Source organism: Streptomyces sp. NPDC006430, assembly GCF_040612395.1.
Classification (GTDB): Bacteria; Actinomycetota; Actinomycetes; order Streptomycetales; family Streptomycetaceae; genus Streptomyces.
Genome location: NZ_JBEXQA010000004.1, coordinates 344351 through 402021, shown reverse-complemented (window position 1 = coordinate 402021; position 57671 = coordinate 344351). Strand labels below are relative to the sequence as shown.

Here is a 57671-nt window from a genome sequence, read left to right as displayed (position 1 = left end):
GGGTGGTGGCCGCGGCGGGAGCGGTCAGGCACATCCCGCTGACCTCCTCGACCAGGGCCCCGTTCCGGCGGTGCGTCCAGCGCTGCCCGGGCTTCCCGGGTGCGCAGTCGGCCAGTTCCACGCGGCCTTCCTCGCCCGCCGACAGGCACTCGCCGGACAGGTGCAGGCTCGCGTCGCGCCCGAGGGTCCAGCGCTGGTCGGCGGCGGCGGTGCACGGTGCCAGGACGACCGCGCCCGCTCCGCTCGTGTTGGCCCCGTCGGCGCACTTGGCACCGTCACCGGTGATCTGCCCGGTGGGCACGGCGTCGGCGCATCCCCGGTGCGGGGTCAGCCGCCAGAGCGCGGTGTCGTGGGCGGCGAGCTTCCCGGTCAGGGAAGTCGAGACCTCGGTGCGCTTGCCGCTCCACAGGTCCTTGGCGTCGACCGTGCAGGAGTACAGCCCGATGTCGGCCAGCGGTACGGAGACCTCCCGGGTGCTTCCGGACCGGTTGAGGACGGCAACGGCGCGGTCGCCGTTGGCCAGCGGTCGGGCCAGCACCTCGAAGGTTGCGTTGGCGGAGAGCACCGCGCCCTGGCGGCCCATCGGGTCCTGGTCCATCTCGATCACGTCGGTGTTGCCCAGGGCGGCCAGGGCGGCCGGGGTGAGCCGGGAGACCTCGGAGGACAGGATGAACGGGGCGGCCATCATCGCCCACAGGCCCACCTGGCTGCGGCTCTCGGCTTCGGTGAGCCCGGGGGCGCCCGCGATCAGGAAGTCGGGGTCGTTCCAGTTGCCGGGGCCCGCGTACCGGCCGAGCCAGCGGTTGTACCCGTAGTTGCCCAGTACCGAACTCCAGCGCGACGTCTGGGGAGCGGCGGGGTTGTAGACCTTGATGTCCTTGCCTTCCCGCCACAACTGGCCGGTCTCGCCGACCCAGCTGAGGACCTTGTGCCAGTCGGAGTCGCCCCACTCGCCCTGTTGGAAGTAGGCGGGTGCCGACGCGGAGAGCACCATGTCGCGCCCGCTGTCCCGCAGGGCCGCGGCGACGGCGTTGTAGGCGTCGCGGTAGGCCTGTTCCTTCGTCGTTCCGGGCGGCACCCACAGGTTGCAGCCGTCCATCTTGACGTAGTCGACCTTCCACGACGCGAACAGCCGGGCGTCCTGGGCGTAGTGGTCCGGGCCGCCGCCCTCGGGCGAGCCGCTGCCCGGGTAGCGCTCGCAGGTGAGGGAGCCGGCGTCCTCGTAGATGCCGAACTTCAGCCCCTTGGCGTGCAGATGCTCGCCCAACCAGGCCATGCCGTGCGGGAACTTCTGCGTGTCGACGACCAGGTTGCCGTCCGCGTCCCGGCTCTTGGTCATCCAGCAGTCGTCGACCGTCACCGTGTCGTAGCCCTTGGCCGCGAGACCCGAGGACACCAGCGCGTCGGCGTTGGCGACCACCTTGGCCTCGTCGATGTCGCACATGTAGTGCGCCCAGTTGTTCCAACCCATGGGCGGGGTGAGCGCGAGCGGGGTGTCCGAGGTCGCGGTGGGCTCGGCCGCCACCGGGGCGGGGGCGAGCGAGAGCGCGAGCAGGGCGGCCGCGGTCAGGCAGGGGAGCGACGCACGCAGGCGAGGCGGCACGGAGACTCCTTGACGTGGGGCGGGGCGGGGCGGACGTACCGGCGGGAATGGCTGTAGTGCGCCCAGTGCAGCGGTGCGACTACCCACTGTCAACATAAGTCGATGGTTATGGCTCAATGACCAGCAATATGGGCGTAGTCGGCGTCACACGTTCGGGCAGATACGGTGTATGTGTCGCTGTCTGATACGATGTATCTCATGTCGAGGAGATCAACAGCCCTGGACCGCGCGACGCCCGGGGCGATCGCCGTCGCCGCCCTGCGCCTCCTCGACGAGGAGGGGCCGAACGCGCTGAGCTTCCGCGCCCTCGCCGACCGTCTGGACGTCTCCCACGCCACCGTCCAGCGCCGCTGCACCGACCTCGCCGGCCTGCTGGACCTGTGCACCGAGCACCTCGCCGGCCAACTGCCCGAGGTCCCGGCCGGGAGCGACTGGGCCGAGGCCACCGAGTTGAGGTTCACCGCCCTCTACCGGCTGCTCACCGCCCACCCCGGACTCCTGGTGCTCCGCGGTGGCCGCCCCTGGCTCGGCCGTCAACTGCTGGCCAGGTTGGTCGAGCCCGCGCTCGCCGACAGCGTGGCCGCCGGAATGACCGCCGCCGAGGCGATGACCGCGTACCGCCGGATGTACCTGCTCACCCTCGGCAGCGCCGCTTTCGTGGATCACCGCGATCCGGCCGGGGTCACCGCTGCCTCCAGGGCGGCCCTGGCCGCGCTGGATCCGGAGCGGTTCCCCGTGCTCTCCGGCGGGCTGGCCGACGTACTGCCCGCCCTGACCGATCACGAGGTGTACTACGGCGCCCTGCGCCAGCTGATCGAGGCCAACCGGCCCGCCGCCACCTGAAGGGGAACCCCGCCATGGAACAGCAGCTCGACTACGCCGCCGTGCGCAGTGCGGCCGACCGGATCGCCGGCTCGATCCGCCCGGTCGCCGTGGTCCCAGCCGCCGACGGCGTCTGGTATGCGCTGGAGTACCTCCAGCACACCGGCTCCTTCAAAGCCCGGGGCGCCCGCAATTTCCTCGCCGCCCACCGCGACGCCGGCACCCTCCCGGCCGCGGGCGTCACCATCGCCTCCGGCGGCAACGCGGGCCTCGCCTGTGCCTGGGCGGCCCGGGCGCAAGCCGTCCCGGCCACCGTGTTCCTGCCCGCCAACGCGCCCCGCGTCAAGGTGGAGCGGCTGCGGGGCTACGGGGCCGACGTACGGCTCGTCGGTACCCGGTACGCCGAAGCCCTCGCCGCGTGCGAGGAGTTCGCGGCGGCCAGTGGCGCGCTGAGCAGCCACGCGTACGACCACCCGCTCATCGCGGCGGGTGCGGGCACCCTGCTCGACGAGATCCGTGCCGGGCTGCCCGGTCTGGACACCGTGGTCGTCGCGGTCGGTGGTGGCGGGCTGTTCGCCGGCGTCGCCGCCGCGGCCCGCGAGCACGGCGTACGGGTGGTCGCCGCCGAACCGGAGAACTGCCGGGCCCTCAACGCGGCGCTGGAGGCGGGCCGGCCGGTCGACGTCGCCGTGGAGTCGGTCGCCGCCGACTCGCTCGGCGCCACGCGTGTCTCGGCGGATGCGCTGGCCGCCGCCCAGGACAAGGACGTGTCGTCGGTCCTGGTCCCAGACCCGGCCATCACCGCGGCCCGCCGCGCGTTGTGGGAGGAGCACCGGATCGTGGTGGAACCGGGCGCGGCCACGGCCCTGGCCGCCCTGCGCCACGCGCAGCAGCCGCTGGGCGAGCGGGTGGCCGTCATCCTGTGCGGCGCGAACACCGACCCCGGAGACCTGACGCACCCCGTACGGTGACGGCCCCCGCACGGTGACGGCCCCCGCACGGTGACGGCCGCGGGGCGGGAGTCTCAGGTGCGGGGGACATCGGCGAGGAGGGCCGTACGGGCCGCGCCGAGGAGGGCCCGGTAGGCGACCTGCCGGGTCCGGGTGTTCACCGGCGAGCCCGCAGTTCGGGGTGATGCCTCGTGATCACTACGTTCAGGTCGCTGACCCGCGACCGGTCACGCTCCACCTGGGCCTGGAAGCGGGCGGAAACATGCTCGGCGCACTCGGCGCACGAGTCCGGTGGGACCGGCCAGCGGGGGAACAGGTCGGCGGCCTCCATCACACGGCCTTGATGTTGGCCACGGCCGTGGAGATCTCCCGGCCCGACGGGCCCCGGACGTACGCAAGCTTCACCCAGTGCTCACGGGCCGGGGCGGCGGAGACGTTTTCGCGGACCACGGCCATGAGCTCGCCCTCGACCCCGGACGCGATGTCACGCACCCGCTTGCGGAGCAGAGCGTGAGGGACTTCCTCGAAGGGCCGGGGCACTACGTCATGCGTCACGGGGCTCACTCCATACCATCGTCAGCGGGCGATGTGACGACGGTAGGAGCATTCCAGTGACGGCACGGGCACAGATCGTGCCCCCACGTTCAGGCGGTCAGCAGGCCCAGTCGCGCGGCCAGTTCAGACGCCCGCCGACGGCGGGCCGGGCTCTTCGACTCGGCCTCCTCCAACACGATCCGCTTCGCGTACCCGTTGTACTGCACCGTCTCCGGCGCCGCCTCGTGTGCTTGCGCCAGCGTCGCCAGTGCCACGTCCGGCTGCGCGTCCAGGTGGTACGCGCGAGCCTGCTCGATCCGGTGCCGGGCCCGCCGTGGCCGGGACGGAATCGCTTCCGCCTCCGCTCGGGTGGCCTGTCGTGCCGACTCCCCGCCGGCGCGCAGCTCGACGGCGACGGTGACTGCGTGCGCGCCGATGACCCCCCGGGAGAAGCTCGTGACCGGGTGGAAGTAGCCCGAGGGCAGCCCCTCTGCCAGGTTCCGCGCGTCATCCCAATACCGCCACGCCGTACCGGTCTCGCCGCGGCGGGCGGCCGTCAGCCCGGCCTCGACGGTGAGCGCTCCGGCGACCGCACGGACGTCCGTGCTGGCGTCGGGGAGGAGTGAGTCCAGGTAGCGGAGGGTCTCCAGGGTGACCGCGTCCGCGGCATCCAGGTGCGCGCTCTCGCGGTGAGCCTGCGTGGTCAGCCACGCGGCGAGGCCGATCGCGTGCGGATCCTCGGAGTCTTGCGCGGCCATCATGCCCCGCTCGGCCACGCGCCACACCAGGGGCGCGTCCGGCTGGTAGGCGCAGAAGAACTGTGCAAGGAAGTACACCTCTGCGAGGCGCGCTTGGGCCGTCTTGCGGTCCGCGACGGTCTCAGCCTGCCGGACCGCGGTCTGTGCGTCCCGGATCAGGTCCGGCAGCAAGCCACCGATGACCTCGCGGTGGTTCGGCGCGGAGTGCCGAGCCTGCCAGGCCCGAGCCAGCCGAGCCGACAGGTGCGCGGCCGGCGGTGCTTGCTGGCCGCTGCCGAGCTGGAGCGAGTTCAGGGCTTCGCGGACTGCGGCGAACCGTGGGTGGCCGGGGCCGGCGAACAGGGCGGTGTGCATGGACTGGTCCCCCGTGAGGTCGGACAGGTCCCGGACGCGTAGCACCTCGGCGATGCGGAGGATGACAGGGAGGTGGGGCGTCCGTAGGCGGCCGGTCTCGATGGCCTTGACCCATGACCCGGATCGGGCGAGGAGACCGCCGAGTTGGTCGCGGGTGAGGCCTCGGCGTTGGCGGAGGATCTGCATTCTTTGCCCGAAGACCAGCGGGTCCGTGTACGGGTCCGGGGAAGCATCAGGAGACATGGCGGCCTTGCCCCTTCTCTGCGCAGCGCGACACCCAACAGCGTAGGGCGCAGGGCTGGTTCTGTGTGATCCAGAACGCACGAAAGCGCCTTGGAGCGGTTCGAACCGTCCACGCCGATGACCATCAGAGGCTCGACGGTTTCACTCACGGTGAGGTCCGGTCCGACCTCGAACGACGATCGTCGTGGGGGAGGAAGACTTTGGAGGACAGTGCGCGGCCCCCGCGCCTTGCGAAGGTCTGGATGTCAAGAAGATCGGCAAGGTTCGGCACGGTACGGAGGAACGGACGTGGCACAGCCCAAGGGATGTCTGATCGGCTGCGGAGTGGTGCTGGTGTTGGGCCTGGCAGCCGCGGCGGCACTCGTCTTCGGTGTCGGGAAGGCCGTCGAAGCCGCGGGCAGGAGCATGCTCGACCCCGCGGTCTACCAGTCCGTCAACGTCGGTGATCCCGAGGCCGCCGTCCGCGCCGCGTTGCCGTCCGGCGAGAGCTTCATCAAGGGCGCACTGAAGGCGGGCGGTCCGGCCGAACCCGAGGGCAGTGCCTGTTCCTGGTACGTGTCCGCCGCCGACGGCAAGGGTGCTGACGAGACCGTGTTCCGCCTCTGCTTCAAGGACGGCAAGCTCGCCGAGAAGGTCGAGTACAGCATGAAGTAGCGCCCGGGCTCGGGTTTCTCGGCCTGCGAGGTAAAGCGCATTAGTGCGAGTTTTCTAGAACCGCCCATAAGAAGTCAACATCTGACGCCTAACCATGTTTGTTATCGGATCGATATCACTCCTGATCGGTTGAGAACTAAAGCGCATTAGTGCAGGTCGGTGCGGGGTTGACTGGGCAGCTGCCGTCTGCCTGTCGGCCCTCTGGTGCGAGGGGGACCTAGGGGTACCCGGCCAGCGGGACTTTGACCGCATTGACGCGATCTGGATTTGGGGACAGCGTGGGCTGCGCGCTCCGGCAGCGAGGCCGGAACTCCCCCTGAAGGTGGCGACGATGACCCGTTCGAACGCGACCCGTACTGCCATCGCCACGCTCGTGGCCGGCACGCTCCTTTCGGTCTCCGCATGCGGAGTGAGTGGTGGCGCCGCGGACGCGCCGCAGGCGCGGAAGACCGGCAAGGTGGCCGGCGAGATCACCTTCCGCACCCTCCAGCTCAAGCCCAAGTTCACCGCGTACGTCCAGGGCGTCATCGACGCCTTCGAGAAGAAGTACCCCGAGGCCAAGGTGAGATGGGAGGACGTCCCCGGCGACGGCTACAACGAGAAGCTCGTCGCCGACGCACAGGCCGGCGCCCTCCCCGACGTGGTCAACCTCTCCACCGACTCCTTCCAGCTCCTCGGCGACCGCGGTCTGCTCGCCGACGTCGCCGCACTCGATCCCGAGGTCGCCAAGGACTACGTCCCCGGCTCCTGGAACCAGTTCAAACTCCCCGGCAAGGGCGACGGCGTGTACGCGTACCCCTGGTACGTGACCCCGGAGATCCTCACGTACAACCGGGAGCTCTTCGAGAAGTCCGGACTGGACCCGGCGAAGCCGCCGACCACCGTCGAGCAGTTCTTCGACTACGCGGACAAGATCGCCGCCGCGTCGGGCGGCCGGTACTCCGCCTTCATGGCCGACCCCAAGGGCCGCCTGCCCGGGGACTGGCAGAAGATGGGCGTGCCGATCCTGAACGGGGCGCAGGACCGGTTCGTCTTCGACACCCCCAAGGCCGTCGAATGGGTCGAGCGGATGAAGGACCTGTACGCCAAGGGCGCCATGCCCAAGGAGTCCCTCCTGAAGTCCGACGACATCAACCAGCTCTACGGCGGCGGAAAGCTCGTGTTCGGCCCCGGCTCCCCGGGCTTCGTCAAGGACGTCAAGCAGAACGCCCCGCAGATCTACGCGGGCACCCAGGTCGCGGGGGCCGTCACCGGCACGCTCGGGCACATCGGCATCTACGCCCAGTCGCTCGGCATCAGGAAGGACACCAAGCACCTCGACGCGGCCAGCGAGTTCGCCAAGTGGGTGACCAACGGCCCCAACCAGGTCGAGTTCTCCAAGAACGCGACCATCTACCCCTCCAACGCCCAGGGCCTCGCCGATCCGCGCTTCTCGGACCGGGGCGACGGAAAGGACGCGGAGACGGTGGCCCGCGCGGTCGGCGCCGAGCAACTGAAGACCGCCGCGCTCGACGCCAACACCCCCGTCCAGTGGACCAACCAGGTCGGTGACGCGGTCGTCCGCGAGGTGCAGAAGGCCATCCAGGGCGAGCAGGACCCGAAGACGGCCGTACGCAAGGCCCAGGAGGAGGCGAACAAGCTGCTCGCCAAGTCGGCGCAGAAATGACGCGCGCACTCGCCGCGGAACCGGTGGGCCGGGTCGGGACCCCCGCCGACCGGGCGGCACGCAGACGGCGCCGCAAGGCCCTTGCTGCCATGGAGGCCGAGACGGGGCTGAGCCACCGCAGGTGGTGGACCCCCTACCTCTTCCTCGCCCCCGGCCTGGCGATGGTGGCGCTCTTCAGCCTCTGGCCGTTCGTCAACACCGTCATCCTCTCCTTCACCGACGCCCAGATCCTGCGCGGCGGCACCTTCGTCGGTTTCGACAACTACACCCGGGCCCTTGCGGACCCCGACTTCTGGGTCGCCACCGGCAACAGCGTGCTCTACCTGGTGGTCGTCGTACCGTGCCTGGTCCTCCTCCCGCTCGCCCTCGCCGTCCTGGTCCAGGCGAAGGTCCCCGGTATCGGCTTCTTCCGGTCCGCCTTCTACACCCCGGTGATCGCCTCGGCCGTGGTCGTCGGCCTGATCTGGCAGTGGGTGCTCCGTAGTGACGGGCTCGTCAACACCCTGTTCCAGAAGCTCAGGATCGTCTCCGAGCCCGTCCCGTTCCTGACCGACAGCACCATGCTGCTGGTCTCCGCGATGATCGTGACCGTGTGGAAGGGCCTCGGCTACTACATGGTGTTCTACCTGGCCGCCCTCGGGAACGTGCCGGCCTCGCTCCACGAGGCAGCCGCCCTCGACGGCGCCGGCCCCGTCCGCCGCTTCTTCAGCATCACCATCCCCCAGGTGAAGCCGATGATGCTGCTGGTCGGCACCCTCTCCGCCATCTCCGCGCTGCGCGTCTTCACCGAGATCTACATCCTCGGCGGCGAGAGCGGCGGCCCCGGCGGCGGAGCCCGTACGCTGCCCTTCCTCATCCGGCAGGTCGGCCTCGGCTTCTCCGGCGAGACCGGCTACGCCTCCGCCCTCTCGATCCTGCTGTTCCTGCTGACGCTGGCCTTCAGTCTGCTGGGCCGCCGGCTGACGAAGGGGGACGAGAGGTGAACGCACCGACCCCGCCCGCCCGCCGGCAGCCGCGGCGCGCCGGAGCCGACCGCAGGCGCCGCCGGATCGGGCTCACCGCCCGGTACGCCACCCTGGTCCTGATGCTCGTGGTGATGCTCGGCCCGATCGTCTGGCAGTTCCTGACATCGATCCGGGGCCGCACGGAGAACGTGTACGACGGCGTACTGCCCGCCCGGCCCACCCTCGACAACTACGCCCTGGTCGCCGAGTCGTTCCCGCTGCTCCAGTACGTCGGCAACACCTTGGTGGTGGCCCTCCTCGCCGTCACGTCGAACATGTTGTTCGCCGCGATGGGCGGGTACGCCCTCTCCCGGGCCGCGTGGAAGGGCCGCAGGACCGTCTTCACGGTGCTGGTGGCGACCCTCATGTTCCCCTTCGAGTCCGTGATGATCTCGATGTTCCTCACGGTCCGAGAGATGGGCCTGGTCGACACCCTCATCGGTGTCTGGCTCCCCGGAGCGGTCTCCGTCCTCAACATCATGATCATGCGTTCTGCCTTCCTCGCCGTACCCAAGGAGGTCGAGGAGTCCGCGGTCCTGGACGGCGCGGGCGAGTGGACCCGGTTCACCCGGCTCTTCCTCCCGGCCGCCAAGGGCGCCCTCGCCGTCGTCTGCATCACCAGTTTCATGGGCGCATGGGACGACTTCCTGTGGCCCTTGCTGGTGCTCACCAACAGCGACCACTACACCCTCCAGCTCGGCCTGAAGACCTTGGCCGGCACCACCACGACCAACGACCAGCGGATCATCGCCGCCGGCGCGATGGCGGCGCTCCTCCCGATGATGCTCCTGTTCTTCGCCCTCCAGCGTTTCTTCTTCAAGGGCGTGGGCGAGGGAGCCGTCAAGACCTGAGCCGCCCGTCCGCCGTCCGTCCGCCCGCCGTCCGTCCTCCCTCCCCCTCGTTGCCCGTCACACGACCTCCCTCCCTTGGAGCAGCCGTCATGCACGACGACCGCAGCATCATCGAACACCGCCTGCGCCGGGTCCTGAAGGAGCGCATCAAGCCCGCCGTCCACTCCCGCTCGGTGCCGCTGGCCGTCGAGCGCTGGGAGGCGCCGGGCGAGCCCGTCCCGGTCGCCGAGGGACTGGCAGCCCCGTACGAGCCCTGCGCGATCGGCGAGACGTGGGGCCCGGCCTGGGGCACCACCTGGTTCAAGGTCACCGGTACCGTCCCGGCCGAGTGGGCCGGCCTCAGCGTCGAGGCGGTGCTCGACCTGGGCTTCGACCGGATGATGCCCGGCTTCCAGTGCGAAGGACTCGTCCACCGCGCTGACGGCAGCGAGATCAAGGCACTCAACCCGTACAACGACTGGGTGCGCGTCGCCGACCGCGCCGCCGGCGGCGAGCAGATCGAGTGGTACGTCGAAGGCGCCTCCAATCCCGTCCTGGTCGACCACCGCATCACCTACGAGGGCGACCGGCACACCTGCGGCGACCAGCCCCTGTACCGGCTCGCCCGGATGGACCTCGCGGTCTTCGAGACCGAGGTCTGGGAACTCGTACAGGACCTGGAGGTCCTGTACGACCTGATGGTGCAGCTCGGCGAGGCCGATGCCCGGCGGTACGAGATCCTGCGCGCTGTCGAGGTCGCCCTCGACGCGGTGGACCTGGGCGACGTCCCCGGCACGGCCGCCGCCGCCCGCGCGCGACTGGCCGGGGTGCTCGCCGCCCCCGCCAACGCCTCCGCGCACCGGATCAGCGCGGTCGGGCACGCCCACATCGACTCCGCCTGGCTGTGGCCGCTGCGCGAGACGGTGCGCAAGGTCGCCCGTACCGCGTCCAATGTGGTCAACCTGATGGACGGGCACCCCGAGTTCGTCTTCGCCATGTCGCAGGCACAGCAACTGGACTGGATCAAGGCCCATCGCCCCGCGCTGTTCGAGCGCGTGAAGAAGAAGATCGCGGACGGACAGTTCGTGCCGGTCGGCGGCATGTGGGTGGAGTCCGACACCAATATGGTCGGCGGCGAGGCCATGGCCCGCCAGTTCCTGTACGGGAAGAAGTTCTTCCTGGACGAGTTCGGCATCGAAACCCACAACGTATGGCTTCCCGACTCCTTCGGATACACGGCGGCGATGCCGCAGATCGTCAAGCTCTCGGGCTCGAAGTGGTTCCTGACGCAGAAGATCTCCTGGTCACAGGTGAACAAGTTCCCCCACCACACCTTCTGGTGGGAGGGCATCGACGGAACCCGCGTGTTCACGCACTTCCCGCCCATCGACACCTACAACAGTGATCTCGGCGGCACCCAACTGGCGCACGCGGCCCGCAACTATCAGGAGAAGGGCCGCGGTTCGCGCTCCCTGGCACCCTTCGGCTGGGGTGACGGCGGCGGCGGCCCCACCCGCGAGCAACTGGCCCGGGCCAAGAGGCAGCGGGACCTCGAAGGATCCCCGCGGGTCGAGATCGAACGGCCCGACGCCTTCTTCGAGGAGGCCCACGCCGAGTACCCGGACGCGCCCGTCTGGGCCGGCGAGCTGTACCTGGAACTGCACCGCGGCACCTACACCTCACAGGCCAAGACCAAGCAGGGCAACCGGCGCAGCGAATCGCTGCTGCGCGAGGCCGAGCTGTGGGCGGCCACCGCCACGGTCCGGGTGCCCGGGTACGCCTACCCGTACGAGGAACTGGAACGCATCTGGAAGACCGTGCTGCTGCACCAGTTCCACGACATCCTGCCGGGATCGTCCATCGCCTGGGTGCACCGCGAGGCGCGCGCAACGTACGCGAAGGTCGGCGAGGAACTGCGCGGGATTACACTCGCCGCCCAGCGGGCCCTGGCCGGGGACGGCAGCACGGAACTGGTCTTCAACTGCGCCCCGCACGCGCGGCGCGGCGTCCCGGCGGGCGGTGCGGGCCTGCCCGAGGCGCCGGCGGCGGCCGGTGACCCGGTGACGGTGGAGGGGCGGCACGGCGGCGGGAGGGTCCTCGCCAACGGGCGCCTCCGGGTGGAGATCGACGACCGCGGACTGATCGTTTCGGCGTACGACCTTCAGGCGCGCCGCGAGTCTGTGGCCCCGGGACGGGCCGCGAACCTGCTCCAGATCCACCCGGACTTCCCGAACATGTGGGACGCGTGGGACATCGACGCCTTCTACCGCAACAACGTCACCGACCTGGTGGAGCTGGACTCCCTGGAGGTGACGCAGGACGACCCGGACGCGGTCTCGGTCCGGGCGGTCCGCTCCTTCGGCCGTTCGACGGCCACCCAGACGATCACGCTGCGGGCCGGGTCCAAGACGGTGGACATCGTCACGGAGGTGGACTGGCACGAGACGGAGAAGTTCCTCAAGGCCGCCTTCCCGCTCGACGTGAAGGCCGAACGGTCCTCCTCGGAGACCCAGTTCGGGCACGTCGAGCGGGCCACCCACACCAATACGTCGTGGGAGGCCGCCAAGTTCGAGATCTGTGCGCACCGGTGGATCCACGTGGCGGAGCCGGGGTGGGGCGCTGCGATCCTCAATGACTCCACCTACGGCCACGACGTCACGCGCGACGTGCGGCCGGACGGCGGCCAGACCACCACGGTCCGCCTGTCCCTGCTACGGGCCCCGCGGTATCCCGACCCGGAGACCGACCAGGGAGCCCACACCCTGCGGTTCTCGCTCGCGCCGGGTGCCGGGATCGCGGACGCGGTCCGCGAGGGCCACGCGCTCAACCTGCCGGAGCGGACGGTGCTCGGCGCGGGCCCGGTCGCCCCGCTGGTGGCCGTGGACGACGATGCGGTGGTCGTCGAGGCGGTCAAACTCGCCGAGGACCACAGCGGTGACGTGGTCGTCCGCCTCTACGAGTCCCGCGGGGGCCGCGCGACGGCGACCCTGATGGCGGGCTTCGCGCTGTCGGCGGCCGTCGAGAGCGACCTGTTGGAACGGCCGCTGCCCGGCACCGCGGTCGGCCCGGTGGCCGACGGCGGCGCTGTCCCCTTGACGCTGCGCCCCTTCCAGATCCTCACGGTCCGACTCCACCGCGCCTGAGTGCCTGAGTGCGCGAAGGGCGGTGGCCCCGGCGGACGTGGTGTCCGCACGGGGCCGCCGCCCGGGCCGGTGGGCCGGTGGGCCGGTGAACCGGTCGGGTCAGGACGGGTTGAGCTTGATGGCGAACCTGTTGAAGATCGACCACACGTCCACCCAGCCCAGGCCCGTGCTGCAGACCTTGTTGGCGTCGCAGCCGAATCCGGCGCTGACGATCCCGTTGAGCTGCCGGGAGTCCGGGTTGTTGATGTAGATCACGGGGCCGCCGCTGTCGCCGCCCCGGCCCACCACACCGCCGTAGTGCGGGACGCCGTAGCTTCCCCAGACCGTGGTGCCGTTGATGTTCCAGCTGGCGTTGCCCGCGTACACCGTACGGATGTTGCAGACGACCTTGGAGTTGTAGCCCAGCTGGCAGGTGAAGTCACCGACCGCCACGTTGCGGACTCCGTTGAGGTAGCGGCTGTACCCCGTGGCGTCGAGTCCGTCCCACGTGCGGCGGTAGGTCGGTGCCTCGATGAACGCCGAGTCGATGTCGGGCAGTTTGTACTCGACCCTCCCGACGTAGTTGCCGCCGGCGGTGGAGACGTAGGCGCCGACGTTGTAGCAGTGGCCTGCCGTGACGAGCCACTGGCGGCCGTCCCAGGTGCTGATGGCCGGAATCCCGCTGGTGCAGTACGAGGACGAGCCGGACGCGGGTCCGAGCGCGGCCCCCGCGTAGAAGGGCGAGGAGTCGTTCCACCGGCTCAGCGGAACTGCGGCCGGGGCCTGCCGGATGCGGACGGGGCTGGCCCCGGAGGCCGCCTGCTGCTGGGCGACCGCCGGCGCGGCGAAGTACGTCCGCGCGGCCTGCGGGTTGTCCACGGCGAGATCGATGGCGCTGCCGTCGACCGTGGTTCCGGCCAGAGAGATCTTGAACGGAAGGTTGTGGTTGTCGAGGGCGGAGATCTCCTGCTTGAGCTGCTTCCGGGACTTCACGCTCCGACGTACGGTGATCAGCCGGGTGTCGGCCTTGGGGTTCGCCCGGTGCACGGCCTCGATGAAAGCGGGGCGCCGGTTGGGATCGGTGAGGTAGACGTTGACCGAGCGGTAGTCGGCGGCCATCTCGACCTGGGTGTACACGTCCGCCTGGGAACCTTGCCCCGCCTGCGCCGCGGCATCGGCCGCGACCCTGAGCGGTTCCAGTACCTGGGCCTGCCGCTCCGGCGACATCGCCGCAACGGCATCGGCGGACAGCGGTCCGGGTGTCCCCGCCTCGGCGGTCGCTCCTGCGAGCGGCAGCAGGGCCAGCGCCGCCACGAGTGAGAGAGAACGCCACACAGCCTTTTTCATGATCCCCCTTCGATCACTGTTTGCGTGCGTATGTGCACGCTCAGTGACGATAGGGAGTCTTTCGTGGCCGGGTAAGGGCGCATTTCGGCAGTAGGGGCGTGGCGGCGGGCGCGTGCGGGCGCATGTTGCGCGTCCGCGGCGTACCTCGGTGGGGGAGTGGGGGAGGCGGTCGGACTCCGAGCGGTTGTGCACCTAGTTGCAAAATCGGTTACCGGTCGGTACAACAGGCTCAGGACCACCGCGCGAGGAGACGCCCCCCATGAGCCAGTACCCGCACCTGCTGAGCCCCCTGGACCTCGGTTTCACCACCCTGCCGAACCGCGTGATCATGGGTTCGATGCACACGGGCCTTGAGGAGCACCAGGGCGGCTTCGAGCGCCTCGCCGCCTTCTACGCCGAGCGCGCCCGCGGCGGCGCCGGCCTCATCGTCACCGGTGGCATCGCCCCCAACGACGCCGGTCGTCCCTTCGAGGGGGGCTCCCGCCTCACCACCGAGGAGGAGGCCGCCGAGCACCGGGTGATCACCGATGCCGTGCACGCCGAGGGCGGCAAGATCGCGATGCAGATCCTTCACTTCGGCCGCTACGCCTACCACAAGGACCTGGTCGCCCCCAGCGCCCTCCAGGCCCCCATCAGCCCCTTCGTCCCGAACGAGCTGAGCGACATCGAGGTCGAGCGCACCGTCGAGGACTTCGTCCGCGCCGCCCGTCTCGCGAAGCTCGCCGGCTACGACGGCGTCGAGATCATGGGCTCCGAGGGCTACCTGATCAACGAGTTCATCGCCGCGGCCACCAACAAGCGCACCGACCGCTGGGGCGGCGCGTACGAGAACCGCGTGCGCTTCCCCCTGGAGATCGTCCGACGCACCCGCGCGGCCGTCGGCGAGGACTTCATCCTGATCTACCGCCTCTCCATGCTCGACCTGATCCCCGGCGGCTCCACCCTCGACGAGGTCGTCCACCTCGCCAAGGAGGTCGAGGCGGCCGGCGCGACCATCATCAACACCGGCATCGGCTGGCACGAGGCCCGCATCCCCACCATCGCCACCTCCGTTCCGCGCGGCGCGTACACCTGGGTGACGAAGCGGCTGATGGGCGCGGTCTCCGTCCCTCTCGTCACCAGCAACCGCATCAACACCCCGGAGATCGCCGAAGAGCTGCTCGCCGACGGCCGCGCCGACCTGGTCTCCCTGGCCCGCCCCTTCCTCGCCGACGCCGACTTCGTCGCCAAGGCCGCGGCCGGCCGCTCCGAGACCATCAACACCTGCATCGGCTGCAACCAGGCCTGCCTCGACCACACCTTCAGCGGCAAGATCACCAGCTGCCTGGTCAACCCGCGCGCCTGCCACGAGACCGAACTCGTGCTCCTGCCCACGCAGCTCAAGAAGCGCGTCGCCGTCGTCGGTGCCGGCCCGGCCGGACTCGCCTGCGCCGTCTCCGCCGCCGAACGCGGCCACGCCGTCACCCTCTTCGAGGCCTCGGGCCACATCGGCGGACAGCTCGACATCGCCCGCCGCATCCCGGGCAAGGAGGAGTTCGAGGAGACCATCCGCTACTTCGGCACCCAGCTCGCGGAGCGCGGCGTCGAGGTCCGGCTGAACACCCGCGCGGACGTCGACACCCTCCAGGACTTCGACGAGGTCGTCGTCGCCACCGGCGTCACCCCCCGCACCCCCGAGATCGAGGGAGTCGACCGGGCCAACGTCGTCAGCTACCTCGACGTGCTGCGCGACGGCGCCCCCGTCGGCGAGCGCGTCGCCGTCGTCGGCGCCGGCGGCATCGGCTTCGACGTCGCGGAGTTCCTCACGGACAGCGGCGAGGGAGCCTCCCAGGACCCCGAGACGTACTTCCGCCACTGGGGCGTCGACACCTCGTACACCGGCCCCGGCGGTCTCACCGCCCCCGAGCGGCCCGCGCCCCCGCGCCAGGTGCACCTGCTCCAGCGCAAGACCACCAAGGTGGGCGCCGGTCTCGGCACCACCACCGGCTGGATCCACCGCGCGGAGCTCAAGCACCGCGGGGTCGTCTCCGTCGCGGGCGCCACGTACGACCGGATCGACGACGAGGGCCTGCACGTCACCGTCGACGGTGAGCAGCGGCTCGTCCCTGCCGACACGGTGGTGCTCTGCACCGGCCAGGAGCCGCGTCGCGACCTGTACGAGGCGCTGTGTGCAGCCGGCGCCCGACCGCACCTGATCGGCGGCGCCGACGTGGCCGCCGAGCTGGACGCCAAGCGGGCGATCCGTCAGGGTACGGAACTCGCCGCCACCCTCTAACCCGTCGGGAACCACGTCCGCCGGCGTCTTGGAGCGCCGGCGGACCTGACGGACCCGACGCGACAATGGTGTTGTGGCGGCCCGCCCCGGGCCGCCACAATCTCCGGGTGACTCTGACACCCGCGGACGCAGACAAGATCCTCTCCGACCACTTCGCCCCCTGGGTGCTCGCCCTGGGACTGACGGTGCACGAGACCGACGAGCGGCACGCCGTGCTGCGGCTGCCCTGGTCCGACGAGCTGGCCCGGGACGGCGGAGCGCTGTCCGGGCAGGCCCTCATGGCCGCGGCCGACACCGCCACCGTCATCGCGATCTCCGCCGCGCGCGGGGCGTACGGGCCGATGACCACCGTCCAGCAGTCGACGAGCTTCCAGCGGCCGGTGCTCGGTAAGGACGTACTGATCGAGGTACGGGTCACCAAACTCGGCAAGCGGATGGCCTTCGCCGACGTCACCATGACCCCCGAGGGCGCACAGGAGCCAGCCGCCACGGCATCGACCGTCTACGCCCTGCTGGGCTGAGCGGGGGTGTCGGCCCACCCCTCGCTCTGGCGGAACCGGGACTTCAACGTCTTCTGGCTCGGTCAGGCCCTGTCCGTCCTCGGTGGCTCGATCTCCCTGCTGGCCCTGCCCCTACTGGTCTTCGACGCCACCGGGTCCGTCGTCCAGATGGGTCTTATCACCGTCATCTCCGGGGTCACCGGCATCGCCACCGGACTGTTCGCCGGGTACGTGGTGGACCGGACGGACCGGCGCCGTCTGATGATCGCGTGTGACCTCGTACGGGCCGCGCTGCTCGGTGCGGTACCGCTCCTGTGGTGGGCCGGCCCGCGGATCTGGGTGCTGTACGTACTGACGGCGCTGGTCACCGCCTTGAAGACGCTGTTCGACGTGGCGTACGTGACGGCGGTGCCGCACCTGGTGCGCTCGCAGGACCTGACCGCCGCCAACGGGCGACTGATGAGCACCTTCGCCCTCGGCACCCTGCTCGGGCCGGTGGCCGCGGGATTCATCGCGGCCGGGGTGGGCGCAGACTGGGCGCTGGGCGTGGACGGGGCGACCTTCCTCGTCTCGGCCGTGAGCCTGCGATGGGTGACCTTCGGCCGGGAGGGCGGCGCCGCGGCACCCCCGGGCGGGAGGAGCACGGGCGGGGGCGGGAAACTGCGGGAGATGTTCGTGGTGGGCTTCCGCTTCCTGTGGGCCAACCCGGTGCTGCGCCCGCTGACTGTCCTGCTGACGCTGCTCACCTTCGTCACCATGGGCGCCACCGACCTGCTGGTCTTCCGGATCCGCCACGATCTCGGCCAGGACGCGACCACCGTCGGCTACGTCATCGCCGTCAGCGGTCTGGGTGTCGTCGGCGCGGCCTTCGCCGCCGGACCGCTGCGCCGGTCCTTCGGGTTCGGCGCCTGCTGGCTGGGCTCGGTCGCCATGATCGGCGCGGCGGTGGCGGTGACGGGCATCAGCCGCAGCCTGCCGGTGATCGCCGTGGCGGCGGCGGTCTTCATGTTCGGGATGACCCTCGGTGGGGTCTGCTCCATGACCCTGCGTCAGGAGGTGACCCCGGATCCGCTGCTCGGGCGGGTCACCTCCGCCTTCTGGACCGTGCACAACGCCTCGGGACCGTTGGGTGCCGCCGCCCTCACCGTGCTGGCCGACCGGCACGGCGTACCGGCGGTCAGCACGGCGGCCGGAGCCTTCTGTCTGCTCATCGTCGGTGCGGGGTTGCTGACCCCGCTGCGGGGCAGCAAGATCACGGGCGCCCCGGCCGAGGGCGCAGTGGCCGCCTCCCCGGCCCCGACTCGCCGGAGTCGGGGCCGGGGGTAGCTCCCGGCGGGCTCAGAACCTGCCGGTCGGCAGGGCCGGGAAGCGCTGCGGCGTCGAGGGGACCGCTTCCGCGCGGCGCTCCGCTGCGCCCGGCGGCGTCTGGCAGGTCACGTCCTTCGCCGGCAGCTTGCCGGTGGCCAGGTACTCGTTGACCGTGGCGTTGGCGCAGGACTTCGGGTCGGCGAGGTACACGCCGTGGCCCTCACCGCCCATCGCCAGCACCATCGTGGAACCCTTCAGGGCGCGGTGCAGGCCCTGGCCGCTGGTCAGCGGGGTCTGGGAGTCCCACTCGTTCTGCACGGTGAGCACGTTCGTCTTCGTCTTCATCGGCGTCGCCGCCTCGATCGGCCGCTGCCAGTAGGCGCACGGCTTGATGTTGGAGGCGAAGTCCCCGTACAGCGGGTAGGCGGCCTTGTCCCGGATCGCCTCCCGCTCGTACTGCTCGGGGTAGCGCGGCCATTCCGTGTCCCCGCACACCACGGCCCAGAACACGGCGGTGCCGTTATCCGACGGCGGCTCGGCGGCGGGCTTGAGCAGCCCCCGCTGGGGCTCGGTGAGGGTGACGGGCTTGCCGTCGGCCGCGTCCTTGAGGGCCTTCACGATGGGCGCGGCTTGCGCGGGGTAGAAGAACAGGGCCCGAGCGGTTCGGATGTCGTCGCCCGTGAGCTTCTGTCCCTCGAACTCGATCGGCTCCCGGTCGGCCCGGTTCACCAGGTCCCAGAAGGTCTTGGAGACCGCCTCCGGTGTGTCGCCGAGCTGGTACTCGCCGCCCCGCTCGGCGGTCCACTGCGTCCACCGCTTGAACGCCGGCTCGGCCTCGGTCGCCCACACCTGGATCATGCCGCGCCAGATGCGCTGCGGGTCCACCCCGCTGTCGAGCACGAAGCGGTCGGAGCGGTTCGGGAACATCTGCGTGTACACGGCTCCCAGGTACGTTCCGTACGAGTAGCCGACGTACGAGATCTTCTTCTCGCCCAGAGCCGCACGGATCGCGTCCATGTCGCGGGCGGTGTTGCGGGTGGTGATGAACGGCAGCACCGACCCCGTCTTCTCACGGCACTTGTCCGCGACCGTACGCGCCCAGGCCACGTCCGCCGAGAACGTCTCCTCCTTGTACGGGCGGTCGAAGTTCTGCTCGACGGGGTCCAGTCCGCAGCTGATCGGGCTGGAGCCCCCGACGCCGCGCGGGTCGAAGCCGATCAGGTCGTACTGGTCGCGTACGTCCTTGGGCATCAACTCGTCCATCATCAACGGCAGATCGAGTCCCGAACCACCCGGTCCGCCCGGGTTGAGCAGCATGGCACCGTGCCGCTTGGCCGGGTTGCCGCTCTTGATCCGGGATATCGCGAGGTCGATCGTGCGTCCCTGGGGGCGCCGGTAGTCGAGCGGGACCTTGACGGTCGCACACTCGTACGAAGCGGGCAGGTCGGTGCTGCAGCGCTGCCACGCCGGCTTCTGCGGGGTGTACTCGGCAGAAGGGGCGGCGGAGGCTTGGGTCGCGGACAGCAAGGGGACCGTGGTCGCGATGAGACCGGCGGCGGCGAGCATCGGAGCGAGGCGTTTCATGTTCACGAAGAGCCGTTTCCTTCCGTGAAGTCGATGGCATCACCACCCTGTTGCACGCGGGCCCCGGGCGAATCATCCCGGAGGGCGGTCCGTATGCTCCTCACGAACGAGCTCAAATCCGGACAACTGGCCGACACGCGGGCGGAGTTGGACCGGGGTGTGCGGCATTGACGGCTCATGCGGGGCCACAGCGGGCGGGCGAGCGGATGGGCCCGAACCTTCGCATGCAGGTCGGACGCACCCGGTTCGGGCGAGGAGGACTGTGCGACGGAGCAGCTGTCCATGGACGTCCCCGACCGCCTCCGGGCCCCCGCTGCAGACGTCGCCGAAGATCAGCCGGGTGCCGCGCGGAGTGCGGGCGGTGGCGTACGGTCCTCGGCGTCCGGGCCTCGACCTCGGCGACCGCGCGCCTCTCGTGGACCTCGTGCAGGTGTGCGAAGGGCGTGGGCGCCGCGGCGGCGTAAACCCGTCATCCCGGGCCCGGCCAAGGAGCGGCCGTCCTGGAGCCCGTCGCGGTGATCCGTCGTACGGCCGTATCGAGGGGCGGCTGCGCTGCCGGTCCGGGGGAGTGGAGAGAGGATGGGAGACACCCGGGGGTCCGGCCCCGGGGGTGGAGAGCGAGCGGGGCGATCCACCGCTCCTACGGCAGCGGACGGGAAGGAGCGGGCGGCATGAGTACGGCGGACGCCTTCCGGGCCGGCCCGGAACCTGCGAGCCCCGGTCCCGCCACCGGGCCCGGCCTGCTCGACGTGCTCGGAGTCGCGGCGGTGGTCCTGGACGAGCACGGACGCATCTCGCTGTGGAGCCCGCAGGCGGAGGAGCTGTTCGGCTACAGCGCCCGGGAGGCGCTCGGCCAGTACGCGGCGCAGCTGCTCGTCGACGAGCAGCACCTGGACATCGTCCTCTCCCTCTTCAAGCAGGTCATGTCCGGCGCAGGACCGTGGGCCGGGGTCTTTCCCGTACTGCGCAAGGACGGCAGCATCCGGTTGACGGAATTCCGCAACATGCGGTTGGAGGATCAGCAAGGGCGGCTCTACGCGCTCGGCATCGCCTCTGACCAGGCCACCCTGCGTCGCCTGGAGCGCGACCTCGCCCTGTCGATGCGGCTGGTCACCCAGTCCCCGATCGGTCTGGCCGTGCTCGACACCGACCTCCGCTACGTCCTCGTCAACCCGGCACTCGAACGCCTCAACGGGCTTCCGGCCGCGCAGCACCTCGGACGCCCGGTCCATGAAGTCCTGCCCCATGTGGACGCCACGGCCATCGAGGCGTCCATGCGCGAGGTCCTGGCCACCGGCCTGCCCCGGCTGAACCAGATGGTCACCGGCCGTACGCCGGCCGATCCCGATCAGGACCACGTCTGGGCGGGGTCGTTCTACCGGCTCGACGACCCCGGCGGACGACCGATCGGAATCGCCGTCTCCATCGTCGACGTCACCGAACAGCACAGGACGTCGACGGCCGTGCGCCTGGCCCGCCAGCGGCTCGCGCTGATCGCCGACGCCTCCGTACGCATCGGCACCACCCTCGATCTCTGGGTCACGGCGCGGGAACTGGGTGACATCGCCGTGCCGCAGCTCGCCGACCTCGCCACCGTCGACGTCCTCGACGCCGTCCTCACGGGGGACCATCCGCCCGGCGCTCCGACGGACAAGACGTTGCAGTTCCGCGCCCTCGCCGTCAAAGCGGCCCACCCCACCCCGGCCACCCTCGCGGCCGACCCGGTCGGTTCGATCGCACGGTACGACGCCACCCGGCTGGTCACCCAGTGCGTGCAGGCCGCCCGCCCCATAGTCCTGGCGCACGTCGGGCAGGACGAACTCCCGAGCATCGCCCGGGACGCCGAGGCCGCCGCCCTCCTCGCCGAGGCCGGAATCCACTCCTACCTCGCCGTGCCGCTGATCGCCCGCGGCGAAGTCATCGGCGCCCTCGGCCTCCAACGCATCACCAACCCACTGCCGTTCGACCATGACGACGTCCTGCTCGCGGGTGAACTCGCGGCCCGCGCCGCCGTCTGCATCGACAATGCCCGCTGGTACCAGAAGCAGCGCCACGCCGCCCTCACCCTCCAGCGGCACCTGCTGCCCCACCACCCCACACCGACCCCGGGCCTGGAGATCGCTTACCGCTACCAGCCCGCTGCGGCGGCGGGCGAGGTCGGCGGCGACTGGTTCGACGTCATCGCGCTGCCCGAGGACAAGACCGCCCTCGTGGTCGGGGACGTGATGGGCAGCGGGATCAACGCCGCGGCCACCATGGGCCAACTACGCACCGCAGCCCGCACCTTGGCCGAGCTCGACCTCGACCCCGCCGCGGTCCTGACCCGCCTCGACCACACCACCACCGGGCTGGGGCACGCCATGGCCACCTGCGTCATCGTGGTCTACGACCCGCACCGCAACCGGTGCCGCATGGCGACGGCCGGCCACCTGCCCCCCGTACGCACCAGCCCCGGCCGGCCCCCCGAGCTCCTCGACCTGCCCACCGGAGCACCCCTGGGGGTCGGCGGCGTGCCCTTCGAGGCGATCGCCCTTGATCTGGGCGTCGGCGACCAGCTGGTCCTGTACACGGACGGGCTCGTCGAGACGCGCGACGAGGACATCGACACCCGCCTGCTGGCGCTCACCGATCTGCTCCGCGATCCGGGCCGCTCCCTGGAAGGGACCTGCGACCGCCTGCTGGCCGAACTGCGCCAGCCCGACGACCGCGACGACGTTGCCCTCCTCGTCGCGCGCACCCGGCCCCTGTCGGCGGACCCGGGGCGGTAGCGCCCGCACGGTACCAGCCTTTCGAGTGGTTGCCCGGATGTTTGTCCATTCGTGATGGTCCTTCCAAACGGGCACCACAACTGGCACTAGCGTCCCGTGGCACCCGGGGAGCGCGGGTGCCACGGCACGACTGACTGCCGGAGCCTGAGCTGCCGCAGTCACTCCCGGTCCACGCAGCAAGGAGGCACAGTGCCGTCTTTCGGTCGTTCGTCCGTCGGCAGCATGTCGGTAGCTTCGCGACACGTGATGGCAACCGGCGTCGTCATCGGCGCCCTCGCTTTCACCCTGGTCGCGTTGTTGATCCCCGTGCAGAAGTTCGGCGGGAGGAACGCCGCGGCGGCCACGGTCTCGGCTGCCGATGACGACGGCGCCGGGATCATCAGTACCGCCTTCGGGCCGTTGACCCCCCAGGACCGGGATTTCGTCCGCAAGGTGAGGCTCGCAGGTCTGTGGGAGCTGCCCGCAGGGCGGCAGGCCCAAGAGCGCGGGAAGCGTCCCGCGGTCCGTACCGCCGGGGAGCACCTCATCGAGGGCCATACCGAACTGGACCGCAGGGTCATGGAGGTGGGCCAGGCCCTCGGAGTGGAACTGCCCAACCAGCCCAATGCGCAGCAGCAGGGCTGGCTCGACCAGCTGAACCGGGCGCAGGGTCCCCAGTACGAGGCGCTGTTCGTCCAGCTGTTGCGCAGGGCGCACGGCAAGGTGTTCACGCTGGTCGCCCAAGTGCGCGCGCAAACCCGCAATTCCATGGTCCGGGCCCTGGCCACGGACGCCAACGCCACGGTGCTGGACCACATCGCGGTCCTTGAGGCCAGCGGACTGGTCGACTTCGACGGCCTCGCGGACGCCCCGCCCGGCACCCCCTCCGCCCCTGCTGCGCCAGCCCCCGCTTCCTCCATCGTTTCCCGACCTACGAAGTGAAGTGATCGCATGAGTCAAAAGGGCCACAAACGCCGCCTGCGGCCGTCGCAGAAGATCCTCGCCATGGTCTCCTCCCTGGTCCTGGGTGGCGGCGGAGTCGTGATCGTCGCCCAGGGGGCCTTCGCGGGGCAGTCGGGCCGTTCGGCGCCCGTGACCGCCACCATCGACTGCCCGGACGTGGGCGACAAGCTCAACAACGTGCCCGACCAGGTCCGGAACGAGGTGGACGCGAACCTCGCCAAGCTCGACACCCAGGTCGCTGACGCCTACAAGCAGCTCGCCACCGGCAATGCCAAGGCCGATGCACTGCTCGGCGGGCTGAAGGACCAACGCGGAAAGACCATCAGCAGCCTGTCCGACACGATCGGGAAGGCGGCTCAGCGTCCGGCAGGGCTGGAGGCGCTCAGCGCCTGCGAGATGAAGCAGGCCCCGGCCGCCGACCCGGCGGACGATCCGGCCGTAGCGAAGGCCGCGCAGGGTGCGCCGCCGCAGGGCGCGGCGCAGCAGGGCACGGCGCCGCAGCAACTGGCCAAGGGCGGCCCGGCGCGCAGCGACTTCGTCGCCATCGGCAAGGTGAAGCCCAACGTGAAGAAGCCCGCAGCCCGTGCGGGCGGCTCCACCGGCTCGTTCGCCGTCCAGTGCGGGCGGAACGAGAACGGCCACTTCAATCCGGACAACGTCATCGTGGCCCCGGGCGTGAGCAACGGCGCCCACCACATGCACGACTACGTGGGCAACAAGACCACCGACGCCTTCTCCACCAACAACAGCCTCGCCCAGTCCGGTACCACCTGCACCAACGGCGACCAGTCGACCTACTACTGGCCGGTGCTGCGACTGCGTGACGGCAAGGCCGAACGCGATGCCGCGGCGCCGGGCGGCGGTCAGGACGCGAACATCGGCACGATCCTCAAGCCGAAGCAGGTGACCATCGAGTTCAAGGGCAACCCGGGCTCCAAGGTCACGGCCATGCCCCGCTTCATGCGGATCATCACCGGTGACGCCAAGTCGCTCACCAACGGCCCCGGCAACGCCAACGCGTCGTGGAGCTGCACCGGCTTCGAGAACCGCCAGCTGAAGGACAAGTACCCCACGTGCCCCAAGGGCAGTGACGTCGTGCGGACGTTCAACTTCCAGAGCTGCTGGGACGGCAAGAACGTCGACAGCGCCAACCACCGCACCCACGTGGACTTCGCGGACAAGAACGGCAACTGCAAGGCGGGCTTCAAGGCCATCCCGCAGCTGGTGCAGCGGATCGTCTACAGCGTGCCGCCCGGCGCACGGTTCGCCGTGGACAGCTTCCCCGAGCAGCTCCACAAGCCGGTGACCGACCACGGTGACTTCATCAACGTCATGTCGAACGGCCTGATGGCCGGCGCGGTGCGCTGCATCAACGACGGGCGCGCCTGCCGCTGAGTCCCTCGGGGCGAGGCTCCCCTTCCCACCTCCCCAGCGTCGCCCCGAGAGCGGTGCCGGCCCGAAGGTTACTTCGGGCCGGCACCGCGTACGCGCATGTGCCACTGCCCGAAGGGGCCTGCGGGCCCTGCGAACCACGAGGAGCGCCATGTCCGGCTCTCGTCACACCACGGCCGGTCCGCAACGCGGGGCCGGGGCCGGGTCCGGGCCTGATCCCGGGCCCGGGCCTGATCCCGGGCCCGGGCCCGAGCCCACCCCGGCGTCCGAGCCTGCGTACGACCCCTCCCCTGCGTACAACCCCTCCGACCAGGACCTCATCCGACGGCTCAGGCAGGCGTACGCCGCCGGCGCCGGGGACCCGGCCGTCTGCGAACTTCTCTACCGGCGGCACAGTGTCGCCGCCTTCGCATGTGCACGCGGTTGCTGTCGGGCACCGCAGGACGCCGAGGACCTCGTGTCGGAAGCCTTCATCCGGACGCTCCAGGCCGTCCGCTCCGGCGCAGGACCCCGGGACCAGTGGCGTCCGTATCTTTTGACGGTGGTCCGTCACACGGCCATTGAGTGGCGGGCGGGCGCCGGGCGGACGGTGCTGACCCCCGACGTCGAACCGTGGTGCCGTCCCGACCCGAACGGCGACGACCCGCAGCGGCGGCTACTCGACAGTGAGGACCGCCGGCTCGTCGCCCGCTCCTTCCAGGCCCTGCCGGAACGCTGGAAGGCCGTCCTCTGGCACACCCTCGTCGAGGACGACTGCCCGCACCACGTCCCGCTGCTGCTCGGCATCACCCCCAGTGCCATGTCCTCGCTGGCCTTCCGGGCCCGCGAAGGGCTGCGCGAGGCGTACCTGCGCGCCCACCTCACCGCCATCGACGACGACCGCTGCCGCCACTACGGCAGCGTGCTCGGCGCGGCGATCCGGCGCCGCGGCGCGCCCCGCGGTCGGGGACTCGCCCGCCACCTGGCGACCTGCCACTCCTGCTCCCGCGCGTACGCGGAGCTGCTCGACCTGAACGCCGCCCTGCGGGCAGGCGCCTGCGCCATACCCATCGACCGCTGAGCGCTGACAGCACGGCGGCCCCGGTCCCTCGCTCCGCGCTGGCGGGGGCGAGGGACCGGGGCCGTTTCCGTGGAGAGGGGTCCGGGGCGGTTGCTACAGGCCGTTGACCCGGGCCATGCGGCCCACGCCCAGCGGACGGAAGTCCGTCGTGGCGGCGCGTGCCTTGCGCCCCACCCGTGAGTGCTGGCGCCGCACCATGGCCATCAGGCGGCGGCTGCGCAGGGCCATTTCGAGTTCGAAGCGGGTACGCGGGTCCCGCAGGCCGGGACCGAAGAGCTTTTCGAGCTGCCGCATCCGGTAGCGCACGGTCTGGGGGTGCACGCTCAGTGCCTTCGCGGCCTCGGGTGCGCCACCGCCTTCCAGCCAGGCCAGGAGGGTGACTTCGAGCCGTTCGCTCTGGCGCGGGGTCAGGTCGGCCAGTGGCCGCAGCCAGCGTGCGGCCAGCGCGTGTGCCAGGGGCTCGTCCTGGAGCAACAGGAGGGTCGAGAGATGGTCGTCGACGAAGAGGGCCCGCGCTTCCAATCCGGCGCGGTTCGGGGTCAGGGACAGCAGCCTCAGGGCCCAGCGCAGGGAGGATGCGGTGTCGCGGGGGGCGACGGGGTGGCCCACGGCGGCGAACCGGCCGCGCAGCAGGGCCTCCAGGGAGGTACGGGTCTCCGCGTCCGGGTTCGGGATCAGCAGGCAGGGCTGACCTCCGACCATGCCGGCCAGTCCGTCGTCCAGGGCGGCCGCGAGTTGCTGGGTCTCGCCCGGTGTGGCCAGGGCGATGGCCCGTATTTCGGCCGGCAGGGGCCATCCGGCCGCGGAGGCCAGTTCGGACAGGGCGATTTCAGACATGGGCATGTCAGCCGTAAGGGCGGAAAAGAGTTCCCGCCGGGCGCGTTCGGACGGGCTGCCCAGTCCTTCGGAAGGGACGACCGTCAGTGGGGCCAGCTGCCTGCGGCGGCGGGACTCCCGCAGCCGGGACCTGCCGTGGCGGTCCTGCTCCTCTTCTTCTTCGTACTGCGCTGCGAGGTCGATCTCGTCCTCCTCCTCGTCCTCGCCCCCGTCCCGGAGTTGACCGTGGCCGGGGCGGCCGGGGTCGGTCTCGGGGTCGGGGCCGGTATCGGGATCCGGGTCCGCCTGCCGGCCCTGCTTCTGCGGGGCGGGCTTGCGGTACCCGAGGGCGGTGAGCAGGGCCACCTCGAGCCGCTGTCTGACCACCTCCTCGTCGAGGTCGTCGACCAGGGCGGAGAATCCGGGGAGCTCCTCCCTCAGCTCCTCCACCAGCCCGGCAGCCAGCGCAGGGAGTTCCCTACGCACGACTCGGGTCCATTCGCCGCGGGGTCGGGCCCAGATGCGGTTCAGAAGTTCGCACATTGTTACCTCGTTCATGCCGGGGTACGGCCTGCCCCGTGGGAGGGGGGCAAGCCTGCCGAGCTGCCTCCCTCTCCCTTCAGCGCCAGTGCGGAAAGGGGAAGTCGAGCACCTCGTACACCCTCCAGGAGAGTGTCATCCACTTGCAGTCCCGCGGCTTTGCCTCAATTTTGCCGTCGGGGAGGTGTGGTGGCGGTTTGAGCGTCAGGGGGTTTCCACCGCACCGTTGGAAGGGAATCTTCCGCAGACGTTCGGTGCGACGATGCCACGCGCGCAAGAACTTGTCACGATTCGATAAATCCTGTGGAGACGTTGCGAAGCTCCACGATGCTTCTGCACTCCGGCCCCCGCTCCCGGTCGGCGAGTCCCCATCTCCCGCCCACCGCGGAGCAGTTCCGTCGACTACCCCGGGCGCCGAGTGCGCGGTGGAGTGCCTCGGGCCTGGGCGTATGGGAGAACTAAATGCCCCTGTACCAAGCCCGTACGCCCCGCTCTCACCGGGCTCGGCGCACCAGACGCCATGCCGGCGTCGCTGCTGCCGCGGCCGTCGGTCGGCGAGCTGTCCGCAGGCCTCCCCTGCTCTCCCCGACCGGAGAGGTGCGTCCCGCCACCCTCGTCGTCGCCGCCCTCGCGGCCCTGCTCACCCTGGGCGTGGCGGCCCAAGTCGGAGCCTTCACCCATCTGTCGGAATTCCTCGACTTCGGCGCGGGCGTTCTTGCGCTCGTCTCGCTCACCTCCGCCGTCCTGTGGGGCCTCGCAGCCACGGACCGCAAGGTGCTCACCTCCGGGCACCGGCTCGTTGCCCAGGGCGCACACCGTGGCCTCGCCGTCGCGGGACTGGGCTTCCTCGCCCTGCACGTTTGGATCAAGATCGCTGAGGCTCATACGGGAGTCGGTGGCGCGTTCCTACCGTTCACCGACCAGGACCAGCCGGTGCTCATCGGCCTGGGAACCGTGGCCGGATACCTCTTCGTCTCCGTGGCGATCTCCGGTGCGGTCCGCAGCGCCTTCGCCACCAACGGCCGCTCCATGTGGTGGCGCGCCTTGCACGTGGGTGCCTACCCGGCCTGGGGAGCCTGTCTGGTGCACGGGCTGAAGGCCGGTCGGGCCGCCAGCGGTTGGGTCACCGTCTCGTACGCCCTGTGCCTGGTCGGGGTCGCGGGCGTGCTCGCCGTCCGCCTCCGGGCCCGGCTCCGGGCGCTGCCCCCCCGCCCGGTCGCCGGGCAGCCTTCCGTACCCCCGAAGCCGGTGGGCCGGCCCAAGGCCCCCCAGAGGTTCGTCCGGCAGCCCGCCGAGTGGGCCGCCGAGCGACTGACGACGCGGTTGGCACGCCAGTCGGACCGGCGGTCCGTCGCGCAGGCGCCGGATCCGGTATCCGCCGCCGCGGCGACAGGCCCCGTCACCTCGTCCCGGCCCGTTCTGTCGCCCACCGCAGACGATCTCCTGTACGACACGGTGTTCATTCCCACCAGGATCGGGGTCGGGGTCGCCAACGACCGGCCCGGTGAGTCGTACGACGGCATGCGGGGCCGGCAGTGACCTCACTCGTCGATCCCGCGCTCGGTTGCGTCGGCCAGCCCAGGCTGCTGGCAGGACTCGACGCGCTGCCGCGGCTCGATCGCGCCGACCACCTGGTGGTGCACGGCCCGCTCCCGCAGTACACCTCGGACGAACTCGTGGAGCTCGCCGAGGGCATCGACCTGCGGGGCCGCGGGGGAGCGGGCTTTCCGTTCGCCCGCAAGCTCAAGGCAGTCATCCGGTCCGCCCGGATGAAGGAGGGGCGCACCGCCGTCGTCGTGAACGGCACGGAGGGCGAACCGAGTTGTCTCAAGGACGCCGCCGTGCTGCTGCGCTCCCCGCACTTGATGCTCGACGGCGCCCTGCTGGCGGCCGGAGCGATCGGTGCCGAGGAGGTGGCCGTCGGAGTGACCCGGGACGACGTGGAGCAGTCCCTGCGCGCCGCCGTCGCCGAGCGTGGCCCGGTCGGCAGTCGCGTCCGCGTCGTCAGGCTCCCGGAGCGCTTCGTCACGGGAGAGGGAACCTCCCTTGTGAACGGCCTCGACGGCGGGCCCTCCGTCCCGAACGGGCAGAAGGTCCGGACCAGTGAAAGAGGTCTGGGAGGGTTGCCGACCCTGTTGTCCAACACCGAGACGTACGCCCAACTCGCCGTCGCGGCGAGACTCGGCGCCCAGGGGTACCGTTCGGCCGGTCTGCCGGACGAGCCGGGCACCACCCTGCTGACGATCAGCGGCGAGACGGTCGTCGAGGTGCCGCTCGGGACCTCGCTCGCGTACGTCCTGGAGCTGTGCGGGTCGTCCCCCGGCCAGGGCGTCCTGGTCGGCGGGTACCACGGCAAATGGCTGACGGCGGCGGACGCCCGAACAGCGCTGCTGTCCCGGCAGTCCCTGTCCTCGTACAAGGCCGTGCTGGGGGCGGGCGCGGTCCTGCCGCTACCGGAGGACACCTGCCCGGCCGGCGAAGTGGCCCGCGTGACCCGCTGGATGGCGGACGAGACCGCCGGCCAGTGCGGGCCCTGCGTCAGAGGCCTGCCCTCGCTCGCCGACGCCGTGGAGGAGTTGGTGGGTGGGGGAGGGCGGGCCGCCCTGGAGGCGGTCGAAGTGCGCATGCGGGGGGTACTGCGCCGCGGCGCGTGCAGCCACCCCGACGGCACCTCGGCCTTCGTGGCCTCCGCGCTCGCCGTCTTCCCCGACGAGATGCGCGACCACGCCCTCGGCAGTGGCTGCGGGCGACGCGTCCTCGGCGCGCTGCCGTTGCCGGCCGACGAGAACCCCGAACGTCTCGTCGTGGACTGGACCCTGTGCCGGGGGCACGGGCTGTGCGTGGACCTGCTGCCCGAGGTGGTGCGGCTGGACCCGGACGGGTACCCGGCGCAGGCCGTCATGCCGGTGCCCGGAAGGCTGCGGCCCAAGGCGCTGCGCGCGGTGCGGCGCTGCCCCGCGCTCGCACTGCGCATTCAAGAATGAACTGTCGGTAAACGATGCACGTGGGCCGTAGTTCAACGGTTAGCGCGATCTGACAAATTCCCGTTCATTCGAATTCGGTCATCCTTTCAGGCCTTATGAATAAGTGAGCAGACGAACCCCCGGGCTCAACCCGAAGGAGTGAACGTGAACAAGATGCGTCGTGTGACAACTGCCGGATCGGTGGCCGCGGTTCTGTTGCTGGCGGCAGGATGCGGAAGCGGCGGGAACGACGCCCGCGGCGCGAATTCCGTACAGCCGGCGGGCGCCGGAAAGGCGCTCGGAGGCGCATACGACTCGGCGTACGGGTCGGGTGGGTACGGGGCGGACGCAGCCGCCGGTTCCGGGTCGGGCTCGGACGTCGGCTCCGGCAAGGGCGGGGCGGCGGGGCAGCTGTCCGTCCGCGACATCGAGAACGTGGGCAGCGTGGTCGCCGACAGCGCCGGGGTCACCCTCTACCGCTTCGACAAGGACACCCCCCAGCCCCCCAAGTCCAACTGCGACGGGGACTGCGCCACGACGTGGCCGGCAGTTCCGGCCGACGACGCGTCGGCCGCCGCCGGCATCGACGCAAGCCTCCTGGGCGCGGTCACCCGGACCGACGGCAGTAAGCAGCTCACGCTCGCCGGCTGGCCGGTGTACCGCTACGCGAAGGACACCAAGGCGGGAGAGGCGAAGGGCGAAGGCGTCGGCGGCACCTGGCACGCACTGGCACCGGACGGGAAGAAGGCGATCGACAAGAAACAGAAGACGGACGGAAATGCGGGAACGGGGGGGATGGAAATGAAGACGGGGAAGGAACTCTCCGTCGCGGACAACGAAAAACTCGGTAAGATCCTGGTGGACGGTCAGTGGCGGACGCTCTACCGGTTCGACAAGGACAGTGCGTGGCCGATGAAGTTCGGCTGCCTCGGTGCGTGCCTGGACACCTGGAAGCCCGCCCCGGCCGTGGACAAGTCGAAGACCGAGGGAATTTCCGCAAAGCTGGTCGGATCGGTGAAGCGACCCGACGGATCGGAGCAGTTGACGATCGACTGCTGGCCGGTCTACACGTTCACCGGCGACACCGAACCGGGACAGACGAACGGACACAACAAGCAGGGGCTCTGGTTCGCGGTCACCGAGGCCGGCAAGAAGGTTCCGCCGACCGCCTAGCCCCCCTCGATCCCACCCCGACCCCTGTGAGGCAGCCAGCCATGCCCCGTTCACCCCGTACCGCCGCTGCCGTGCTGCTCGCGATGACGCTGTGCGGCGGCTGCGCGGCCGGGACCTCGGCCGGGACTGCGGCCGGTCCCGGAGGGCCCGTACCGAGCTCGTCCGCCCGCCCCGCCCCCCTCCAGGAGATCGCCGAGGCACTCGGCTGCACACCCGAGATCACGGTCGACGCGGAGGAACTCCGGGAAGGCGCGTGCGGGTCGGGCCAAGAAGGATTCCGCATGGCCACCTTCACCACCGAGCAGGGCCGGCAGGCGTGGCTGACGGAGGCCCAGATGTACGGCGGCACCTACCTGGTCGGACCGCGCTGGGTCATCACGGCGGCATCCGCCGAAGCCCTGGCCCCCGCCCGCACCCGGCTGGGCGGAACCATCGAATCGGCCCCCGCGCACGGTTCCCCTTCGCAAGGCTCCTCCCACGGCTCCGACGGCGGCCCCGACCAGGGCGCCTCGCACGGTGCCTCCCACGGAGCCGCACACCCCGGCGGGCACGACACCCCGAGCCCCGCCACGTCCTGAGGGGACGCGGGGGCCGCGCATCCCCTCGTGGCCCCCGCGTCCCTGTCCGACCGCCCCGACCGCCCGACAGCCCCGACCCGAGCTGACCAGACCCGGCCCCGGCCCGGCCCGCAGGAAATTGCGGTGCCGGACCGGGGCCGCGTCAGTACACTCGCTTCCGTGCCGCCCCGGGACGGGGCGTGCACGTCATCGAATGAGTCGAGCGGCACGAACGAGGGGAGCCAGACCGTGTGTTACCGCACCGCTGTCTTCGTTCCCCGGTCGCGGTACGACGTGATCCTGGTGTCTTCGTCTTCCCGGTGACGGCTGCGCGGCCGCCACCGGACGTCCGCGACGAAGATCCGACCTCCCTCACGGCAGGTACGCCGACCTCGCGCACCCGGGTGAGCCCCGGGCGGCGCGGTCGCTCCCTGTGACGCGCGCCTGCGCCGCGTCCCGATCCGTCCGGAAATCGCGCTGCCCTCCTTCTCGACCCTTCAGAAAGACCTCGGGCCATGCGCACCCACCTGAACTCCTCGTCCACCGTCCGCAACCTCGGCATCCTGGCGCACGTCGACGCCGGGAAGACCACCGTCACCGAGCGGATCCTCTACGCCACCGGAGCCACCCACAAACGGGGCGAGGTCCACGACGGCACGACCGTCACCGACTTCGACTCCCAGGAACGCGACCGCGGCATCACCATCTTCGCCGCAGCGGTCAGCTGCACCTGGGACGGCCACCGGATCAACCTGATCGACACACCGGGGCACATCGACTTCTCCGACGAAGTGGAGCGTTCGCTGCGCGTGCTCGACGGTGCGGTCGCCGTGTTCGACGCCGTTGCCGGAGTCGAGCCGCAGAGCGAGTCGGTGTGGCGGCAGGCCGACCGGCACGGTGTGCCGCGGCTCGTGTTCGTCAACAAGATGGACCGCGTCGGTGCGGACCTCGACCGGGCGGTCGCCTCCGTCCAGGACAGGCTCCACGTGGTTCCGTTGGTCGTCCAGCTGCCGATCGGGCAGGAGGACGGCTTCAGCGGGACGGTGGACCTCGTCCGGATGCGGGCGCTCGTCTGGCATCCCGGGCGGGACTCCTTCGAGACGGGCGCCGTGCCCGACGCCCTCCACGAGGAGGCGCGCACCCGGCGCCGGCTTTTGGAAGAGCGGGTGGCGGAGCTCCACCCGGCGGCCTTGGAGGAGTTCTGCGCCACCTCGACGCTCTCCGCCCCCACACTGACCGCTGCGTTGCGCGATCTGACCCGGAGCGGTGAGGGAGTCGTCGTACTGTGCGGATCGGCGTACCGGAACCGGGGGATCGAGCCGCTGCTGGACGCCGTCGTGGCGTACCTGCCCTCGCCCGCCGACATGCCGCCCGTACGCGGGACCCGCGGCGCAGCGGTGGAGGAACGGATCGCCGATCCGGCGGCCCCGTTCGCCGCGCTGGCCTTCAAGGTGACCGCGACGGCGACCGGACGGCTGACCTGCCTGCGGGTCTATTCGGGAACGATGCGGAAGGGAGACACCGTGCTGGACGCGGGCACCGGCCGGAGCGAGCGGATCGGACGGATCCTGCGCGTCCAGGCCGACCGTCACGCCGAGGTGGACCGGGCGGAGGCCGGGGACATCGTCGCCGTGGTCGGGCTCAAGGGCACCCGGGCCGGATCCACTTTGTGCGCACCGGACGCTCCGCTGGTCCTGGAACCGCCCCGGGCCGCCGCACCGGTGGTGTCCGTGGCGGTCGAGGCGCGCAACAGCACCGAGGCGGGCCGCTTGTCCTCGGCGCTGGCCCGACTGGTCGAGGAGGACCCCTCGCTCGTGGTCCGGACGGATCCCGAGACCGGCCAGACGGTCCTGTCGGGGATGGGCGAACTGCACCTGGAGGTCGCGGTGGAGAAGATCCGCCGCAGCCACGGTCTGCACGTCGGTGTGGGCCGCCCGCGGGTGGCCTACCGGGAGACGGTGGTGAAGGGCGTGTCGGGTCTGGTGTACCGGCACGTCAAACAGGACGGCGGCGCCGGTCAGTTCGCCCACGTGGTGCTCGACGTCGAGCCCCTGGACGGGGACACCGGCGACGGCGGCGCGTTCGCCTTCCGGTCGACCGTCGTCGGTGGCCGGGTACCGCAGGAGTACGTCCGCGCGGTGGAGTCGGGCTGTCGGGACGCGCTCGTCGAGGGTCCCCTCGGCGGACACCCGGTCACCGGGCTGCGGGTCACCCTGACCGACGGGGCCACGCACCCCAAGGACTCCTCGGAGATGGCGTTCCGGGCAGCGGGCAGGTTCGCGTTGCGCGAGGCCCTGCGCGCCGCCACGACGGAACTGCTGGAACCGGTGGTCGAGGTCGTCGTCAGCGTCCCCGACGAGGCCGTCGGCGGGGTGCTGGGCGATCTGGCCGCCCGGCGCGGACGGGTCTCGGGTTCGGTCGCGCGAACGGGGACGACGGCGGTCACCGCCACCGTCCCGCTGGCCGAGCTGTTCGGGTACGCCTCGCGCTTGCGCAGCCGTACCCAGGGGCGGGGCACCTTCACCACCCGCCCCGCCGGCTACGCCCCTGTCCCGATGGCGGCGTACGACCGCGCCATGGCCGGGTGACGTCCGGCGCGCGCCCGCCCCGCCCCCGGCCACCGTGGCGGCCGGGGACGGGGCGGGGGCGGGGGCTCACGGGGAGGAGGCTGCGGCGTCCGCCTCCTCCAGGTACCCCGCAGGGAAGGGCTGTTCGGCCCAGATCGTCTTGCCCCGGGCGTGGTAGCGGGTACCCCAGAGCCGGGCGAACTGCGCCACCATGAACAAGCCCCGCCCGCCCTCGTCGGTCTCGGCCGCGCGCCGCACGTGCGGGGAGGTACTGCTGCCGTCCGAAACCTCGCAGATCAACTCGCGGTCGCGGATCATCCGCAGGTGGATCGGTGCGGTGCCGTAGTGGATCGCATTGGTGACGAGTTCGCTGACCACCAGTTCCGTGGCGAACTCCAGCTCGGTCAGGCCCCATGCGGCCAGCTGCCCCGTCGCGAGCGTTCGGGCGCGGCCGACGACCTCGGGCTCGGCCGGCAGGTGCCAGGTGACGTGGCGGTCCGCTGCCAGCTCGTGCACGCGCACCAGCAGAACCGCCACGTCGTGCTGCGGGAACACCGGGAGCAGCCGGCCGATCACCGCGTCGCAGGCCCCGTCGAGCCCGTTGCCGTGCTGTCCGGCTCCGGACGGCGGATCGAGCGGGACGTCCGACAGTGCCTCGGGGAGCCGTTCGAGGCCCAGGTCGACGTTCCGGTCCGGGGCCGCGACCAGACCGTGGCTGTACAACATCAGCACGTCCCCGTCGTTCAGCGTCAACTCTGCGCTCTCGAAAGGGGATCCTCCAGAACCGAGGGGTGGTCCGGCGGGCAGTTCCACGAGGGCGGGCACCCCGTCCACCGGGGCGCGCACCGGCGGCGGATGGCCCGCGCAGGCGACCGCGAAATGCCGTGAGATCGGATCGAAGATCGCGTACGCGCAGGTGGTCCCGGCCGCGCCGCCGGGGTGCGGCCGGCTCTGCTCGTCCCGGCCGTGCTCGTCCACGAACCGGTGGATCTGGTCGTCCATGTACGAGAGCAGCTCGTCGGGGGAGAGGTCGAGATCGGCCAGGGTCCGCACCGCCGTACGGAGTCGACCCATGGTCACCGCCGCGCTCAGGCCGTGCCCCTGCGCGTCGCCCACGACCAGCGCCACCCGCGCGCCCGACAGCGGGATCACGTCGTACCAGGCCCCTCCCAACTCCGCGTGGCCGTGCGCGGGCAGGTAGCGGGTCACCGCCTGCACGGCGCCGAGCACGGGGAGCCGCTGGGGCAGCAGGCTGCGCCGCAGGGCCAGGGCCGCCGTCCGCTCCCGCGTGTAGCGACTCGCGTTGTCGATGCACACCGCGGCACGCGCTGCGATCTCCTCGGCCAGCAGCACGTCGTCCGGCTCGAACCCGTGGCCGCGCGCGTGACGTACGAACACCGCGGCGCCGAGCACGGCCCCGCGGGCGGACATCGGTACCAGCAGCCACGAGTCGACTCCGTGGGACCTGACCAGCGCGGCCTGCTGCGGGGCGACCGCGGTGAGCTCCGCGATCAGCTCCTCACCCGTCAGCAGGAGGGGTTCGCCGCTCGCCATGGCCCGGGTGAACAGGGATCCCGGCCCCGAGGCGAAGGGGTCGACCTCGCCCGTCGCGACCATCGCGTCCGGCCCCCCGGGTACCGCGGAACCCGCCGCGCGGAGCAGCGTCACGGTCTCGCCCACCGGGCCGACGACGGGCTCCTCGCCGCCGAAGAGCGGGGCGAGCAGGTTGACGTAGGCGTGGTCGGCGAATTCCGGGACGGCCACGTCGACGAGCTCCCGCGCGGTGTTCAGGACGTCCAGTGTGGTGCCGATCCGCGTGCTCGCATCGTTGACCAGCGCCAATCGCTCCCGTGCCCGGGCTCGTTCGGTCACGTCGGCCACGGTGTGCGCCAGCGCGATCAGTTCGCCCGAGCTGCTGCGCAGCGGGAGGATGGTCTCGGACCAGACGTGCTGCTGGTCGGGGTCACCGCGGATCATGCCGCGGACCTCGGTCTGGACCATGGCTTCGCCGGTCTCCAGGACATGGCGCTGCCGTGCTTCGAAGGCGGCCATGTCCAGCAGGTCGGGCGGCGCCACCTCGGACATCGTGCGTCCGACGAACTCCTCGTTGGCGAAGCCCGCGCCCCGTCGCAGGGCGTCGTTCTGTGCGATGAAGCGCAGCTGCGTGTCGAAGACGTCGATGAGGAACGGGGACTCGGTGAACAGCCCTCTGATCAGGGCCTCGCCCAGTTCGCGCCGGCGCCAGGCCTCGGCCTCGGTGGCCTGGATCAACCACTGGCGGGCACCGGCCGTGGACGCCATGGGGCGTGCGTGGAGCGCCACCTCGACCCCGTGTCCGCCCCGGTGCCGCAGGACCGCGTGCCCGAAAGCCGAGCGCGTGATGAGCAGGTCCACCCCGCGCAGCCCCTGTACCTCCCCGGCGGTGTAGCCGAGCAGACGCTCGGCACCCCTGCTCCAGCCGATGACCACGCCGCGCGCGTCCAGCAGGGCGTACGTCTCGTCGCCCGGTTCCGACAGCACGCCGGAGGCATCGCGGAACACCGGGTCCTGCATCACTGCGCCCCACTTCCGGATCTGCGGAACGACTCTTTGCGTACGGGTGCAATTATCGCTCTGCGTCACCGCTCGTGCAGCGTGGGTCGGGACCCGTCCGGCCCGCTCGCGACGACCGCACCGCACCGGTGGCCGCCACGACGCGGCCCCCCGGATGCCGTAGACACCCCCCTGTTCGGCGCCCCCTTTAGCGTCTCTTCCCGGCCACGCGCAAGGCTTCAACAGGAGAATTCTTGTTGGCGCACTAGACTGGCGGGTTGTTTGGCGCTGGACCGGAACAACCCGGGCAGACCCGGGCTCCGCCGGCACCGGGACGGTTCCGGGAACGAGACGCGAGGGCCGATGGCAGCCACACCTGAGCGCGGCGATCTCACTCTGCTCGACGACGGGGACGTGCACGGGGAGCCCGGCAAGTCCGCCCGGTTCCGCGCCGGGCCCGCTGCCCCGACGCGCACCCTCGTCGACGTCTTCGAGGCCACCGTACGGGCGTACCCCGACGAGCTCGCCCTCGACGACGGCACCGCCCGGCTGACCTACCGGGCACTGGCCGCCGAGGTCGAGCGCCGGCGACGCGCACTGGCCGCCGCCGGAGTGGGGCTCGGCGACCGCGTCGGCGTCCGCGTACCGTCCGGGACCAACGAGCTGTACGTGGCCGTCCTCGCGGTCCTCGCCGCGGGCGCCGCCTACGTGCCCGTCGACGCCGAGGACCCGGACGAGCGGGCCGAGCTCGTCTTCGGCGAGGCCCGGGTACGGGCGGTACTGGGCGCCGGACGGCGCATCGACGTCACCGACCTCGCGGACGTCCCCGTGCCCGCCGTCCGGCCCGGCCCCGAGCACGACGCCTGGATCATCTTCACCTCCGGTTCCACCGGTCGGCCCAAGGGCGTCGCGGTCAGCCACCGCAGCGCCGCAGCCTTCGTGGACGCCGAGGCCGCCCTGTTCCTCGCCGAAGAACCGATCGGTCCCGGCGACCGCGTCATGGCCGGACTGTCCGTCGCCTTCGACGCCTCCTGCGAAGAGATGTGGCTGGCCTGGCGCTACGGCGCCTGCCTCGTGCCCGTCCCGCGCTCCCAGGTGCGCAGCGGAGCCGACCTCGGCCCCTGGCTGGTGGAACAGGAGATCACCGTGGTTTCCACCGTGCCGACCCTGGCCGCGCTCTGGGACCCCGAGGACCTGGGCGAGGTCCGGCTGTTGATCTTCGGAGGCGAGGCCTGCCCGCCCGAGCTGGCCCAGCGCCTGGTCACCGAGGGGCGCGAGGTCTGGAACACGTACGGCCCCACCGAAGCCACCGTCGTCGCCTGCGCCTCGCTCCTGACCGGTGCGGGACCGATCCGGATCGGCCTTCCGTTGAACGGCTGGGAACTGGCCGTGGTCGACGAGTCCGGTGAACCCGTGCCGATGGGTGGCAGCGGCCAGCTCGTGATCGGCGGTGTGGGCCTCGCCCGCTACCTCGACCCGACGATGGACGCCGAGAAGTACGCCCCGCTGGAAACCCTCGGCTGGCAGCGCGCCTACCGCAGCGGTGACCTCGTCCGCGCGGAACCGGAGGGGCTGGTCTTCCTCGGCCGCGGTGACGAACAGATCAAGCTCGGCGGCCGTCGGATCGAACTGGGCGAGGTGGATGCGGCGCTGCAGGCCCTGCCCGGCGTCGCCGGGGCCGCCGCCGCCGTACGCACGGCGCCCAGCGGCAACCAACTGCTCGTCGGCTACCTGGTCACCCAGGAGGGCTGGGACCGCGCCGCGGCCGTCGAGCGGCTGCGCGCCGAGCTGCCCGCGGCCCTCGTACCGCTGCTCGTGCCGGTCGACGAACTGCCGACCCGCACCTCCGGCAAGGTGGACCGCGACGCCCTGCCCTGGCCTCCCCCCACTCCCGCCGGGCGGTCACCCCAGCCCGAACTGGAGACCACCGGCCCCACCGAGCAGCTGTACGGCACCGAGGCCTGGCTCGCCGAGCAGTGGAGCGAGACCCTCGGCGTGACCGTCACCAGCGCCGCCGACGACTTCTTCGCGATCGGCGGCAGCAGCCTCGCCGCCGCCCAGCTCACCACCCGACTGCGCACCCGCTACCCGAGCGCGGCCGTGCTCGACGTCTACCAGCAGCCCATCCTGCGCAAACTGGCCCGGCGGCTGGAGAGATCCGTACAGGACGACGGAGCGACCCGGACCGTCACCCCGGTTCCGCTCCGTTCCAAGGTGACGCAGACGCTCCTGCTGCTCCCGCTGTTCACCCTGGTCGGCCTGCGCTGGACGGTGGCGCTGCTGGCACTGGGCAACGTGCTGCGCCGGTTCGGTCCCCATCCGTGGGCGCCCACCGCCTCGTGGTGGCTCGTCGCCGCCGGTGCGGTGCTCCTCTTCAGCCCGCCGGGTCGGCTCGCGATCGCAGCCGGCGGTGCGCGCCTGCTGCTGCGCGGGGTCAAGGCCGGACGCTACCCGCGCGGCGGCAGCGTGCACCTGAGGCTGTGGACGGCCGAGCGGTTCGCCGAGTGCGTCGGCGCGACCTCACTCACCGGCGCCTGGCTGGAGCGCTACGCACGGGCCCTCGGCGCCAGGGTCGGCCCCGAAGTGGACCTGCACGCGATGCCGCCGGTCACGGGCATGCTCAAGCTCGGCCGCGGCTGCGCCGTGGAATCCGAGGTGGACCTCTCCGGGCACTGGCTGGACGGGGACCGGCTCGAAATCGGCCCGGTCAAGGTCGGCGCGGGCGCGGTGGTCGGCACCCGCAGCATGCTGTTCCCCGGCGCGCGGGTCGGCAAGCGGGCCGAGGTGGCCCCCGGGTCCGCCGTGGTCGGCCAGGTCCCGACCGGCCAGCGCTGGGCCGGAGCACCTGCCGTCAAGCTCGGCAAGGCCAAGCACAACTGGCCGGGGGACCGCCCGCCGCGTGCGGTCCACTGGCGCAGCCTCTACGGAGCGACCGGCTTCTGCCTCACGGTCCTGCCCGTGCTCGCCTCCCTGCCGGCCCTGCTCGTGGTGAGCCGGTTCGTGCCCGCGGGGGCCGGGCTCCCCGAGGCGCTGCGCGGAGCGCTGCTCGCGGTGGTCCCCGGGGCGCTCGCCTTCGGGTGCACGTACGCGCTGCTCCTGCTGGTCGCGGTCCGTCTGCTCAGCCTCGGGCTGCGTACGGGAAACCATCCGACGCACAGCCGGATCGGCTGGCAGGCCTGGACGGTCACCCAGCTGATGGACCTGTCCCGGGAAACCCTCTTCCCGCTGTACGCCGGGCTGATCACACCGGTGTGGCTGCGGCTGCTGGGCATGAAGGTCGGCCGGGGTGCGGAAGTGTCCACGGTGCTCGCGCTGCCGAGCCTCACCACCGTCGGCGAAGGCGCGTTCCTCGCGGACGACACCCTGACGGCCCCTTACGAGCTGGGCGGCGGCTGGATGCGGATCGGGCACTCCGAGATCGGCCGTCGGGCGTTCCTGGGTAACTCCGGCATGACCGCGCCGGGCCGCACCGTGCCGGACGACGGGCTGGTCGGCGTGCTGTCGGCCACCCCGAAGAAGGCCAAGAAGGGCAGCTCGTACCTGGGCCTGCCACCGGTCCGGCTGCCGCGCTCCGCCGCGGAGGCAGACCAGAGCCGCACGTACGATCCGCCGGCGCGGCTGCTGTGGGCGCGCGGCCTGGTGGAGCTGTGCCGGCTCGTCCCGGTGTTCTGCTCCGCCGTGCTGGCCGTACTGACCCTGGCGGCGCTCTGCGCTCTGATCACCACGAGCGGTCTGGGGATCACGGGGGCGGCGCTGCTGTCCGGAGCGGTCCTGCTCGCCGCGGGTGTCGCCGCGTGTGCGGTCGCGGTGGCGGCGAAGTGGTTGCTGGTGGGCCGGCACCGGACGGGTGAGCACCCGCTGTGGAGCGGCTTCGTCTGGCGCAACGAGCTGGCCGACACCTTCGTCGAGGTACTGGCCGTGCCGTGGCTGGCCGGTTCGGTGCCGGGCACGCCGCTGATGGCCCTGTGGTTGCGCGGGCTCGGGGCCCGGATCGGTCGGGGCGTGTGGTGCGAGAGCTACTGGCTGCCGGAGACCGACCTGGTGGTGCTGGGCGACGGAGTCAGCGTGAACCGCGGCTGTGTGTTGCAGACCCACCTCTTCCACGACCGGATCTTGAGGACGGATACTGTGGTCCTCGGTGAGGGCGCCACCCTGGGCCCGGGCGGAATCGTCCTGCCCGGGAGCACGGTCGGAGCCCGCAGCACACTGGGTCCCGCATCCCTCGTGATGGCCGGGGAAACCGTCCCCGCCGACACCCGCTGGCTGGGCAATCCGATCGAGGCGTGGCGACCCTGAAAGGGCAGGCCCCGGGCGGCCGGTCCGGGGTGGTCCGGGCCGCTTCCCAGGCGGTCGCTTCCCGGCCGGTCCGGGCAACGGCCGGGAGCAGCAGCCCGAAGGGCCCACCAGCACGTCGTACGAGCACAGCGCAGGGAGCGGATGCGGCAGTGAGCGGCCAGAAGACAGCGGTATCGGACCCGTACTTTCCGGCCAACGGCGACTCCCGTTACCGCGTGCACCGGTACGAACTCGCTCTGGAATACCGTCCCGGCCCCAACCGGCTGGCCGGGACGGCCCGCCTCAGCGCGATCGCGGGGCGGGCACCGCTCGCCGAGTTCCACCTCAACCTGGCCGAGTTCAAAATAGGCCGCGTCCTGGTGAACGGCCGGGCCCCGCACTACGCCCACCGGGGCGGCAAGCTCCGCATCCGGCCGGCCAAGCCGCTGCCCGCCGGCGCCGCCTTCACCGTGGAGGTGCACTGGGCGGGCAACCCCAAGCCGGTCCGCAGCCCCTGGGGCGGCCTCGGCTGGGAGGAACTGACCGACGGCGCCCTGGTGGCCAGCCAACCGGTCGGCGCGCCCTCCTGGTACCCCTGCAACGACCGGCCCGCCGACAAGGCCTCGTACCAGATCTCGGTCAACACGCCGTCCGCGTACACGGTGGTGGCCAGCGGCCGGCTGCTCACCCGGACGACGAAGGCCAGCACGACGACCTGGGTGTTCGAGCAGTCCGCGCCGACCTCCAGCTACCTCGTCGGCCTGTCCATCGGCATGTACCAGACGGTGCTGCTCGGGGACCCCGGGCTCGGCGGCGTCCCGCAGAGCGCCCACGTACCGGCGCACCTGCTGCCGCGGTTCTCCCGCGACTTCGCCCGGCAGCCCGCCATGATGCAACTGTTCGAGGAACTCTTCGGCCCCTACCCCTTCGGCGAGTACGCCGTGGTCGTCGCCGACGAGGAACTGGACGTCCCGGTGGAAGCCCAAGGCCTCTCCACGTTCGGCGTCAACCACGTGGACGGCGCACGCGGCTCGGAGCGCCTCATCGCCCACGAGCTCGCGCACCAGTGGTTCGGCAACAGCGTGACCATCGCCGACTGGCGGCACATCTGGCTGAACGAGGGCTTCGCGAAGTACGCCGAATGGCTCTGGTCGGAGCGCTCCGGCGGTCGCACCGCGCACGCGCTGGCCGCCGCCGCACACCGGCTGCTGGCCTCGCAGCCGCAGGATCTGCGGCTGGTCGACCCGGGCCGCAAGCTGATGTTCGACGACCGCCTGTACCAGCGCGGGGGCCTCGCCGTGCACGCGATCCGCTGCGCACTGGGGGACGGCGCGTTCTTCCGGATGCTGCGCGACTGGGTCACCGTGCACCGCCACGGCGTGGTGACCACCATCGGCTTCACCACCCATGCGGCCCGGTACGCGGCAGAGCCACTGGACGACCTGTTCTCGGCCTGGCTGTACGAACCGTCCCTCCCGCCGCTGCGCTGATCCCTGGCCCGTGACCCGGCGCCCCGGGTCACGGCGCCCGGGCGCCCGGCGAGCCTGCCGGGCGCCCGCGGGGCACCCTGGAGGCATGGTCCGAGCCAACGACCAGATCGAGGCCCTGCTCCAGGAGTACGCCGACCTCATCGCGATCCGGGGCGCGGAGGCCTTCAAGGCGCGCGCCTACGAGAAGGCCGCCCGCGCTGTCGGGGGCTGTCCGAAGGACGTCTCGAAACTCGACGTCAAGGAGCTGCTCGAAATACCGAACGTCGGCAAGTCGGTCGCCGCCAAGATCCAGGAGTACCTGCGGACCGGCCGCATGTCCGTCGTCGACGAGGCCAGGGCGTCCGTGCCGGCCGGAGTACGCGAGCTGATCGCGATTCCGGGGCTCGGCCCCCGCAAGGCCATGGTCCTCTACGGGGAACTGGGCATCACCTCCGTCGACCAGCTGATCGACGCCGTCCACCAGGAACGACTGCGCGATCTGAAGGGCTTCGGAGAGCGGACCGAGAGCAACATCCTCCACGGCATCTCCCTGCTGCAGAAGGCCGGTGAAGGCCGGATCCTCATCAGCGCCGCCATGGAGGCCGCCGAACAACTGGTCGCCGAGCTGTCGGACGTCCCGGGCTGCGTCCGCTGCACGTACGCGGGGTCACTGCGCCGCATGAAGGAGACCATCGGCGACGTCGACATCCTGGTGGCCGCACGCCGGTCGGCCCCGTTCATGCAGGCCCTCACCGCCCTGCCGACCACGGCCGAAGTCATCGCACACGGGGCGAAGAAGACGTCCGTACGGACCACCACGGGTCTCCAGGTGGACCTACGGGTCCTTCCCCCGGCCTCCTGGGGCGCGGGGCTCCAGTACTTCACCGGCTCCAAGGCGCACAACATCCGCACGCGCGAACTCGCGGTGCGCCAAGGCCTCAAGCTGTCCGAGTACGGGCTCTTCGACGCCGAGAGCGGCGAGAACATCGCCTCCGAGACGGAAGAGTCGATCTACGCCGGGCTCGGCCTGCCCTGGATCCCGCCGACGCTGCGCGAGGACCGCGGCGAGATCGCGGCCGCGCTGCGCGGCGAACTTCCCGATCTCGTGACGGAGAAGGACGTCCGCGGCGATCTGCACACCCACACGGACCTCACCGACGGGCTGGCCCCACTGGAAGACATGATCGCTGCGGCTGCGGCCCGCGGGTACGCCTACTACGCCGTCACCGACCACGCCCCGAACCTGTACATGCAGCGCATGACCAGTGAGAAGATCCTCGCCCAGCGCGAACGGGTACGCGCACTCGACGGCGCGCACCACACGATGCGGCTGCTGCACGGCACGGAACTCAACATCGGCCCGGACGGCTCCCTGGACTGGCCCGACGAGTTCCTCGCGGACTTCGACCTCTGCGTGGCCTCGATCCACTCCCACTTCGACCAGAGCAGGCAGGAACTCACCCGCCGTCTCATCCGCGCCTGCGAGAACCCGAACGTCGCCGTCCTCGGCCATCCCACGACTCGCCGGATCGGCAGACGCCCGGGCATCGACGCCGATTTCGACGCGGTCTTCAAGGCCTGCGCCAGGGCGGGTACCGCTTTGGAGATCAATGCCCATCCCGAGCGGCTCGACCTGTGTGACGAGGACATCCTGCGCGCGAGGGGCTACGGCGTGAAGTTCGCCGTGAACTCCGACGCCCACGCCACCACCCATCTGCCGTACATCCGCTACGGGGTGGCGACGGCGCAGCGCGGCTGGCTGACGACGGACGACGTCATCAACACGTGGCCGCTGACGAAACTGCGCCGCTTCCTCAGCAAGAAGGGCCCCTGACAGCCGGCGCGACCGGCCGACCAGAGCCATGTGGGAGATACCGGCCCGATTCACCCGTCGGGAGAAGCCGACCCGTGAGCGGTGTGCTTGTCCGCGGATTCAAGGTGGGCTTCAGGTCCGGGGAAGAAGACCGTCTCCCGGTCATCCTCCGCCCAGCGCACGACGTACGGCGGTGTGCCGTCCGGATGCTCGAGTCGCACGATCTGGCCTCGGCGTCGTTGCCCGCCCAGGTGCACGGACTCCACCACGATCCAGTCTCCGATGTGTGCGCGCATATGCACTTCCTCCGCCTGCTGCCCACCGGCATCCTCCACCAGTTCGAGAGTACGCTCCGAGCAGCCGCCGAGTTGCCGAGGCCGTAGGCGTCGACGGCGGTGGGCACGCGTCCGGTCCGCCGCGTGTCCGGGCCGCCCTTGCCACTGAGCAGGTCGTCCTGCGGCGCGATGGCCGACCTGTCGCGCGCCTGCACACCGGGCTGGCCGAGGCGGCGGCCGACAGCCCGCAGCCAGTTGTTTCTCCCCGCCAGGTGAGAACGCCCACCTGCGCAGGAGTCAGGTCCCGCCCCCCTGAGATCGCGCATCTCCCGCATCTCCCCTCGCCGGGACGTCCAGCGGCTCACGGAGGCGGCACGTCGCGAGGGCCGGTTCGTCCCGGCCATGGACCGTTCGGCCCCAGCGGCGATGTGCTCCACTGGAGAAGACTGGTCGAGGGGAACGGACCCGAACCGCGGCGCCGCCTTCCCCGAGGTGTCTTCCCGACGAATCGGCACCCGGCGAGCGGCATCGACCCCGACAGGAACGCGGAACGACCACGGCCCAAGAAGCCCGTCGGCGTCTGGGAACCGGCGGCACCGGGCCCGCCGACCATGGGAGCGCGTAATGGGAACCACGACGTCGGTCAGTGACGACATCCTGAGGAGTCTGTGCGGGGCCCTCGGGCCGACGACCTCGGTCTATCTGCGGCTCGAGCCGCGTCCGCAGCGGGAGGACGACGCCAGGCTGCGCTGGCGCGCGCTTGCCCGCCGGCTGGCGGACCTCGGTGCCGACGATGACACCCTCGCCGTACTGACACGGAGCGTCGACGAGGCGCTCCCCGGAACCGGGACACTCGCGGCCTTCGCGGCCGACGGCGAGCTCCGTTACTCCACGATCCTTTCCGGTGGCCGGGACGCCGACATCGGCATCCACGCACCCCTGCCGCATCTGGCACCGCTCCTGGAGTGGCGACAGGAGCACCCGGCCCGCGTCCTCGCCATGGTCGACCGCACCGGTGCCGACCTGGAGGCGTACCCCAGAGGAGACACCGAGCCGGTACGGCGCACCGTGACCGGCCCCGACGACGAGATCGAGCGCAACGCGCCCGGCGGAATGTCCCAGGGCCGTTTCCAACGGAGGGCGGAGGACTCCTGGGAGCACAACGCCGCACGCGCGGCACAGGCCCTGACCCGCGCGGTGTCGCGGGTCTCCGCCCATCTGGTGCTGCTCGCCGGAGACGTGCGGGCGCTCCAGCTCCTCACCAAGCACCTTCCCGACCGCGTCCGGCGTCAGGTCTCCGTACGCAATGTGAGCGGCGGACGCGCACCTGACGGATCCGCCCGGATCCGACACGAGCAGGTCGAGGCCGAGACCCACCGCGCGGCGCAGGAGCAGACGAGGGAGCTGCTGCGACGGTTCGCCGAGGAGCGGTCTCCAGGAGGGCGGGCCGTCGAGGGCGTGCACTCCACGCTGGGCGCGCTCTCCGAGGGCCGCGTGGAGACGCTCGTGCTCGTCGACGAGCCGGACGACCTGCGAACGGCGTGGTTCGGTCCGGCCGCTTCCGACGTGTCGGACCGTCGTCCCACGCCCTCCCGCGCCGCCGGCCCCGTGATCCGCGGCCCGCTGGCCGATGTGGCGGTCCGGTCGGCCGTGCTGTCCGGGGCGGACGTACGCGTCCTGCGTCCCGGCGCCGTCGGGGCTCCGGGCCACGGCATTGGGGCGCTGTGCCGGAGCGTGTGACAGCCGCTCGGCGGGATCGAAAGGTCTGCGATGTGTGGACCTCCTCGCCGGCCGGAAGGGCCTTCGGCCCCTGCCGGGCCCGCGGCCGGCCGACCGACTCCGGCTCGCTCACGAGACGCAAGGGGCGGACTGGCTTCGCCAACTCCTTCTCGCAGTGGAGGCCATCATGAAACGAACGCCGTCACAACCCTTCGTGGACGTACAGGTGGAGACCCGGGGCGGTGTGTCCGCGGAGGACACCGCCTATGCCCGGGACAAGGTGCGGGCCGTGTTCGGTCAGGCACCGGGGCCCGTGCTCTTCGCCCGGGTGAGGCTGACCCGGTTCGCGAACCCGGCGATGGAGCGCCCCGTGGTGGCCCAGGCCAATCTCGACGTCAACGGCAAGCCCGCCCGCGCACACGTGGCGGGCGTCAGCGTCACGGAGGCGGCTGATCTCCTCCGGGACCGGCTCGGAGGCGTGCTGGCGCGGATGGCGGAGCACTGGGAGGCCCGGCGCGGCCGCACGCATTCGCCGGGTGCCGCCCACGAGTGGCGGCACGGCGATGAGCCCGCCCACCGCCCCGGCTACTTCCCACGCCCGGCCGAGGAACGGGAGGTCGTCCGGCACAAGGCATTCGCCCTCGCTTTCGAATCGCCCGACGAGGCGGCCGACGACCTGGAGGGGCTGGACTACGGCTTCCAGTTGTTCACCGACGCCGGATCGGGCGAGGACAGTGTCCTGTACCGCTCGGACCTGGAGGGATACCGGCTGGCGCAGGTGCATCCGCGCCCCGACCTGATCGGCCCGGTGGCGGTGCCGCTGACCGTCAGCCCGGCCGCCGCCCCCCGCATGACCGTCGCGGAGGCGAGGGAACGCCTGGACGTCACCGGCTGGCCGTTCGTGTTCTTCGCCGACGCCGAAAGCGGCCGCGGGAACGTCCTCTACCACCGCTACGACGGCCACTACGGCCTCATCACTCCCATCGCCCCCACTGCCCACGAGCCGTCGCCCACAGCCACCTGAGCCGGACGAGCCGTGCGGCCATCCCAGGCCGCAACGACACGACCCACCGTTGATGTCGGCGAAACCGTGCTCGTGGCATGGGAACTGCTGCAGCGGTCGGGGTCCCGCCATCTTCCGGTCGTGCGTCCGGACGGCAGCTGCGCCGGCTTGCTGGACAGGGCTGATGTGGCGGTCGCCTGTGCGGCACCTGCCGTCTCGTTGTCCGCCCTGCGGGTGGACGACCTCCTTCGAGGTCAAGGACTGGCGCTCGTCCACGCGGAGCAGAGCGTACGCCACGCGGTCGACCTGTTCCCGGACCGCCGGACGTGACGCGTGAGCGGGGAAGGGGCGTGATGAGAACGGACGCCGCAGCAGGACGCAGCGGGTATCGCGGTGTTCCGCATACGGCGGACCTGCGGGTGGAGGGATGGGCTCCCACTCGGGAGGAGTGCCTCGCGCAGGCCGTACGGGGGGTCTGCGCGTCGTTCCTCGACTTGACGGGAGCCGTCGGAACACACCCGCGGGACATCGTGCTGCGGGCGGACCGGGACGAGGACGTGCTGGTCTCGCTTCTGGAGGAGGTCGTGTACCTGCTCGATACCGAGGGCGAGGTCCCGGTCGACGTAGAGCTGACCCCGGTCGACGGCGGCGTGCGCGGCGTTCTGCAGATGGCCGACGCCGGTTCGCTCCCGGTGACGGGTGCTGCGCCGAAGGCGGTCACCCTGCACGATCTGGCCATGGTCCGCGGGCCGGAGGGCTGGACGTGCTCGGTGACGCTCGACGTGTGACTCCCGTCCGCGAGGGTGTCGCCGCGCTGTCTCAGCCGGCCCCGTCCTTGCGGAGGAACCGGCGCAGGCGTCGCAGTGGCCCGGTGTTGATCACGTCGTCGGGGGTGAGCCATCCGCGTTGCGCCGTGCCGACACTTTGCCGGTACGGAAGTACTCGACGACTTTCTCGGCGATCGACCGGCCCACGCCCGGGATCTCCCGCAGACCAGCGGCGTCGAGGTGGGACACATCGGCGGGGTGACCGCCGCTCGCGCGGGCCGCCTTCTCGTAGGCGCGCTCCTTGAACGCCTCGCCTCCGGTGATGGCGATGAGGTCCGCGTACTCCAGGAGGAGCGCCTCGACCTCCGCGTTGGGCCGGACCACGTCTTCCAGTCCAGGAACCGTGCGCTCGACGTGCTCTCCGCCGCGCGAAGTCCCGACGCCGAGGGTCTACTGGAAGTCACGAGGCCCGGAGAGGGATGACGGGCATGGACATCACCCTGGTGCAGGAGACACCGTTCCGGTTCCGCATCGAGCGGCAGGACCCGATGCGCGTCCCCGGCGTCGTCTTCGCGACCCGGGAGCTCCTGCCACAAGCGGCCGGGGACAAGGCGCTCGAACAGGTCGCGAATGTGGCGACACTGCCCGGCATCGTCCGCGCCTCGTACGCCATGCCCGACGTGCACTGGGGGTACGGCTTCCCGATCGGCGGCGTGGCCGCCACGGACATCGACGCCGGCGGCGTGATTTCGCCCGGCGGCGTCGGGTTCGACATCTCCTGCGGCGTACGGCTGCTCGCCGCCGGCATCGACCGCGGCCCGCTGGCCCCCCGGATGCGGCGCTTGATGGACATCCTCGGCGACACCGTCCCGCGCGGCCTGGGGCCCGGCGGGCTGTGGAAGCTGTCCGGACGCCCCCAGTTGGAGGAGCTCATGGTCGCCGGGGCCGCCTACGCGGTCGAGCACGACCGGGGCGTGCCCCGTGACCTGGAGCGTTGTGAGGACGGCGGGACGCTGGCGGGGGCTGATCCGTCGCAGGTCGGCCAGCGGGCCGTGGACCGCGGGCTCCGGCAGGTGGGCAGCCTCGGGTCGGCCAACCACTTCCTGGAGGTGCAGGCCGTGGACCGCGTCTACGACGCCGGGACCGCGGCCGCCTTCGGTCTGCATCCGGGCCAGGTGTGCGTCATGATCCACTGCGGGTCACGCGGCCTGGGCCACCAGGTGTGCAGCGACCACGTCCGCGTGATGGACCAGTCCCTGCGCGCCTACGGCATCCACCTGCCGGACCGGCAGCTGGCCTGCGCGCCCGCCGTCTCCGTACCGGGCCGGGCCTACCTCGGGGCGATGGCCGCCGCCGCCAACTACGGACGCGCGAATAGGCAGTTGCTCACCGAGGCCGCACGCCACGCCTTCGCCGTCGCCACCGGGGCGGGTCTGGACCTGGTCTACGACGTCTCCCACAACATGGCGAAGATCGAGACCCACGACGTGGACGGCATACCGCGGCGCCTGTGCGTCCACCGCAAGGGCGCCACCCGGGCCCTGCCCCCCGGCCACCCGGACCTTCCGGGCGACCTCGCGGAGTCCGGGCAGCCGGTCCTGGTGCCCGGCACCATGGGCACGGCCTCGTACGTGATGGCCGGCACCGTCGGCAACGACGCCTTCTGGTCCTCCGCCCACGGCGCCGGACGTGTCTGGAGCCGCCACCAGGCATTGCGCCAGGTCCGCGGCGAGGAATTGCACCAGGAGCTGGAGTCCCGCGGCATCGCGGTCCGCCCGGCTTCCTGGCGTGCGCTCGCCGAAGAGGCGCCGGATGCCTACAAGGACGTCGACGCCGTGGCCGCCGCCACGGAGGGCTCAGGGCTCGCCCGGCTGGTCGCCCGCCTGGTACCGCTCGGAGTCGTCAAGGGATGAACAGCCAGGGGACCACCCACGGTCAGAATCGGGCCGTTGGGCGAGCGGTGGCCGCCATGTGGTCGGTGAACCAGCGGCGGGCGAGGTCGGTCACCTGGTGACGCCTGCGGCGCGGACCACCTCGCCGTTGAACAGACGGACGCCTCCCTCATGTCCGAGGGATCCGATCATGAATCCATCGCCGCCGTGGTGGGCGCGGTAGGCAACGACGCTGACGTTCCCGGCACCCACGGACAGGCGGTATTCACCGCGCACGGCCGCCCGGCCCTGCTCGACGAGCTGACCGTGCCGCCCGCACGGGACACCGCACGGTTCGGAACCCTGCCGGACACGATGCCCCTGATCGTCCAGCATGCGCCCGGAATCCCGTACCTGGCCGTGCGTGTGCGGTACGGCGGCCGCCACTCCCCGGATGCCGTCGGCACCGTACGCACTGCGCTCCTACGGCATACGAGGGGCCAGCGAGGAACAGGCCGACGCGGCCCTGGCCCGCGTCCTCGTCGGCACGGGGGCCGAACTGGTTGTCGTCTCCGAGCGGAAGCTGCGGCTGGTTGACGGAGTGGGAGCGCTGCTGCGCTACCCGGACCGCCATCCCTCGCGGGCACAGGCTTCCGGGTCATGGCTGCCACTGGTTCCCACCCGGCTAGGACCTGCCGTCAAAGTCCCCTCCGGAGGGTTCTACTTCGACTCCCTAACGGCCGGCGCGCCCCATGGCGCGGACCTCCCTCAGCCACCGTTCACGCCGTTCTTGGCTCGCCGACTGCATTCCGGCCAGGAGAGTGCGCCGGACCGGGCGGAATCCACAATGGCGCAGAACCTCATGTCCACCCGCCCCAGCGCCCTCCGCGTAGGCGTGCGCCAGGGCGGCGCAGTAGCTGCCGACGTCCGGATGGCCGTCGATGACGAGAATGCGCCGCACCCTTGCTCCCGCTGCGTGGTAGGTCCCCTCCAGGGGGACCTACCACGCCCTGGGCCGTCTGCCCCGCGCGCGGGGCAGAGTCACCCATGGGGAGGCACCTTCTGCCGACCTCGATGGAGGCACGACGTCCGCTCCCGCAGCCGGCGCCGGGCTGTGACTCCCGAGCAGCCCACGGTCTCGGCAGGGGCATCGCGCCGGGGAACACCGGTCCGCAGTGCGTACAGGATGCCGGCGAACGCCACCCGGTCGGATACACGGAGCCGCCTGGGGTGCTGGCGACGGCGCTCGGGCGCGGGCGGCAACAGCGGAGCCACCCGCGCCCACAAGTCGTCTTACAAGATCAGGGCGCACTCAGGGAGCCTGCTGGAGCAGATCACCGGGTACAAGCCCTGGGGGACGACTCCTTGTGGAACGATCTGTCATGCCTTGGTGACCGCCGGCGGGTTCCAGGTGCCGTCGAGCACCTCGGGCTCGGGCGCGTAGAGGCGCATGGTGATCCCCAGCGGGCCGGACGGAGCCGGCAGCCAGTTGGCCTCCCGGTCCGGGCCTGGGTTGTGCTGCGAGATGTATATGGTGAGCGAGCCGTCCTGCTGGTCGTATACCAGGTCGTCGCGGTCACCCAGAGCGAAGCGGTTGATCTCGTTCGCGACCTGGTAGCCCTCGGCGTCGTACATGGTCACCGACCAGAAAGCGCCGGCCGGGGGCATCGCGGCGGCATCGAACCTGAGGAGGTAGTCGTTGTCGCCGTTGACGGGGTCGCCATCGGCGTCGGCGACCAGGACCGGGTAGACGGCGTCCTCGGGAGGATTGGCGCCGAGACCGCCCGCGGCGACCCCGGCGCGTTTGAAGTAGCTGTTGCCGTAGACGCCCATGGTGTCGAGGGAGGTCCGCCAGCCGTTGGCCGCGACGCCGAAGCTCGCCATCGAGCCGAGGATCTCCGCGAGTGCCTCCTGCGCGCCGGCGTCGATCTCGGCGAGGTCGGCCTCGGTGAACCGGCCGGGATCGAACTTCTGGCCCGGCGCGATACCGAGGTTCGCGATCCGGGCCAGGACGGATAAGTCCGCGACGTGTGGCGGGTTGACCGCCAGCGCCTCGGCGGCCCAGCTGAAGAAGTCGACCGCGCTGAGCTTGTTCACCAGGGCGAGCGCGTCGGCCGTGACGTCGATGTCGCTGTCGAGGTCGTCGTACCCGCGCGGAGGAACCGCGGTCAGGGTGTAGCCGTCCTGGACCTCCCTGACGGCCTCGTAGTCGGCCGGGCCGTTGGTCTGTGTCCGGCCGATGATCCACACGTAGGGCGTCGGTGCCCGCAACAACGTCACACCGTCCTGGGGAGTGCCGTCGTAGTCGGGTCCGACGATGAGGTAGTCCTGGTCCCCGGTCCCGGTGGTGCGCTTGCCGACGGTGGCGAACACGTCGGTCCACATGTCCATCAGCGGGAGCATGAAGTACCGGTCGGCGGTATCGCTCACATGCAGCTCCACCGGGCCGCCGGTCAGGTCCAGCCAGGCGTTGGAATACAGCGTGTCGAAGTTCGGCCGCACCACGGCACGGAACTCCGCCGAAGGGAACTCGCGCAGGTGGTGGAACTCGTTCGGCACACCGTAGCCCGGCCACTGCACCGCCAGGGGAGAGGTGGCCTGTCGGCGGGTGACATCCATCATGACCAGCGGATAGAGATAGGTGTACGCCTCGCGGGCCAGGGTCCGCGGATCAGCCGACAGCATGCTCATGCTTCATCCCCTCCATAGTGTGACGAGTCGTTGACGACGGGTCAGGCAAAGTCTGGCGCTGCTTGATCCGCAGCGCCAGACCGCCTCGTGAGCCAGCCGCCGTTCCACTGTCGAGGTGGCTGCGAAGTCCGGGCCGAAGGGAGTTCGTGGAGGCCTTCCCGTTCGCCAGCGGCCTGGTGCGCTCGCCGCGTGGGGCGTCGGGGTAGTGCTCGTCGGGTATCCGCGGACTGCCCGGCGTCGAGCGCGGGTGGCGGGCGACCTCGACCGCGCTACCTCAGGCCAACGCGGTGACGATCAGCTCGTCGCCGTGGAAGCGGACCCAGACCCGCTCGTCGACGAGCTCGTGCGGGACCGAGTAGCGGACCGACTCGACCGAGATCGTGGAGTCCTTGCCGACCTTGCGGGTCTCGCCGAACGCCGCGGTGAACGGCTGCCCGGGCACCGGGTGCAGCCGCAGCCGTTCCTCCGCCAGTAGCTCGGCCGGGATCCGGCGGGTCTCGCGGTGTATTCGGCCGTTCACCTCGTTCATGAAGTCCCCGCAGGCCTGCTGCAGTTCGGCGAAGTCGCCGTACTCGGGTCGGAGGTTGACCGCGGTGGGGACCAGGTCCCGCTTCGGGATCCGGACCGTCGCGGTTCTCCGACATCGGGCGCACGAACATCCTGATGTACTCGCTCGTCGACCGTCTCTGGCGCACGGCCAAACAGGCCACCGGAATCACCAGGAAGATCACACCGCACTGGCTGCGGCACTTCTTCGCCTCGGCTGGCCTGTCGAAGGGCGTGCCAGTCACCGACATGGCCGAGTGGCCGGGGCACCGGGACCCGATGATGCTGGCTGCCCCTGCGTGGGCCCTCAGGCATCGGTGTGGTGGTCGTACCGGTGCCTGAGGGGCGAATTATGGTGTCCCGCCACATACGCTCGTGACCTGCGGATTCCTATGGTGTGGCGACACGACGACGTCCCCCGAAGCTCCTTGGAAGTGGTGACCATGGCCGCCGCAACACCCGTACCCTCGCACCCCAGGCACCTCGCGCGCATCGTCGGCGCAAGCCTCATCGGCACCACCGTCGAGTGGTACGACTTCTTCCTCTACGGTTCCGCCGCCGCCCTCGTCTTCAACAAGCTGTTCTTCCCCAGCAGTGAGCCGCTGGTCGGCACCCTCCTCGCGTTCCTCACGTACGCCATCGGGTTCGCGGCCCGCCCACTGGGCGGCGTGGTCTTCGGCCACTACGGCGACAAGATCGGTCGCAAGAAGCTCCTCGTCCTCAGCCTCGTCATGATGGGCGGCGCGACCTTCGCCATGGGCCTGCTGCCCACCCACGCGAGCATCGGCGTCGGCGCCCCGGTCCTGTTGACCGTGCTCCGCCTGATCCAGGGCTTCGCACTGGGCGGCGAGTGGGGTGGCGCGGTCCTGCTCGTCTCCGAACACGGCGACGACAAGAACCGCGGCTTCTGGGCCTCCTGGCCCCAGGCAGGGGCCCCCGGCGGGAACTTGCTCGCCACCGCTGTCCTCGCGCTACTGGCCGCCGTCCAGTCCGACGAGACCTTCCTCGCCTGGGGCTGGCGCATCCCCTTCCTCCTCTCCGGCGTCCTGGTCGTGATCGGCCTGTGGATCCGGGTATCGGTCTCCGAGTCCCCCGTCTTCCTCGAAGCGCAGGCCAGGGCCGCCGAGCAGGCCGCCGCGGGCGTCAAGGAGAAGCTCCCCGTCGCGGAAGTGTTCCGGACGAACTGGCGCGGTGTCCTCACAGCGATCGGTACCCGCCTCGGCGAGAACATCTCCTACTACATCCTCACCGCCTTCCTCCTCGTCTACGTCACCAGCCACCTCGGACTGTCCAAGAGCAACGGTCTGAACGCCGTGCTCATCGGCTCCGCCGTCCACTTCGTCACCATCCCGGCCTGGGGCGCGCTCTCCGACCGCATGGGCCGCCGCCCCGTCACCCTGATCGGCTCACTCGGCATGACCGGATGGGCATTCGCGTTCTTCGCGATGCTGGACACGAAGTCGTTCCCCGCCATAGCCGCGGCCGTCACCATCGGACTCCTCTTCCACGGCGCGATGTACGGACCACAGGCGGCCTTCATCTCCGAGATGTTCGACACCACCGTCCGTTACTCCGGTGCTTCGATGGGCTCCCAGCTCGCCTCCATCATCGGCGGCGCCCTCGCCCCGATCGTGGCGGTCGAACTCCTCAAGGACTACGACGCATCCCTGCCCATCTCGCTCTACCTGGCCGGTGCGGTCGTCATCACCACCCTGACCGTCCTCGTGGCCAAGGAGACCCGCGGGCGTAGCCTGACCCAGAACCACACCCAGGCCGGCGCCACGGTCCCCGCCGGCCGCCAGGCCGCACACCACGCGGCCTCTGCCGACGGGTGAGCCGAACTGCCCCGTATCCGCCGGGTACCGGGCGGATACGGGGGAACAGCGTGCCGACCGGCACCTTCCGCCCCACCTCGTACGACCGCCGGTGCGAGGACACCACCGCGCATGTGACCACGGAGAGCGCCCCATGCCCACGACCGTGAAGGACCCCGGAACCGGGCAGCCGTGGTCCGCCCTGCGGCACCTGCTGGATCTCCTGGCACAGGGTGCGCCGCCCGAGCACTTCACCCGCCCCGCCGAAGAGGCCAGGGCCGCGAACATGGGCGAGTCCGAGGTCGCGGCGATAGCGGAAGCGACCCAGGTGGCACTCCGGATCCGCCGCACCCTCAGCCAGCACCGACGCCGCGAGGCCGAACTCGCCGCCCTCTTCGACAGCGCCGGTGACCTCGCCGCACTCAGGGACCTGGACGCCGTCCTGAGGGCGATCACCCGCCGGGCCAAACTCCTCCTGGGCACGGACGTCACGTACCTGTCCCTCAACGACGACGAAGCCGGCGACACCTACATGCGGGTCACCGACGGCTGCGTCTCCGCCGCATTCCAGCAGGTGCGACTGGGCATGGGGGAGGGTCTGGGCGGACTCGTCGCCGAATCCGCCCGCCCGTACACCACCGGCGACTACCGCGACGACACCCGCTTCAAACACACCAGCACGATCGACGGCGCCGTCATCGAAGAGGGCCTGCACGCCATCCTCGGCGTACCCCTGCGGCTGGGCACCCGGGTGATCGGTGTCCTCTACGCGGCCGACCGCACCGCCCGCACCTTCGGCCCCGACGAAGTCGCACTGCTCTCCTCACTCGCCGACCACGCGGCCATAGCCATCGACAGCGCCCGTCTGATGGACGAGACCCGTACGGCTCTGGTCGAGCTCAACGAAGCCTCACAGACCATCGAGGCACACAGCGAGGCCATGCGACGTGCCGAGGAAGCGCACGACCGGCTTACCGACCTCGTGCTCCGCGGTGGCGATATCACCGACGTCGCCTCCGCCATCGGCGGCATCCTCCGGTGCGGCACCCTGATCCACGACGCGGACGGAGGCGAACTCGCCCGGGTGGGTGCCGAGGCCCTCCTCCCGCCCGCGCAGGCCGTCGCCGCCTCCCGGGCCGGGGGACGTGCGGTACCCGTGGACGGAACATGGGTGTGCGCCGTACTCGCCGGGCACGAGCTCCTGGGCAGCATCGCCCTCACCGGCCGCCCCGACCTCAGCGAGGCGGACCGCCGGCTCTTCGAACGTGCCAGTGTCGTCACCGCCCTGCTCCTCCTCCTGCGCCGCTCCGTCGCGGAGACCGAGGACCGCATCCGCGGCGAACTCCTGGGCGACCTCCTCACCCGAGCCACCGACCCCGGTACCCTCTCGGCCCGGGCCCGGCGGCTCAAGGTCAACCTGGACCACCCGCACACGGTCTTCGTCCTCCACGCCCCCACCGTCCCCCGGCCCCGGCTGCTGGCCGCCGCGGCCCGCACCGCACAGACCCGCCACGGACTGGCCGGCACGCACCACGAAGAGGTGGTCTTCGTCTGCCCCTCCGACACTCCCAGCGCCTGCGCCGCACACCTCGCCGACGAGCTGGGGCAGGCCATCGCCGCACCCGTCACCGTCGCAGCCGCAGGACCCGTCACCGGTCCGGAAGGCTTGGCCGACGCCCATGCGGAAGCCCTCCGCTGCCTGTCCGCTCTCAGCGCCCTCGGTCACCACGGGCGAGGAGCCGCACTCGCCGACCTCGGCTTCGTCGGAGTACTCCTCGGAGACCAGGCCGACCTGAGCGGGTACATCCACCAGACCCTCGGCCCGCTCCTGGAATACGATGCCAAACGCGGCACCGACCTCCTGCACACCCTCCAGGTGTACTTCGCCGCCGGGATGAACCAGACGAAGGCGCGCGATGCCCTGCACGTCCACATCAACACCGTGGTGCAGCGCCTGGACCGCATCGGGCAACTCCTCGGCCGGGACTGGCAACGCCCCGAGAAGACACTTGAGCTCCAACTCGCCCTCCGCATAGCGCAGGTGTCATCCGCCACAACCCAGGCCGGCGGCCCGCGAGGTTGATCCGGGCTGGCCGGGCGTCCGGCCCCGGTTCCCGCTGACCAGCACGGTACGACCGGAGTCCTGCTTGCCTGCTTGCCTGCCGGTCACCGGCAGCGCGCGCAATGCGGTCACGGCCTCTGCCGCCTGGTGGCCCGGCGGGCGGTCCGCCCCCGCCGTCAGCCCGAGAGCGCCTTGGCCCAGCCGCGGTTGACGGTCTTTCTCGCCTTCTCCGTCTGTGCTTTCGTCGGAAACGTCGGCGTGCCCTCGACCGTCGGCAGTTTCTCCGCGGCGGCCTTGTCGAGGGTGCCGTCCTTCTCCATGGCGTCCATGAGGACGGGGCGTGCATAGGCGCCGAGCCGGATGTTCTGGCCTTCCGGGCTGAAGAGGTACTCCTGCCACAGACGTGCCGCCGCGGGGTGCGGGGCGTCCTTGTTCACCCCGTTCGCGTAGTACTCGGCGAAGCTGCCGTCGAAGGGGATGGCGGTCCGCCAGTCGACGTCCG

41 protein-coding genes and 3 pseudogenes (2 of these 44 running past the window's edge) are annotated in these 57671 nt (G+C 71.2%); 30 read left to right on the top strand and 14 right to left on the bottom strand.

The features are described 5' to 3' along the window. A protein-coding gene (locus tag ABZZ20_RS09610) for a ricin-type beta-trefoil lectin domain protein (protein WP_356868517.1) crosses the window boundary here: on the bottom strand, positions 1-1603 show its 5' portion. Its footprint begins 80 nt before the window's first position; the window shows 1603 of its 1683 coding nt (coding positions 1-1603); the start codon lies at positions 1601-1603; its stop codon lies off the left edge, out of view. 198 nt (positions 1604-1801) lie between these two features. Here ABZZ20_RS09610 and ABZZ20_RS09605 point away from each other — a divergent pair, with 198 nt between their 5' ends. Further along, positions 1802-2446, top strand: a complete 645-nt coding sequence (locus ABZZ20_RS09605; protein WP_356868515.1) for a TetR/AcrR family transcriptional regulator — start codon at positions 1802-1804, stop codon at positions 2444-2446. A gap of 14 nt (positions 2447-2460) precedes the next feature. Then, a complete protein-coding gene (locus ABZZ20_RS09600) occupies positions 2461-3396 on the top strand; it encodes a serine/threonine dehydratase (RefSeq protein ID WP_356868513.1) in 936 nt (311 codons plus the stop codon). A gap of 309 nt (positions 3397-3705) precedes the next feature. On the opposite strand, the gene ABZZ20_RS09595 is transcribed toward ABZZ20_RS09600, so the two are convergent. Continuing rightward, the gene (locus ABZZ20_RS09595; RefSeq protein WP_356868511.1) at positions 3706-3930 is read right to left on the bottom strand and encodes a hypothetical protein; all 225 of its coding nucleotides are present in this window, start codon (positions 3928-3930) and stop codon (positions 3706-3708) included. A gap of 89 nt (positions 3931-4019) precedes the next feature. Further along, on the bottom strand, positions 4020-5264 hold the full coding sequence (locus ABZZ20_RS09590; RefSeq protein WP_356868509.1) for a helix-turn-helix domain-containing protein: 1245 nt from the start codon (positions 5262-5264) through the stop codon (positions 4020-4022). Positions 5265-5552: 288 nt separating this feature from the next. On the opposite strand from ABZZ20_RS09590, the gene ABZZ20_RS09585 reads away from it, so the two are divergent. The 5 genes from ABZZ20_RS09585 (at position 5553) to ABZZ20_RS09565 (ending at position 12561) form a co-directional block, all read left to right on the top strand. Beyond that, on the top strand, positions 5553-5918 hold the full coding sequence (locus ABZZ20_RS09585) for a hypothetical protein (RefSeq protein WP_356868507.1): 366 nt from the start codon (positions 5553-5555) through the stop codon (positions 5916-5918). Between the two features lie 331 nt (positions 5919-6249). After that, positions 6250-7584 carry a sugar ABC transporter substrate-binding protein gene (locus ABZZ20_RS09580; protein ID WP_356868505.1) on the top strand — a complete coding sequence of 445 codons (1335 nt, stop codon included), beginning with the start codon at positions 6250-6252 and terminating at the stop codon, positions 7582-7584. 89 nt (positions 7585-7673) lie between these two features. Next, entirely contained in the window at positions 7674-8567 is an 894-nt protein-coding gene (locus tag ABZZ20_RS09575) for a sugar ABC transporter permease (protein WP_356868628.1), read from the top strand. Beyond that, on the top strand, positions 8564-9439 hold the full coding sequence (locus ABZZ20_RS09570; protein ID WP_356868503.1) for a carbohydrate ABC transporter permease: 876 nt from the start codon (positions 8564-8566) through the stop codon (positions 9437-9439). The genes ABZZ20_RS09575 and ABZZ20_RS09570 overlap by 4 nt, the downstream gene beginning before the upstream one ends. Before the next feature lie 89 nt (positions 9440-9528). Then, on the top strand, positions 9529-12561 hold the full coding sequence (locus tag ABZZ20_RS09565) for a glycoside hydrolase family 38 C-terminal domain-containing protein (RefSeq protein WP_356868501.1): 3033 nt from the start codon (positions 9529-9531) through the stop codon (positions 12559-12561). Positions 12562-12660: 99 nt separating this feature from the next. Here the strand turns inward: ABZZ20_RS09565 and ABZZ20_RS09560 are convergent, their stop codons facing one another. After that, positions 12661-13887: a hypothetical protein gene (locus ABZZ20_RS09560; RefSeq protein WP_356868499.1), complete on the bottom strand. Its 1227-nt coding sequence runs from the start codon at positions 13885-13887 to the stop codon at positions 12661-12663. Positions 13888-14146: 259 nt separating this feature from the next. Between ABZZ20_RS09560 and ABZZ20_RS09555 the strand changes: the two genes are divergently transcribed. From ABZZ20_RS09555 to ABZZ20_RS09545, 3 genes are all read left to right on the top strand, one after another. Further along, entirely contained in the window at positions 14147-16162 is a 2016-nt protein-coding gene (locus tag ABZZ20_RS09555) for an NADPH-dependent 2,4-dienoyl-CoA reductase (protein WP_356868497.1), read from the top strand. Positions 16163-16269: 107 nt separating this feature from the next. Further along, positions 16270-16683 carry a PaaI family thioesterase gene (locus ABZZ20_RS09550; protein WP_356868495.1) on the top strand — a complete coding sequence of 138 codons (414 nt, stop codon included), beginning with the start codon at positions 16270-16272 and terminating at the stop codon, positions 16681-16683. 6 nt (positions 16684-16689) lie between these two features. After that, on the top strand, positions 16690-17988 hold the full coding sequence (locus ABZZ20_RS09545) for an MFS transporter (RefSeq protein ID WP_356868493.1): 1299 nt from the start codon (positions 16690-16692) through the stop codon (positions 17986-17988). A gap of 12 nt (positions 17989-18000) precedes the next feature. Here ABZZ20_RS09545 and ABZZ20_RS09540 read toward each other — a convergent pair whose 3' ends face one another. Then, on the bottom strand, positions 18001-19554 hold the full coding sequence (locus ABZZ20_RS09540) for an alpha/beta hydrolase (protein WP_356868626.1): 1554 nt from the start codon (positions 19552-19554) through the stop codon (positions 18001-18003). Between the two features lie 671 nt (positions 19555-20225). Between ABZZ20_RS09540 and ABZZ20_RS09535 the strand changes: the two genes are divergently transcribed. From ABZZ20_RS09535 to ABZZ20_RS09520, 4 genes are all read left to right on the top strand, one after another. Beyond that, on the top strand, positions 20226-22322 hold the full coding sequence (locus ABZZ20_RS09535; RefSeq protein ID WP_356868491.1) for a SpoIIE family protein phosphatase: 2097 nt from the start codon (positions 20226-20228) through the stop codon (positions 22320-22322). Between the two features lie 246 nt (positions 22323-22568). Next, on the top strand, positions 22569-23243 hold the full coding sequence (locus ABZZ20_RS09530; protein ID WP_356868624.1) for a DUF4142 domain-containing protein: 675 nt from the start codon (positions 22569-22571) through the stop codon (positions 23241-23243). 9 nt (positions 23244-23252) lie between these two features. Next, positions 23253-24659 (top strand): DUF1996 domain-containing protein, encoded by a 1407-nt coding sequence (locus ABZZ20_RS09525; protein WP_356868489.1) that lies wholly within the window; start codon positions 23253-23255, stop codon positions 24657-24659. 148 nt (positions 24660-24807) lie between these two features. After that, positions 24808-25716 (top strand): sigma-70 family RNA polymerase sigma factor, encoded by a 909-nt coding sequence (locus ABZZ20_RS09520; protein ID WP_356868487.1) that lies wholly within the window; start codon positions 24808-24810, stop codon positions 25714-25716. A gap of 93 nt (positions 25717-25809) precedes the next feature. Here the strand turns inward: ABZZ20_RS09520 and ABZZ20_RS09515 are convergent, their stop codons facing one another. Then, a complete protein-coding gene (locus ABZZ20_RS09515; protein ID WP_356868485.1) occupies positions 25810-27075 on the bottom strand; it encodes a helix-turn-helix domain-containing protein in 1266 nt (421 codons plus the stop codon). 594 nt (positions 27076-27669) lie between these two features. Between ABZZ20_RS09515 and ABZZ20_RS09510 the strand changes: the two genes are divergently transcribed. From ABZZ20_RS09510 to fusA, 5 genes are all read left to right on the top strand, one after another. Beyond that, positions 27670-28611: a hypothetical protein gene (locus ABZZ20_RS09510; protein ID WP_356868483.1), complete on the top strand. Its 942-nt coding sequence runs from the start codon at positions 27670-27672 to the stop codon at positions 28609-28611. Then, a complete protein-coding gene (locus ABZZ20_RS09505) occupies positions 28608-30056 on the top strand; it encodes an NADH-ubiquinone oxidoreductase-F iron-sulfur binding region domain-containing protein (protein ID WP_356868481.1) in 1449 nt (482 codons plus the stop codon). Before ABZZ20_RS09510 ends, ABZZ20_RS09505 begins: the two co-directional genes overlap by 4 nt. Positions 30057-30209: 153 nt before the next feature. Beyond that, entirely contained in the window at positions 30210-31208 is a 999-nt protein-coding gene (locus ABZZ20_RS09500) for an SCO0930 family lipoprotein (RefSeq protein ID WP_356868622.1), read from the top strand. Between the two features lie 41 nt (positions 31209-31249). Beyond that, on the top strand, positions 31250-31786 hold the full coding sequence (locus tag ABZZ20_RS09495; protein WP_356868479.1) for a hypothetical protein: 537 nt from the start codon (positions 31250-31252) through the stop codon (positions 31784-31786). 494 nt (positions 31787-32280) lie between these two features. Beyond that, positions 32281-34353, top strand: a complete 2073-nt coding sequence (gene fusA / locus ABZZ20_RS09490; RefSeq protein WP_356868477.1) for an elongation factor G — start codon at positions 32281-32283, stop codon at positions 34351-34353. A gap of 66 nt (positions 34354-34419) precedes the next feature. Here fusA and ABZZ20_RS09485 read toward each other — a convergent pair whose 3' ends face one another. Then, positions 34420-36885, bottom strand: coding sequence for a SpoIIE family protein phosphatase (locus tag ABZZ20_RS09485; RefSeq protein WP_356868475.1), 2466 nt, complete (start codon positions 36883-36885; stop codon positions 34420-34422). A 342-nt stretch (positions 36886-37227) separates the two neighbouring features. On the opposite strand from ABZZ20_RS09485, the gene ABZZ20_RS09480 reads away from it, so the two are divergent. From ABZZ20_RS09480 to polX, 3 genes are all read left to right on the top strand, one after another. Further along, positions 37228-41160 carry a Pls/PosA family non-ribosomal peptide synthetase gene (locus ABZZ20_RS09480; RefSeq protein WP_356868473.1) on the top strand — a complete coding sequence of 1311 codons (3933 nt, stop codon included), beginning with the start codon at positions 37228-37230 and terminating at the stop codon, positions 41158-41160. 149 nt (positions 41161-41309) lie between these two features. After that, complete coding sequence (locus ABZZ20_RS09475) at positions 41310-42629, top strand: M1 family metallopeptidase (RefSeq protein ID WP_356868471.1); 1320 nt, start codon at positions 41310-41312, stop codon at positions 42627-42629. Between the two features lie 85 nt (positions 42630-42714). Then, positions 42715-44442 carry a DNA polymerase/3'-5' exonuclease PolX gene (gene polX / locus ABZZ20_RS09470; protein ID WP_356868469.1) on the top strand — a complete coding sequence of 576 codons (1728 nt, stop codon included), beginning with the start codon at positions 42715-42717 and terminating at the stop codon, positions 44440-44442. Positions 44443-44492: 50 nt separating this feature from the next. Here polX and ABZZ20_RS09465 read toward each other — a convergent pair whose 3' ends face one another. Next, on the bottom strand, positions 44493-44756 hold the full coding sequence (locus ABZZ20_RS09465; protein ID WP_356868467.1) for a DUF1918 domain-containing protein: 264 nt from the start codon (positions 44754-44756) through the stop codon (positions 44493-44495). Between the two features lie 564 nt (positions 44757-45320). On the opposite strand from ABZZ20_RS09465, the gene ABZZ20_RS09460 reads away from it, so the two are divergent. The 4 genes from ABZZ20_RS09460 (at position 45321) to ABZZ20_RS09445 (ending at position 48206) form a co-directional block, all read left to right on the top strand. After that, the gene (locus ABZZ20_RS09460; protein WP_356868465.1) at positions 45321-46436 is read left to right on the top strand and encodes a Vms1/Ankzf1 family peptidyl-tRNA hydrolase; all 1116 of its coding nucleotides are present in this window, start codon (positions 45321-45323) and stop codon (positions 46434-46436) included. A 166-nt stretch (positions 46437-46602) separates the two neighbouring features. After that, complete coding sequence (locus ABZZ20_RS09455) at positions 46603-47439, top strand: sigma 54 modulation/S30EA ribosomal C-terminal domain-containing protein (protein ID WP_356868463.1); 837 nt, start codon at positions 46603-46605, stop codon at positions 47437-47439. A gap of 12 nt (positions 47440-47451) precedes the next feature. Further along, entirely contained in the window at positions 47452-47748 is a 297-nt protein-coding gene (locus ABZZ20_RS09450) for a CBS domain-containing protein (protein WP_356868461.1), read from the top strand. A gap of 23 nt (positions 47749-47771) precedes the next feature. After that, complete coding sequence (locus ABZZ20_RS09445) at positions 47772-48206, top strand: archease (protein ID WP_356868459.1); 435 nt, start codon at positions 47772-47774, stop codon at positions 48204-48206. Positions 48207-48332: 126 nt separating this feature from the next. On the opposite strand, the pseudogene ABZZ20_RS09440 reads toward ABZZ20_RS09445, so the two are convergent. Continuing rightward, positions 48333-48569 (bottom strand): annotated as a pseudogene (locus ABZZ20_RS09440) (helix-hairpin-helix domain-containing protein); the annotation flags it as partial. 104 nt (positions 48570-48673) lie between these two features. Here ABZZ20_RS09440 and ABZZ20_RS09435 point away from each other — a divergent pair. Then, the gene (locus ABZZ20_RS09435; RefSeq protein WP_356868457.1) at positions 48674-50098 is read left to right on the top strand and encodes an RtcB family protein; all 1425 of its coding nucleotides are present in this window, start codon (positions 48674-48676) and stop codon (positions 50096-50098) included. Between the two features lie 90 nt (positions 50099-50188). Here the strand turns inward: ABZZ20_RS09435 and ABZZ20_RS09430 are convergent, their stop codons facing one another. The 4 genes and pseudogenes from ABZZ20_RS09430 to ABZZ20_RS09415 form a co-directional block, all read right to left on the bottom strand. Continuing rightward, complete coding sequence (locus ABZZ20_RS09430) at positions 50189-50452, bottom strand: hypothetical protein (RefSeq protein WP_356868455.1); 264 nt, start codon at positions 50450-50452, stop codon at positions 50189-50191. A 690-nt stretch (positions 50453-51142) separates the two neighbouring features. Then, positions 51143-51368, bottom strand: a pseudogene (locus ABZZ20_RS09425) (transposase); the annotation flags it as partial. Positions 51369-51436: 68 nt separating this feature from the next. Then, entirely contained in the window at positions 51437-52747 is a 1311-nt protein-coding gene (locus tag ABZZ20_RS09420; RefSeq protein WP_356868453.1) for a DUF1254 domain-containing protein, read from the bottom strand. A 178-nt stretch (positions 52748-52925) separates the two neighbouring features. After that, positions 52926-53378, bottom strand: a pseudogene (locus ABZZ20_RS09415) (IS21 family transposase); the annotation flags it as partial. Positions 53379-53410: 32 nt separating this feature from the next. On the opposite strand from ABZZ20_RS09415, the gene ABZZ20_RS09410 reads away from it, so the two are divergent. The 3 genes from ABZZ20_RS09410 (at position 53411) to ABZZ20_RS09400 (ending at position 57190) form a co-directional block, all read left to right on the top strand. Further along, positions 53411-53635, top strand: coding sequence for a tyrosine-type recombinase/integrase (locus ABZZ20_RS09410; RefSeq protein WP_356868451.1), 225 nt, complete (start codon positions 53411-53413; stop codon positions 53633-53635). A gap of 101 nt (positions 53636-53736) precedes the next feature. Beyond that, a complete protein-coding gene (locus ABZZ20_RS09405) occupies positions 53737-55128 on the top strand; it encodes an MFS transporter (RefSeq protein ID WP_356868449.1) in 1392 nt (463 codons plus the stop codon). 133 nt (positions 55129-55261) lie between these two features. Then, entirely contained in the window at positions 55262-57190 is a 1929-nt protein-coding gene (locus tag ABZZ20_RS09400) for a GAF domain-containing protein (RefSeq protein ID WP_356868447.1), read from the top strand. Between the two features lie 155 nt (positions 57191-57345). Here the strand turns inward: ABZZ20_RS09400 and ABZZ20_RS09395 are convergent, their stop codons facing one another. Further along, a protein-coding gene (locus tag ABZZ20_RS09395) for an extracellular solute-binding protein (protein WP_356868444.1) crosses the window boundary here: on the bottom strand, positions 57346-57671 show its 3' end. The gene runs 820 nt beyond the window's last position; the window shows 326 of its 1146 coding nt (coding positions 821-1146); its start codon lies beyond the right edge, outside the window; the stop codon is at positions 57346-57348.

What these genes read in the sequence shown, in the direction of transcription:
- ABZZ20_RS09605 (WP_356868515.1), top strand. Translation starts at nt 1,802, where the DNA reads ATGTCGAGGAGATCAACAGCCCTGGACCGCGCGACGCCCGGGGCGATC.
- ABZZ20_RS09600 (WP_356868513.1), top strand. Translation starts at nt 2,461, where the DNA reads ATGGAACAGCAGCTCGACTACGCCGCCGTGCGCAGTGCGGCCGACCGG.
- ABZZ20_RS09590 (WP_356868509.1), bottom strand. Translation starts at nt 5,264, where the DNA reads ATGTCTCCTGATGCTTCCCCGGACCCGTACACGGACCCGCTGGTCTTC.
- ABZZ20_RS09580 (WP_356868505.1), top strand. Translation starts at nt 6,250, where the DNA reads ATGACCCGTTCGAACGCGACCCGTACTGCCATCGCCACGCTCGTGGCC.
- ABZZ20_RS09575 (WP_356868628.1), top strand. Translation starts at nt 7,674, where the DNA reads ATGGAGGCCGAGACGGGGCTGAGCCACCGCAGGTGGTGGACCCCCTAC.
- ABZZ20_RS09565 (WP_356868501.1), top strand. Translation starts at nt 9,529, where the DNA reads ATGCACGACGACCGCAGCATCATCGAACACCGCCTGCGCCGGGTCCTG.
- ABZZ20_RS09560 (WP_356868499.1), bottom strand. Translation starts at nt 13,887, where the DNA reads ATGAAAAAGGCTGTGTGGCGTTCTCTCTCACTCGTGGCGGCGCTGGCC.
- ABZZ20_RS09555 (WP_356868497.1), top strand. Translation starts at nt 14,147, where the DNA reads ATGAGCCAGTACCCGCACCTGCTGAGCCCCCTGGACCTCGGTTTCACC.
- ABZZ20_RS09540 (WP_356868626.1), bottom strand. Translation starts at nt 19,554, where the DNA reads ATGAAACGCCTCGCTCCGATGCTCGCCGCCGCCGGTCTCATCGCGACC.
- ABZZ20_RS09535 (WP_356868491.1), top strand. Translation starts at nt 20,226, where the DNA reads ATGAGTACGGCGGACGCCTTCCGGGCCGGCCCGGAACCTGCGAGCCCC.
- ABZZ20_RS09530 (WP_356868624.1), top strand. Translation starts at nt 22,569, where the DNA reads ATGGCAACCGGCGTCGTCATCGGCGCCCTCGCTTTCACCCTGGTCGCG.
- ABZZ20_RS09525 (WP_356868489.1), top strand. Translation starts at nt 23,253, where the DNA reads ATGAGTCAAAAGGGCCACAAACGCCGCCTGCGGCCGTCGCAGAAGATC.
- ABZZ20_RS09520 (WP_356868487.1), top strand. Translation starts at nt 24,808, where the DNA reads ATGTCCGGCTCTCGTCACACCACGGCCGGTCCGCAACGCGGGGCCGGG.
- ABZZ20_RS09515 (WP_356868485.1), bottom strand. Translation starts at nt 27,075, where the DNA reads ATGTGCGAACTTCTGAACCGCATCTGGGCCCGACCCCGCGGCGAATGG.
- ABZZ20_RS09500 (WP_356868622.1), top strand. Translation starts at nt 30,210, where the DNA reads ATGCGTCGTGTGACAACTGCCGGATCGGTGGCCGCGGTTCTGTTGCTG.
- ABZZ20_RS09495 (WP_356868479.1), top strand. Translation starts at nt 31,250, where the DNA reads ATGCCCCGTTCACCCCGTACCGCCGCTGCCGTGCTGCTCGCGATGACG.
- fusA (WP_356868477.1), top strand. Translation starts at nt 32,281, where the DNA reads ATGCGCACCCACCTGAACTCCTCGTCCACCGTCCGCAACCTCGGCATC.
- ABZZ20_RS09485 (WP_356868475.1), bottom strand. Translation starts at nt 36,885, where the DNA reads ATGCAGGACCCGGTGTTCCGCGATGCCTCCGGCGTGCTGTCGGAACCG.
- ABZZ20_RS09480 (WP_356868473.1), top strand. Translation starts at nt 37,228, where the DNA reads ATGGCAGCCACACCTGAGCGCGGCGATCTCACTCTGCTCGACGACGGG.
- polX (WP_356868469.1), top strand. Translation starts at nt 42,715, where the DNA reads ATGGTCCGAGCCAACGACCAGATCGAGGCCCTGCTCCAGGAGTACGCC.
- ABZZ20_RS09460 (WP_356868465.1), top strand. Translation starts at nt 45,321, where the DNA reads ATGGGAACCACGACGTCGGTCAGTGACGACATCCTGAGGAGTCTGTGC.
- ABZZ20_RS09455 (WP_356868463.1), top strand. Translation starts at nt 46,603, where the DNA reads ATGAAACGAACGCCGTCACAACCCTTCGTGGACGTACAGGTGGAGACC.
- ABZZ20_RS09445 (WP_356868459.1), top strand. Translation starts at nt 47,772, where the DNA reads ATGAGAACGGACGCCGCAGCAGGACGCAGCGGGTATCGCGGTGTTCCG.
- ABZZ20_RS09435 (WP_356868457.1), top strand. Translation starts at nt 48,674, where the DNA reads ATGGACATCACCCTGGTGCAGGAGACACCGTTCCGGTTCCGCATCGAG.
- ABZZ20_RS09430 (WP_356868455.1), bottom strand. Translation starts at nt 50,452, where the DNA reads ATGCTGGACGATCAGGGGCATCGTGTCCGGCAGGGTTCCGAACCGTGC.
- ABZZ20_RS09420 (WP_356868453.1), bottom strand. Translation starts at nt 52,747, where the DNA reads ATGAGCATGCTGTCGGCTGATCCGCGGACCCTGGCCCGCGAGGCGTAC.
- ABZZ20_RS09410 (WP_356868451.1), top strand. Translation starts at nt 53,411, where the DNA reads ATGTACTCGCTCGTCGACCGTCTCTGGCGCACGGCCAAACAGGCCACC.
- ABZZ20_RS09405 (WP_356868449.1), top strand. Translation starts at nt 53,737, where the DNA reads ATGGCCGCCGCAACACCCGTACCCTCGCACCCCAGGCACCTCGCGCGC.
- ABZZ20_RS09400 (WP_356868447.1), top strand. Translation starts at nt 55,262, where the DNA reads ATGCCCACGACCGTGAAGGACCCCGGAACCGGGCAGCCGTGGTCCGCC.